Origin of the sequence: Psychrobacter sp. AOP3-A1-26 (assembly GCF_052378235.1) — a bacterium.
Lineage (GTDB): Bacteria > Pseudomonadota > Gammaproteobacteria > Pseudomonadales > Moraxellaceae > Psychrobacter.
In genome coordinates this window covers 1-42,810 of sequence record NZ_JBQSXN010000021.1, presented here as the reverse complement: position 1 = coordinate 42,810, position 42,810 = coordinate 1, and the positions used below count along the sequence as shown (strand labels likewise).

The following is a 42,810-nucleotide window of genomic DNA, read 5'->3' as shown; positions in this document are numbered from 1 at the left end:
AACAATTAAGAGCATAACAACAATCAATACCACGACTATCCCTGTCGGTGATAACCACATTACCTTTTTAAATATTATAGGAAACTTTATGCAAGAGTTAACCCCACCTGAAAATAGTTCTACGCCAAGCATCACCTTGTCCGCCCCTGAGCCTGTAAAAGAAGTACAAAAAAGCGAAGCCGATCAGATGGTCAAGCTGGATGAGAGTCAAATCCCAGAACTCGATGCCAAAGTTGATGCCTTTGTCGATCACGTCATCAATAATTCGGTGCACAGTTCTGAATTTCAGCAAAACGTACAATCTATACATAACTTGGGTACCAAAGAGATTCGCGAATCTGCACAAGTCTCTAACCGTATGTTAGATTTGCCAGCAAAAAGTCTCAATGACAGCCTGTTTGATAACTCCCCTATCGCCAAGTCTTTAACCGAGCTACGCGGTATCGTTGAAGACTTAGACCCGAGTAAAAAAGAGCTGACCAGCTCGCGTAAGCTCTTCGGCCTCATTCCTTTTGGTAATAAAGTACAAGATTACTTTCGCCAATACGAGTCGGCACAATCTCATATCAATGCGGTTGTGACCAGTCTATATAATGGTAAAGATGAGCTGCTTAAAGACAATGCCATGATTGAGCAAGAAAAAGTCAATATGTGGGAGTTGATGCAATCTATTCGTCAGTACGTTTATGTCGGCAAAAAAATCGACGAGCAGCTAGAACAAAAGGTTTATGCTATTGAAGCGACTGACCCTGAAAAAGCGCGTATTATTAAAGAAGAGATGTTGTTTTATGTGCGCCAAAAAAATACTGACTTTTTGACCCAATTAGCAGTAAACGTCCAAGGTTATTTAGCACTGGATACCATTCGCCGTAATAATCTAGAGCTGATTAAAGGGGTGGATCGCGCGACGACAACCACTGTTTCTGCGCTGCGTACCGCCGTTGTGGTAGCTCAAGCCATGACCAATCAAAAACTGGTACTTGATCAAATCACTGCTTTGAACAAAACCACTAGCAGCCTGATTGAATCGACCTCAGCGATGCTGAAACGCCAATCGGGCGAGATTCATGAGCAAGCCACCAGCAGCAGCATTGAGCTTGATAAATTACAAAATGCCTTCAATAACGTCTATGATACGATGGATATGATTAGCAACTACAAAATTGAAGCCCTAGAAAACATGAAACAAACGGTCAACACCTTGACCTCCGAGGTTGATAAAGCCCAAAAATACCTAGATAAATCGAATCAAACCACAGTGCTTGAAGTGTCAAAAGAAATAGACACTAAAAAGATAAACAATAAATCAAGTACGGTCGATGTCGATATTTGATTTATCTCGACAGCGGTTACTTATCAAAGGTGACCGCTCCTCCTCGCTACCAGACACACATAAGACAATTGACGCAAGATATTACAACGTCGTTCGTGTTAAGATAGCTACTATTAATAATTTTAAAAATAGATACGGTAATTTATGAGTTGGAATGATCCAAACGCCTCAAGCGAGGCAAAAAGATATGACAATCCCATCCCTAGTCGTGAGCTGATACTCAGCACGATTACTGAACATGGCGAAGTCACGCATCAACAATTGGCAAAAGCCTTTAATATTGATGACCCAGACCAGTTTGACGCGTTAGGAAATCGCCTAAAAGCGATGGCACGTGATGGACAAGTAAACCGCGACGGTCGTCCTTATCGCTATCGCACCGTGACCCAGCAAGATATCGTCACCGGTACGGTTTCTGCCCACCCAAAAGGTTTTGGCTTTGTACTATTAAGTGATATGCCAGATTTGTTTTTACATGAAAAGCAAATGCGCTGGGTGTTTAATGGCGATACCGTAGATGCAGTCGGTACTTCCACAGACAATCGTGGTCGTACGGAAGGACGTATCGTTGATGTCGTCGAACGTCGCCAAAACAACTTTATTGGTACATTAGCACGTGATGAAGATGGCTATTGTGTCGAGCTTGGTAGCCCAAACAATCATCAACCGATTACCGTCACTGACGATAATGTGCAAGCACTTAATGTCAAACAAGGTGCGCCTGTCAAGGTTGATATCATTGATTGGCCAAACCAGCATGAATTTGCCACTGGCAAAATCACTGAAGTATTGTCTGATGACAACGACCGCGAATTGATTATTGAGACAACCCTTCTCAACTATGATATTCCGTCAGAATTTAATGAAGCGGCGTTAGAGCAAGCCAATGCGTATCAAGAGCCTACTGCCAAAGACTTAAAAGGTCGTACCGACTTACGTGATCTAGCACTTATCACCATTGATGGTGAAGATGCACGTGATTTTGATGACGCTGTATTTGCTGAAAAACGCTCTGGTGGTAACTATCGTGTATTAGTTGCGATTGCTGATGTGAGTTATTATGTCACGCCAAACTCGCCACTTGATCAAGACGCTTATGAGCGCGGTACATCAGTCTATTTCCCCCACCGTGTGATTCCAATGCTACCAGAAGTATTGTCTAACGGTCTTTGTTCATTGAATCCTGAGCGTGATCGCCTTTGTATGGTTGCCGATATTAAAATATCTCGTGCTGGCAAAATTACCAGTTATGAGTTTTATCCAGGTGTGATGCATTCACAAGCGCGTCTGACTTATAACCAAGTAAATGCTTATTTTGATAACCCAAAAGACGACAATGTACCTAAGTCGTTAACGGGTAATAAAGCGGTCAAAAAATCTGTTGATACCTTAAGCCAATTGTATGAGCTACTGCTCAAAAAGCGTGAAGAACGCCATGCAATGGAATTTGAGACTGTTGAGACTTATATTAAGTTTAACGAAAAAGGTGGTATTGAAGCCATCTTACCGCGTACTCGTGGCGATGCTCAAAAACTTATTGAAGAGTGTATGCTGCTCGCCAATACGTGTGCCGCAAACTTTGCGCTAAAAAATGAGCTGCCAGTCTTGTATCGTAACCACGATAAGCCTGATGGCGAAAAGTCGATGCGTATCCATGAATATGCAAAAAACTTCGGTCTAAGCTTCCCAGAAGAAGGCCCAACCCAAGCCGATTATCAGCGTATTATCGAAGCGACCAAAGACCGACCAGATGCGATTAGTATTCATAGCATGCTGCTGCGTTCAATGATGCAAGCGAACTATTCGCCTGACAATATCGGTCACTTTGGTTTGGCTTATGACGAATATAGCCACTTTACCTCGCCGATCCGTCGTTATCCTGACTTAATGTTGCATCGTGCGATCAAAGCGCAAGTAACTAATAGTAAGCAGCCAGTGATGGACTTCTCTCTTGAAGGTGCTGGTACGCAAACGTCTGATACAGAGCGCCGCGCAGAAAAGGCCTCACGCTATGTAGAATCTTGGCTCAAATGTCATTATATGAAAGATCATGTCGGCGAAGAGTTCGAAGGCGTGGTGACTACAGTGACTAGCTTCGGTTTGTTTGTTACGCTGACTGACCTTTACATTGATGGTTTGGTGCATATCTCCAATGTTGGTGATGACTTCTTTGTCTATGATGAGCAGCAACAGCAGCTGATCGGTAAAGACAAAGGCACGTTATTCGGACTTGGCGACTCAGTCAAAGTAAAAGTGGCTGGCGTGAACATGGACCTATTACAAATTGACTTTGATTTAAAAGCTAAGCTGCAATCTAGCGAAATGAATCAAACCAAAAAAGGTTCCTCTAAGAAAAGCACCGATAAAAAAGACACTGATAAGAAAAGCCCCGCTAAAAAAACAGCTAGCCGCAGTAAAGGCGCTAGTAAGAAAAGCTAGGTTTAACAACAACGTCAAATAATAAAAAAGGCTAACGTTATCGTTAGCCTTTTTTATGCTTAATTTTTATGACAGCTGGTTTTTAAAGCTACTCTGCACTGCCCATCTGGTCTAAGCGTTGTTGATCCGCTTGTTGTGCTTGCTCTATTTGAGTCGTTGCGCTATCAAGGATGGCTTTGGGCTGTTTGCCAAGAGGTTGGCTGGCGATATCGGTCGAGCTATTTGCTACCTTGTCCGTCTCAGTTATAGCCTTGCTAGGAGACTGCTCAGACGTCGCATTGCTCACGATTACTTCTCTATTTTTCTCACGTTGATTGCCATTAATGAGGTTAAAGCCAAGTAGTGCCACCATGCCGACCAGCGCGAATATAATCAGATGTTTCATTTGCATAAAATGTCTCGTATATTTGGATAATTATTTACATATACGTTTTACTGCATTTTTTATGCCCATTTTTAATATTTATCAGTCATTCTTATTCTTGCGGGCTATTACTATTCAATAGATCTGTCTCACCTGTATTATCAGCAATTTCTTGTTCGACTTTTTCCATCAGTTTTTCGTCAGGGCGTGCATCAAGCACTTCATTGGCGTTAGGGCTTTGTAGGATTTGCTTAGCACGGGCTTTGGCTTGTTTTTTATCTTTGTCATCCACAGTGCTTTCATCGATAATAGTATCGTCTACTTGCTCAGGTGTGGTCGGCGTAACCGTCATCTCTGAGCCAGATTTTTTACTGTCACTTGTATTTTGAATGTGCTCAAGTGCCTTTTCAACTTTATGATTAAAGCGTAAGCGGTAGATAGGTTCAGGTAAACTAAAGCCTTCGTTTTCTAAGGCATGTTTGGTCTCTCGAATGGCAATACTACGCGCTTTAAAAAAGTCAGTCTCTGTTTGGTTAACCCATACTTGAAACTCAAGAATAATGTTAGAGTCACCAACATTGGCGATGACCGCAATCGCTTTTGGCTCATCTAACACAAACGCTAAGCTATGTAGCGCATCCAGTCCCACTTTGATAGCCGCTAACGGATCGTCATTGGCATCAACGCCAAGCTCAAAGGTAAAGCGCCGTTCGGGGTTTTTGGTATAATTCAGAATGGTGGCTTTAAATACTTCAGCGTTAGGAATGCGCAGCTGATTACCGTCCAGCGTCATTAAAATGGTTGCTCGTGAGGTCAGACGTACCACGATACCTTCTTTATCGTTGATGACAATTTGGTCACGCGCCCGAAATGGCTGACGAATACTAAGCAGTAAGGAGGCAATATAGTTCTCAATACTGTCTTTTACCGCAAAACCTACCGCAATGCCGATAACACCTGCCCCGCCAAGTAGCGTTCCTAAAATAGTCTCCGCCCCTACCAAACTCAATGCTAATATCAAACCGACAATAATAAAAACAACTTTAATGGTTTGTGATAATAGCTCAGCGACGAATGGATTGGGTGTTAGGCGTTGCCACATCTTTTGTCGATGCGATAACCAACTGCCAAGCCATGCCACCAAACCAAATATTACAATACCAACGCCTAGTAACGGCAAGGCTTTAATGAAGGTTCTGAACTGGGCTTTTAATCCTTGATATACTGTTGTGACGTTGTCTTGTACGTCTAAAGTGCGATTAATCTTATCTTCTACAGTGACCACATCTGTTAAGCGGTTGGTGAGATTGATCGCTTGCTGCGCTTTTTTCTCGTTTGGCGTCTCCCCTGTTAAGGTGACAACACCTTGGGTGACGTCGATATTGACCGCTTGCAGACCTTCTATCTCAGAAAAAATACCACTGATACGTTGACCAATCTCGTTGTCTTTTTGCGGGGTGGGGGTCGTTTCAATCTGAGCATTATTGGTACTTTCGCCAATGATAACCGGTGGCGGTTTGACAGGCTCAGTAACGGAGGCGCTAGGCGCAACTGAATTATCAATTGTTGCCTTCGCGCTATCGTCTATAGCGGCTTCTGTACTAGGAGTTAATACCGTCTCCGGTAACCCTAACGCCTTTGCGGTATCTGCTATTATACTATCGGAGGTATTACCTTCAGTTTCAGCAGCAGCATAAGCCGGCAAAGTAAAAAAGAGGCTTAATAACAACACTATCTGACCCCACGCTGTTAAAGAACAGCGCTTCAGTGGTCGGTCAATGTAAGTGGCCATAAGCATCCTTTGCTATAGTCAATCCTATATAAATCGGATACGGTGTCAGACTCGCTCAGTCTACTATTCGTAGTACTGTCATTCGCCTTCTTAGTATCCAAATTGGTATCCAAAATATATTGAATCAACGATATGATTACTGATCTCTATATTTAAGTATAGACAATCCACTATAAAATAAATACAGTGCGACTGGGATGGATTTTACGTAGCCTCTGGGAACGCAGCACGCAAGGAAAATTTATACCAGTAGCACGCTGCAATCTCTGCACTCTTTTTATTTAGGACTAACTATATTTTATCCGTTATTAACTGTCCAAATAAACCTGTGCTTCACCCAAATCTAAGGTGCCTTCATAAATAGCACGGCCGGTGATGATGCCTTCGAGACAATCACCATAAGGTTTGAGCAATTCGATATCTTTCATATCCGTGACGCCGCCTGAAGCAATCACAGGTAAGCCGCCTTCGCGAGCCAAGTTAACCGTTTGTTCCACGTTAACGCCTTGCATCATGCCATCGCGGTTGATATCAGTATAAACGATTGACGATACGCCAACATCAGCAAAACGCTTGGCAAGCTCAGTTGCCTTAGTATCAGTGACATTTGCCCAGCCATGGGTCGCAACCAACCCGTCTTTGGCATCGATACCAACAATAATATGGCCAGCAAACTCGCGGCAAGCCTCGGCGACAAAGTCTGGATCCTCGACGGCTTTGGTACCGATGATGATATATGTCAAACCAGCGCTAATATATTGCTCAATGGTTTTCATATTGCGTACACCGCCACCGAGCTGGATTGGCAGATTCGGATAAGCTTTGGCAATGTCATTGACCACTTGCTTATGTACTGGGATACCGTCAAACGCGCCATTGAGATCGACCAAATGCAATCGACGCGCGCCTTCATTGACCCAACGCGCCGCCATGGCTACTGGATCATCAGAAAACACCGTATCGTCTTCCATACGACCTTGTTTTAAGCGCACACATTTACCATCTTTTAAATCAATAGCAGGGATAATGACAGGGACAGCACACATACAGCATTCCTTTTAAAGAGCGGGATTAATCATAAAAAATAATCGAAATTTTAACAGTCGCAGAACGAAAGCCATTTAAATAATGGCTTAATAAGGTAATTTAGAATAACAAATTAAAAAAGATAATGATGAAGAATTGAACAAATAACGAAAGTGAAAAACAATTATCCCATTATATTCATAATTATAAAAATCGAACAATCATAACCATAAGTTTTCACAGTTGGAGGCACTGTAAACATTAGGTAAATTCAATTACCAACTGGCAATTTTAGGTCAGTTTAGCGTATAATCCTAGGTAAATTTGTATTTGTGCGATAAAACCTAATTGTCTGCTACCTAAGATGATTACTAATAGCACAAGGTAAATGACAGCGCAGCATTGATTACCCTATTCAAGGTTGTGCCAATAAATTGCGGTTATTGAGCAATTAAGTTTACAGTGTAATCATAGGTCATTAAACAGCGCTTAGATAGCTTTCTCAAAGAGAGCTTTCTCAAAGTATTAAAAAATCACGTATTTCTCACTTATATTCATTCGAATGAATAGCGCTGCTTAAATCACACAGATATTATAAATTTTAAGATTTTAATAAATCGTATGGTAAAACTGTATTTTATCTAAAATCATCCTTGCTGAGGGTGGCATTAGATTGGAGTGTTTTAGTATACATCTTGGTAGCCAGTCGTCACTTTGGTCATTCGAATAAGACATTAACGTGTTGTTAAGGAGTCTAAGGTCAGCGTTAATACTCTTACTAGTAGTTATGATGTGTCATATCTAGAGAAATTTTTCAGCCCTATTATTGGAGTTGATAAATGACTTTATTGATGATGCCGTTATTCATGCTACCGATATACCAAACAGGACGTCTGGTATCGTTTTAGACTATGGACTAAGTTTTCGCTTATGATTACCATCAAAAAAGGTTTGGATTTACCCATCACCGGTGAACCCTCCCGCGAGATATCTGAGCACCAACCGACACATGTCGCCATTATTGGCTATGATTATGTGGGTATGAAGCCCACGATGAATGTCAAAGAAGGTGACATAGTAGCAAAAGGTCAGCCCGTTTTTGAAGACAAAAAACGAGTGGGCGTTATCTATACTGCCCCTGCTGCTGGTAAAGTCGTCGCGATTAAACGCGGTGAACGTCGTGTGTTTGAGAGCCTTGTTATTGCGGTCGACCCAAACGGTGAAGAAATAGACTTTGAGCGCTATGACTCCCAGCAACTTGCTGACTTAGACTCTGAAGTCGTTGAAACCCAACTGCTTGCTTCTGGTGAATGGACGGCGTTCCGTACGCGTCCTTATAGCCGCGCTCCAGAAATCGGTGCCCGCCCGCATGCTATCTTTGTCACCGCTATGGATACCAATCCATTAGCATTTGACCCGATGCTGCTGGTCAATGAACAGCTACAAGCGTTCAATGACGGACTTGCCGTACTATCTACCCTCAGCCCAAAGACCTTTGTCTGCCATCATGGTGATGCCCAGCTGACGCCAGTTGCCAAAACTGCGACTAATAATGTCACTGAGTATCATAGCTTTGCTGGTAAGCATCCCGCTGGTCTGGCTGGCACGCACATTCACTTTTTGCACCCAATCATGCGTGGTACAAGCGTCTGGACGATTGGCTACCAAGACGTGATTGCGATTGGCAAGCTATTTACTTCAGGTCGCTTATACACCCGCCGTATGCTCAGCCTTGCTGGTCCTGCGGTAACCAATCCACATTTGGTCGTCACTGAGCGCGGTGCGGATATCACGGCACTGACCAAAGGTCAGCTTGAGGCTGGTGAGAACCGTATTATTTCAGGTTCTGTGCTATCGGGTCGCAAGGTGTTTGGCAATACCGCATACCTTGGTCGCTTTCATAACCAAATCAGTGTCCTGTCTGAAGGTCGTGAGCGCCCAGCGTTCCACTTCTTTACACCGGGTGCAAACCGCTTCTCTAAACTGCCAATCTACATTTCACAGTTTTTTGGTGGCAAAAAATATAACTTCACTACTACGAGCAATGGCTCACCGCGAGCGATGGTGCCTATCGGAGTTTATGAAGAAGTCATGCCGCAAGACTATCTACCAACGCAGCTATTGCGTGCTCTGATTGTCGAAGACATCATTAGCGCGGTAGATTTGGGCGTACTCGAATTGGACGAAGAAGATTTAGCATTATGCACCTTCGTATCTCCTGGCAAATATGAATTCGGTGATATTTTGCGTGATAACTTAACGCGCATTGAGCTGGAGGGCTAACCACGATGAAATTTTTACACAATATGTTCGATCGTATGGAGCCGTCTTTCACCAAAGGTGGCAAACACGAAAAATACTATGCCCTCTTTGAGATGTTTGATACGTTTTTACGTCAACCAGGCTCAACGACATACGCCTCATCCCATGTACGCGACGGTATTGACCTGAAACGTATTATGATTACCGTATGGCTATGTACCTTCCCAGCGATGTTTTGGGGTATGTACAACATTGGTCATCAAGCATTGACTGCTGTTGCTCAACTTGGCTTGCAGCCTGAAGGCTGGCGCACTGTTATTACTAATATGGCAGGCTATAACCCTGAAAGTATTTGGGCGAGTTTTGTCTATGGGGCGATGCAATTCTTACCGATTTATATCGTCACCTTTGGGGTCGGTATTCTCTGTGAGATTATCTTTGCCGTGGTGCGTGGCCATGAGGTCAACGAAGGTTTCTTTGTCACCTCGGTGCTATTTGCGCTATGTCTACCACCAGATATTCCACTATGGCAAGTTGCCCTAGGTATTATCTTTGGTGTGGTTGTGGCAAAAGAAGTCTTTGGCGGTACCGGTAAGAACTTCCTTAACCCTGCCCTATCGGGCCGTGCATTCTTATACTTTGCTTATCCAGCCTATATGTCTGGTGATTCAGTATGGACGGCGGTTGATGGTTTCTCTGGCGCAACACCGCTTGGTCTTGCCGCACTTGGCGTCGTCCCACAAGACTTCGTCGATGTTTATGGTAATGCCATTACTTGGAGCGATGCGTTCTTAGGTAATATGCAAGGCAGTATCGGTGAAGTATCAACACTGGCTATCTTATTAGGTGCTGTGATTCTACTTTGGACGCGCATTGCCTCATGGCGCATCATGGCAGGTTGTGTGATCGGTCTAATCGCTACTTCGCTGGTTTTTAATATGATTGGCTCTGAAGACAACATGATGATGAGTTTGCCATTCTACTGGCATTTAGTTATCGGTGGTTTTGCGTTCGGTGCAGTCTTTATGGCGACCGATCCTGTTTCAGCGGCACATACCAATAAAGGCCGCTGGGCTTATGGTATCTTGATTGGCTTTATGACCGTATTAATTCGAGTCATTAACCCAGCTTTCCCAGAAGGCATCATGCTTGCCATCCTATTTGCCAACTTATTTGCTCCATTGTTTGACTATTTTGTGACCCAAGCAAATATCAAACGCCAAACTGCACGGAGGGTTCGCTATGTCCAAGCCCAAAAGTAATAATACAAAAACCATCATCGTAGCGTTGATACTATGTTTGGTGTGTTCAGTATTGGTTGCCGCCGCAGCCGTCGGCTTAAAGCCGGCGCAAGTCGAAAACGCCCGTTTAGACCGTAATAAAAACATCTTGGTCGCCGCAGGCTTGTTTGATCCTGCCTCTGATACCAATGAAGATGTCGCTGAGCGTTTCAAAGATTTTGAAGTGGAAATTGTTGACTTAAATAAAGGTAACTATCTCGATGACGACGCCCTAAAGGCTGTTGGTATCGATGATCGTAATACTTATGATACTAGTCAAGCAACTAAGAACGAAGCCTTAAGCGACGACCTAGGTAACAATGACCCTGCTAGTATTGGCCGCAAACCTAAATATGCCAAAGTCTATGTCAAGAACGATGACGCGGGAGACCCTGAAATGGTCGTCCTACCGATTCAGGGCTACGGCCTTTGGGGCACTATTTATGGTTTCTTAACGCTTGAAGGTGATATGAATACCATCAAAGGTATTAGCTTTTATGAGCATAAAGAAACCCCAGGTCTAGGCGCTCGTATCGAAGAGCCAAAATGGCGCGCGATGTGGACTGGTATCCACTCTTACGACGAAAGTGGCGATGTTGCTACTGGTGTTGCTACTTCAGGCTCAAGAGAAAATTGGGTCGATGGTATCAGTGGGGCGACTTTGACCAGTCGTGGCGTCAGTAATATGATTCAGTTTTGGTTAGGTGAGCAAGGTTATAAGCCTTATTTAGATCATGTGCGTGAAGAAAGTGGCAAAACGCTTAAAAGCACTGATACGCAAACTAGCCAAAAGCTCACTCAGAAAGAAACGCATCCCGTAACCGAGCTGGCATCAATAGCACCAGCAGCACACGGCAAGGAGGCTTAACGTGGCTGATACAAAAAGTATTTTAGTTTCACCTATTTTTGATAACAACCCCATTGGCCTACAAATACTAGGTATTTGTTCTGCGTTGGCGGTAACGACTACGGTCGCTAATGCGCTGGTTATGAGTGTGGCGTTGACTTTGGTAACGGCATTTTCCAGCTTTTTTATCTCTAGTATTCGTAAGCAAATTCCATCGAGCATTCGTATTATCGTGCAGATGACGATTATTGCCTCATTGGTTATCGTGGTCGATCAGATACTAAAAGCAGTCGCTTATGACGTGAGCAAAGGTCTTTCAGTATTCGTAGGTTTGATTATCACCAACTGTATCGTAATGGGCCGTGCTGAAGCATTTGCCATGAGCAACCCGCCCGTACCGAGCTTTTTAGATGGTATCGGTAACGGTCTTGGCTACTCTGCTGTCCTTTTATTCGTCGGTACTATTCGTGAAATATTAGGCTCAGGCAGCTGGTTTGGCATTACTTTACTACAGCCAGCAACTGATGGCGGCTGGTATGTCCCTAATGGTTTATTGTTATTACCACCTTCTGCATTCTTTATTATTGCGATGTTTATCGTCATTATTCGTATATGGAAGCCTGAACAAGTTGAAGAGGCTGAGTTTGTAATGAAGCCGCAATCTAAAGGCATGGCACATGGAGGCGGTCACTAATGGGACATTATGTTAGTTTATTCATAACCTCAGTCTTTATTGAGAATATGGCGCTGGCCTATTTCTTAGGTATGTGTACTTTCTTGGCAGTATCCAAGAAAGTCTCCACTGCTATTGGTCTTGGGGTCGCAGTCGTTGTCGTTATGGCAATTACCGTACCGCTAAACAACCTACTATTTCAGTTCATCCTAAAAGATGGTGCGCTGGCGTGGGCAGGTTTCCCTGATATCGATTTGAGCTTTTTAGGCTTGCTGAGTTATATCGGTCTTATCGCTGCGGTGGTACAGATTCTAGAGATGTTCCTAGACAAGTTCGTACCTGCTCTATATAACGCACTTGGGGTTTTCTTACCACTTATTACTGTCAACTGCGCCATCCTAGGTGGCGTACTGTTTATGGTTGAGCGTGACTATAACTTTGGTGAATCCATGGTGTATGGCGTTGGTGCTGGTTTTGGTTGGGCACTTGCTATTACCGTGTTAGCTGGTATCCGCGAAAAGCTTAAATACTCAGATATCCCAGCACCACTACAGGGTCTTGGTATTACCTTTATCACCGTTGGTCTCATGTCACTTGGCTTTATGTCGTTCGGTGGTATGTCAATTTAAGCCGCTGTTTATCGCTTATTGATAGACAGAATTATGCTTAAAACCATACTCAGTTATTTGACCTAATTAATTCATTTATTCGGTAGAGGGTCGAGGCAATTTATATGACCTCGCACCCCTACCCCATAGATTAAGGATACCTACCATGGATTATGCTACGGCGATTGGTGGCGTTGCTATGTTTACCTTGATCATCATGGGTCTGGTCGCCATTATTTTGGCGGCGCGCTCAAGACTGGTCAGTTCAGGCGATGTTACCATTCATATCAATGATAATCCCGACAATGATGTAGTGACACCAGCAGGCGGTAAGCTGCTACAAACCCTTGCTAGTGAAGGCATTTTCTTGTCTTCAGCATGTGGTGGCGGTGGTACGTGTGCCCAGTGTCGCTGCCGTGTTATTGAAGGTGGCGGTTCTATCCTGCCCACCGAAGAAGGCTATTTTACTCAAGGTGAGATTCGCAATCATATGCGCCTTGCCTGTCAGGTAGCCGTTAAGCAAGACATGGAAATTGAGATTGACCCAGAATTCTTTGATGTACAAAAATGGGAATGTGAAGTTATCTCGAATGATAACGTCGCCACCTTTATTAAAGAATTGGTGCTCAAAATTCCAGAAGGCGAAGAAGTTAACTTCCGCGCAGGTGGTTATGTACAGCTAGAAGCGCCAGTGCATGAAGTGCATTACAAAGACTTTGATATAGCGGAAGAATATAGAGAAGACTGGGAAAAGTTCGGCATCTTCAATTATGTCTCAAAAGTCGATGAGCCAGTAATTCGTGCTTATTCGATGGCCAACTACCCAGAAGAAAAAGGCCTCATTAAGTTTAATATTCGTATCGCTAGTCCGCCACCGCGTGGCCCTGACGGTATCCCACCAGGTAAGATGTCTTCGTGGACGTTTAGCTTAAAACCTGGCGACAAAGTGACTGTGTCTGGACCATATGGTGAGTTCTTTGCCAAAGACACCCAAGCTGAAATGATATTCGTCGGCGGTGGTGCTGGTATGGCTCCAATGCGCTCGCATATCTTTGATCAGCTTAAGCGTTTACACTCTGATCGCAAGATTAGCTTTTGGTATGGTGCACGCTCTATCCGTGAGATGTTCTACGTTGAAGATTACGACCAACTAGAAGAAGAGTTTGCGAACTTTGAGTGGCATGTGGCCTTGTCAGATCCACTGCCAGAAGACAATTGGGATGGCTATACTGGCTTTATCCACAATGTGTTATTAGAAGAGTATCTAAAAGACCACCCAAACCCAGAAGACTGTGAATACTATATGTGCGGGCCACCGATGATGAACGCGGCGGTTATCGACATGTTGCATAGCTTGGGCGTGGAAGACGAAAACATCATGCTTGATGACTTTGGTGGTTAAGACGGACGGTTAAACCGTTCGATTAAATCCCAATGGTTAAGCTATGTCATGACGCTACCGTGATTAACTAAATCATATATGATAAATTAAGAGTCTCGATTGAGGCTCTTTTTTTATGAGCCAAACTAGGGCATGTCATCAATTAGCATATGTGAACAAGAAAGGATTCCTATGAAAACTAAAGTTAAAGACTTAACCATTTGGATAACTGGTGCCTCTAGCGGTATCGGTGAAGCTCTAGCCATTGCCTTTGCTAAACGAGGCGCGAGAATTGTCTTGAGTGGGCGCGATAAAAACAAGCTAGCAGCGGTCAAAAAACGCTGCAAACATAGCAAAAAACATATCATCGTACCTTTTGATATAGCCGAGGCCGCGCAAGCAAAAGAAGCTTATGATGCTGTCAAAACACAAGCAGGAGAAATCGATTGGCTGATTAATAATGCAGGCGTCAGTCAACGCTCACTGATTATGGAAACCACTGAGGACGTTGAGCGTCAAATCATGGAAATCGATTACTTTGCACAAACACGTCTAAGCAGATTGGTATTACCCGATATGATCGCGCAAGGTGGTGGCAAAATAGTGATGGTATCGAGTGTGGCAGGGTTATTAGGAACGCAATATCGCGGTGCTTACGGAGCTGCCAAAGCGGCGATCCATATGTGGGCCAATAGTTTACGTGCTGAGTTGCATGAAGACGGCATAGAGGTCGCAACGATATTTCCAGGGTTTATCCAAACCAATGTCTCTATCAATGCCTTGACTGGCGACGGTAGCACACAGGGCACGATGGACGAAGCTACCAATAAAGGACTGACGGCGACAGCATTTGCCAAGCAGGTTGTCAAAGCTCTCTCCAAAGGCGAAGAATATATCATCGTCGCAGGCAGCAAAGAAAAGCTGGCCACAAAAATTAACCGAGTCTCACCACCAAAACTCTATAAGCTTATTCGTGAGGTACAAGTAAAGTAAGTCCAGTGTATTAAATAGGCGAGACTTAAGCCGATGCATTGGCCTTATAGGTGATAAGCGGTGTAAAATAGCCAAAATATATCCCAACCGCTATTCACCTTACTTCTTTTAAAAAATACTATGGCAAATTCAATGCAGCTCCTACCTTCTAATAAAATTATTACCCTCACCCTATTTAGTACCATTGGTCTCACCAGCGCCTTGAGCCTTAGCGCTTGCCAGCAAAAACCAGATTATAACTACCTCATCGGTGAGACGATGGGCACTAGCTATCACATCACCTATCAGTTGCCAGACGATGCTGATGAAAAGGCCATACAAGCAGCAATCGATGCGCGTTTAAAACAAATCAATGACAGCATGTCTACTTATCAAAGCGACTCTACCATCTCTAAATTTAATCGTTTGGCAAAAGACACGCCTATCACGATTGATGCAGACTTTAGTCATGTGCTAGAAGCCTCAAGGCAAGTCTATCAGCAGTCAAATGGGGCGTTTGATCCTACGGTGTTGCCTTTAATAGAAACGTGGGGCTTTGGTAGCACCATGACCGTCGAGCGTCTACAAAGTCCGCCAACGGCACTTGAGATTGCTCAAGCAAAAGCCTTGGTCGACTTTGAGAGCGTGGTACAAAAAGATCAAACTATCTATAAAACCAAAGATGGTATCGCGCTTGATTTTTCCGCAGTCGCCAAAGGCTATGGTGTCGATGTCATCGCCGACGTGCTCAGAGACAATTATCAGATTCGTAATTATATGGTTGAGATTGGCGGAGAGATTGCAACTTCTGGTGTCAATAATCAACAGCAGCCATGGCAAATTGCGATTGATGCCCCTATCGAAGACAGCACAGTCAACGAGCGTCAGCCTATCTCAGCAATTCGCCAACCAACCGACACTGATAATAAGATGTATATCGCCACTTCCGGCAACTATCGCAATTCTGTCATATTCGATGGCAAACACTATAGCCATACAATTGACCCTACTACTGGCGCACCTATCGCTGGCGGCGCACCTTCGGTAACCGTGGTGGCAGAATCAGTGGCACTGGCCGATGCGTGGGCGACGGCATTGACCGCTATGCCCTATCAAAAAGCATTGGATGTCGCGAAACAGCAAAATATAGCCGCATTGTTCGTGATATTAGCCGATGGCGTAAAACATGGTGATTTGAAGGATAGTGCTGATGACTGGCAGGTAGTACAAACGCCTACTATGGCAACCTTAAGAGCCGGCAATTCAAATAAAGATTAGGCCGCGTTTGTTTGGTTTTTTACGACTTATTATCACAGGATTATTACTAAGTGTTTTAATTATTATATAAGCGTTACAATATACCGTTTAGAAGAAAAGTTATCAGAGTGTTCTTACACTAAGGATATGAGATGGTTTATTCATTGATGGCGGTATTTTTTGTATTGGGCTATATTGCTATTGCTTTAGAGCATAACCTTCATGTTGATAAAGCAGCTTCCGCCCTGCTCACTGCAATTATTGTCTGGACACTACTGGTGATTGGTGCAGATACTTTGCTCGCTGATCAGCTGGTTAATGGGCTTGATACGACTACCATCATCAACGCTGAGCTTAGGCATCACTTAGCAGAGATTGCTGAAATTTTGTTTTTCTTAATGGGGGCGATGGTCATCGTGGAGTTGGTCGATGCTCATGATGGTTTTGCTGCTATTACCAACCGTATTCATACTACCAACGCCGTCACGCTTTTATGGACCATTGGTGCGCTTACCTTCTTTTTCTCCGCGCTGTTAGATAACCTTACCACTACCATCGTCATGATTTCCTTACTGCGCAAACTGGTAGCCGATAAAGAGCTGCGTTTGTGGTTTGTTGGCACGGTCGTGGTCTGTGCTAACGCTGGCGGTGCCTGGTCACCGATTGGTGATGTGACGACTACCATGCTGTGGATTGGCCATCAAATTACTGCCAGTCGTATTATCGTTGATTTGATCGTCCCCAGCTTGATGGCTGCTATGGTGCCATTAATCTTATTGACGTTCATGTTTAAAGGCAAACAAGTACAGCGGCCGAAACCTGCCAAAGCAACAATAACCTCGTCTAATACCAACTACCTTGGCAGCTATACCGGCGGTGATACAGCTATTATGGCAATGGAAGGTGGTCATGCTTCTTCGTCTCAAGATTCTTTATTTCAAGACTCTTTATCTCAAACTTCTGCAACCAAAACAGATGACGATACAGCGGCAGTGTCTCTCGATACCGTTACCAGTAAAATGCGTATCAGTATTTTGGCATTAGGCTTAGGTGCGCTGGCATTTGTCCCAGTATTTAAGACCTTGACCCATCTGCCACCCTACATGGGTATCTTGTTTGGTGTCGGTGTACTTTGGGTCTTTACTGAACTGGTGCATCGCCATGATAACTGGCGCGTTAAGCAACAAATGACTGTCGTTGGGGTGCTTACTCGGGTCGATATGTCTAGTATTTTATTCTTCTTAGGTATCTTATTGGCCGTATCTGGACTGGCCACTGCCGGTCACTTAATTGATATGGCAACGTGGCTGGATAATACCTTTGGTAACTTATATGTCATTAACGTCTTAATCGGCCTCCTGTCATCATTGGTAGATAACGTTCCACTGGTAGCCGGTGCTATGAAAATGTACCCTCTCCTTAGCGACTCTGCTATGGCGGGTTTAACCGGTGGTGATTTGGCGCGCCAAAGTCAGTTTTTACAAGATGGGGCATTTTGGCACTTCTTGGCTTACTGTGCAGGCGTTGGTGGTAGTTGCTTAATCATTGGTTCAGCAGCTGGGGTTGCAGCGATGGGTATGGAGAAAATCTCCTTTATGTGGTATCTCAAACATATCAGTGGTCTTGCACTTCTGGGCTACTTAGCAGGGGCTGCTACCTACATCGCTATCCATGTAATGTAGCTGGTTGTAACTGACTGTATTTGCATGATTTCCATCGATATTATTACCCTATGAATATGTGGTAAAATAGAGTTATAAACTTCAGGACAGCCTGCTATGTTGTATATGTCATGATCTATATAAAGTGATAGTCTGTCCCTAATAAGCCGAGGTTACCCCATGCTTAGCCAATTACTTCCCATGCTCGCTGTTACCTTTACCGTCTTTATCCTGTTTTTTGTGTTTATGGGCATCGGTTATATGTTTCAAAAGAAGCCATTGAAAGGCTCTTGTGGTGGTGTTGCCAAATTGATGGGCAATGAAAAATGCTCGTACTGCGGTGATGATCCCAATAAGTGTGATTCTATCGCTGAACAAGAAGGTGCCCTAAAAGCGGCTCAGTTAGGCAAATCTGTATAAGTGTCTGATTTGTTACCATACGCTGATAGTATTTAGCGGTTATTTGTTCTTATAATAGCGTCAAGTCCTATAAAAAAAGGGCTGGCGCTATTTTCGATTGCGCCATACTCATATACTAAGTTTGCTCTGATTGATAAGGTAGCAAGTGCATATGACCTACTTTCTGCAATTGTTTTGAACTTCCAACTGATACCAATCCCAAAAAGTACGATTAGCTGGGTCAAACTCGTTTAGTCTACAGTACGTAGCACTGGCACTCGTTTTTCTTGCTACTCTAGTCTTTGTGAATGGTATTATCACCTAACTTGCCTTCTCAGTGAGATTCTTCTGGTGTTATTTTACAGGCGACGATTCCTCGGCGCTGTTTCATGACGTGTCTTTTTTCTTATTCTAAATAATAGTCGTGCTGCTATGCCTACCTCTCCAAACTTACAGTCTCAAACGGATTCTTCCTCCAACTTTAAGCTGCCTTCTTCGCGCTTTACTTTTTGGCTAGTGCTATGTGCGATGATTTTACTCGCCACTAATATGCGCGCGCCTATCGTGGCGCTTGGCTCTATTGCACCCGTAGTACAAAATGCACTAAATATCTCCGAAACTCAAATCGGCTGGCTGGGTGCCGTACCGATGTTGGGTTTTGCGCTAGGTGCTCTGGTTGCCCCCTCTATTGGTAAGCGTTTTGGCCTTGAAAACACGCTGATTACCATGATTGTGCTGCTGACTCTAGGGATGATTATTCGCTCTGTCATTCCCACTTGGATCGGATTTTTGAGCGGAACTATAGTACTAACTTTAGCTATAGGTTTTGCTAATACTTTAGCGGCGCCAGTAATTAAGCAGCGTACGCCCAAACATATTCCACTTATTACTGGCTTACTGAGTCTTACCATGACGGTAATGGCCGGTATCGTCGCTGGCGTAGTCCTGCCCTTATCTGAATATGTGGGCTGGCAATGGGCACTAGGAGGCTGGTCAATCTTGGGGGTTTTAGCCGTAATCGTCTGGATATTCTTGCGCCTTCGTCTGGGGTCATCAAATAACCAAGCGGTACCATTGGCGACCCCAGGCTCCTCAGAGATATCAGTATGGCGCACAGCTTTTGCTTGGCAAATTGCTGTATTTATGGGTTTACAATCCTTGTTATTTTATACCGTAGCCAGTTTCTTACCTTCTATTTGGGTTAGTAAAGGACTGAATGCTGTTCAGGCTGGACAGATGGGCTCGGTATTTCAGTTTATGGCACCGCCTGCTATCTTGATCGTAACTTGGCTTATCAACCGTGGCCGCCCTATCCAAGCGTTAGCGATTGTTGCTGCACTGCTAAACGTTATTGGTGTGCTCGGTATCAGCTACTTTTCTCCTGACTTGGCCTGGCTATGGTCAGGGTTAATGGGTGCAGGCTGCTCAGCAATGTTTACTTTAAGTATGATGCTGTTTTCCTTGCGTACTTATACCACCAATCAGGCTAGTGAGCTATCTGGTATGGCGCAGTTCGTTGGTTATCTGGTAGCCTTTTTTGGTCCGCTGGGGACAGGTTGGCTGCATGAATTAACCGACAGTTGGGACGTACCACTGTTAATAATTTTAATTTTAATGATTATTAACGTAGCGATTGCTTGGCTAATTAGTCGTCCGGTAATGGTAGATGGTAAAAAGATTTAGATCTTTACCCTTAAACCATTAACTTTTGCACAATATTGCTGCTTATCTGATTCTGCTACACTGGCTTGATTGTAAATAGGACAGTAGAATCATGATAAGCATAACTTCTCGCCTGCCGCAGCGCCTACTCACTGTCGCTGCATTAACCATCGCAATTGCCTTGAGCGGTTGTCAAAAAGAACCTGACCCCAATACCGCTACTGACACTCAGAATAACGACCAAGTCGTTAATACAAAAACTGCCGAACCTCAAACTACAGAACCTGAGCAATCCGTAAATTCGACTGAGCAGCAACAAGCACCACTAACCATATTGGCACTGGGTGATTCGTTGACAGAAGGGCTTGGTGTTGATAATGATGCCAACTATCCTGCGCAGCTAGAGGCGCGGTTACAAGAATTGGGTTATAACAATGTCAAAGTGGTCAATTCAGGCTTAAGCGGTGAAACCAGCACTGGCTTAGTCAATCGCTTAGATTGGGTATTGCAGACCAAACCAGATATTACGATTTTGACCGTCGGTGCCAATGACGCCATTCGTGGTATTGACGTGGCGACGGTTGAAGCTAATATTCGTACCGCTGTTAAACGCCTACAAGACAGTGATAGCGAAGTTATCTTGGGCGGCATGCAGATTTATGACAATCTTGGCTCTGACTATGTACAGTCGTTTGCCGCGATATATCCTAGAGTGGCGAAAGATATGAACGTCACGCTGATTCCGTTCTTTTTAGACGGTGTCGGTGGTGATCCTCAGTTAAACCAAGCTGATGCCATCCATCCAACCCGTGAGGGATATAAAATTATCGTCAATGATAATATCCTGCCTATATTGCAGCCTGAAATTGAGAAGTTAGCTGAATCTAATATGGACGATTCTAAAAACTCAAATCACACCAACAAACAAGCACCCGCTTCAACTCCAGCACCGACAAATACGCCTATTGAGACTACGCAATGACATCATCACCTTCAGCTGAGAATCTAACGGCTTTAAAAACAAGCGCATTGCTTACCGCTTCACAATTAAATAAAACCGTACAAGTCGGTGACCAATCCTTATCTATTATTAAAGACGTCGACATTCATGTCAATGCGGGTGAATTCGTGGTCATTATGGGTAAATCTGGCTCGGGTAAATCTACCTTGCTTGGGCTATTAGCCGCGTTAGATTATCCTGATAGTGGCAGCGTTGAGCTAGCAGGGCAAACATTGAGCAGTCTTGATGAAGATGCTTTAGCTGTCATTCGTCAGCGCGAGATGGGGTTTGTGTTTCAATCGTTTCATTTACTGCCAACGTTGACAGTAGCAGAAAATATTGCCTTCCCACTTGATATCGCTCGACGTCCAAACAAAGCACGAGTGAATGAATTGATTGAAGCCGTTGATTTGGGGCATAGACGTAATAGTTTGCCCAATCAATTATCTGGCGGCGAGCAACAGCGTACTGCTGTCGCCCGAGCATTGGTATCGCAGCCAAAAATTGTCTTTGCTGATGAGCCAACGGGTAATTTAGATGAACAAAACGCCAATCAAGTCATGCAGTTATTACTGGATCTGAGACAGCAAGTTGGCTCGGCGTTGGTGGTTGTGACCCATGACCCTGCGCTTGCTGAAATGGCAGATCGTGTCATTACTATGCATGATGGGCGGATTGTACATTAATGAATAACTTGATGAATAACCAGCAAACAGAGAAGCATTCACCAAAAGATACGACTGATACGGCAATGGTAAAAGAGTCAGATTATACTGGCGGTATTATTTATCATTTATTTAAAGGTTTGGGCGCGCAAGCATTAAGTCGTAGCTGGTGGCAGCGCTGGGTTTATCCGCTGTTATTTTTACTCACGCTAACATTATCGCTAGCCACTTACTTGACCCTCGACTCCGTCCAGCAATCGGTTAATACCTATATCAACGATAATCAGCGTGCGCTGGTTGGTGGCGATTTGATCTTAAACAGTCAACAAGACTGGCCAAGCGAAGTATTGACGCAGGTAGCAACGGTCGCTGATACGCAAATTGTTTATGATTATCAGTTTAGTGCGATGGTGGTGACCGCTGAACAAACCTTACTTGCTCGCGTCAAAGCCGTCTCGCCAGCTTATCCATTATATGGTGACGTCGAGCTGGCATCTGGTCAGCCTTTATGGCAGCAGCTCAAGCCTGATAATGTGGTCGTCGCCCCAGAAGTCCTTAAAAGTCTCAATGCTAAAATTGGCGACCAAATTACTATTGGTGAAGGACAGTTTACGATTAGCGATGTGCTGACGAAAGAGCCTGACCGTCCATTGACGGTGTTTGGCTTTGGTGGACGAGTGCTGATGCAACAAGACGCGCTCGCCGCAACCAATCTATTGGGTGATCGTAGCCGTATCAACTATCGTATTGAGTTGGCAGGCGAACCCGAATTAATCGCTGAGCAGCGTGATAAGCTGACGCAAATATTAACCAATTATCCTGATATCGAGCTCTCAGATGCGGAATCTGCGGATACCTCTGTCTCGCGTATCTCTGATAATGTGTTGATGTTTTTAAAACTCTTGGTCATCGCGGTACTTTTACTATCGGCGGTCGCGATGTATGGCGTCATCACGGCGTTTGTGTCCAAGCAGCAATCTAGTAATGCGATTCGTTTAGCATTGGGTGAGCCACTTGGCAGTCTTAAACGTAGCTACTATCAACTATTGATTGCAACGACTGTCATTGCTGGTATCGCTGCGATTATCGTCAGTTTTGGCTTACTCAAAGTTGGTCAGCCATATCTTGTGGCTATCTTGCCAGCGGATGTTGGCTTGGCCATCAATCCTATCAGTGCCATTAAAACCATTATTATCGCTTTGGTGCTGACGTTGCTTATCGCACAGCGTGGCTTAAGTTCGCTTAATACCACCAAACCCGCAACCTTACTTAGCCAAGGTGCTAGCTCACCAACGCAAAACCTGCCTTGGTATCGACGCTTGCCTTTACTATGGTATGCACTAATGCTCACAGGGCTTTATGCGTTTTTTGCCTATGAAGTAGGTTCGTTTAAGTTAGGCGCTCAGCTGTTAGTAGGTTTAATCGGTTTCGTAGCAATATTTTGGCTATTGGCGCGTGCTTGGTTATGGCTACTTGCCAAGTTGGCGACCAACAGCAATATCAGTTGGATGCAGCGGATTGCTATTCATAACCTTGCGCGTAAAGGTAACCAATCAGCGCTGTTTTTTGTCACGCTATCACTGTCGGTCGCTGTGCTTACGCTCATCACTACCCTCAATCATAGTATCAATACCCAGTTTATTAACGCTTATCCTGAAGATGCGCCCAATTTATTTTTGTTAGATATTCAAAGCGATCAACATGATGAGATTAATAACATCATTAAAGCACCAGTCAGCTACTACCCTGTCATTCGTGCCCGTGTGGTGACCGCTAATAATATACCTGTACAAGATATCGAGCCTGCTGAGGGTTTTGATGACCCTACGCGTGTCTTTAATTTAAGCTACTCAGATACAGTCATGGAGACTGAGTTTATTACAGATGCCGTAGCCAATAATCAACTGTATGCACCTATCGAAACTGAGAGTAAGAATCCTGGACAAGTCGTCGCGCCTTTATCGATTTTAGATACCGCCGCAAGCCTACTTAATGTCGGTATGGGTGATGAAGTTCGCTTTAATATTCAAGGGATTGAAATCGTCGGTCAAATTACCAGTATCCGCTCACGTTATGAGCAAGGTCCAAGCCCTTATTTTTACTTCTTATTTGAGCCTTCTGTTCTCTCTGCTGCCCCACAAATCCAATTTGCCACCGCGCATGTAACCGCTGATGATATTCCAGACTTGCAAGGACAACTGGTCAGAACGTTTCCTGCCGTGACGACCATTGATGGGACGGCTATCGCGCAGCAAGTCCAAGAGCTAGTAGCGCAAATGAGCCGCTTGGTTTATGTCTTTACCCTACTGGCTCTATTGACTGGCATCATGGTATTGATTAGCTCGTTACTGTCCACCTCGCAAGATCGTATGCAAGAAAGCGCTTCGTTTAGGCTGTTAGGGATGCAAAAACGCGATTTATATATGCTTAATATACTAGAGCTTGGTCTGCTTGGACTTAGTGCCGCGGCATTTGCCGTCATTATCGCTAGCGTTGGCGCATGGGCTGCGATTACCCAGTGGTTTAATCTACGCTTTAGTGTGCCGTGGGCGAGCTTGGGTATTGGCGGAGCATTATTAATCGCGCTACTGTTTACTATCGCTATTATTTATGTGAGATTGGTGATTGGACGCGGAATAATGGCGCGAGTAAGGGCGATGATTTAATTGTATTAGATTTTGGCTTTACAAAGAAAACCCCCTTAATTGGGGTTTTTTGATTCGTTGTTATTTATCAGTATGAATGAAGTTGTACAATTTCTCCCATTAAGACTAAACTGGATATTCAATCTGTATAAAGTTCAATCTGCTCTATCTGCTTTAGTACCTCTAAAAAATAGCTCAACGCTCTATTTTAAGGTAAGACAAAAGTCAGCTTCTATAATGAAATAGTTATTATTGAATTATACTTATATTTATATTTAATTTTCTTGAATAGTTGGTCGTTATTCTCATTTAGTATTTTAGGGGTATGATTGGCGATAGTATCTGTTAAATTTTGACTAGCATAGTCTATACCAAAATTATTTATTTCTTCAGAGGTTGCGAATCTATATTTTTTAGAATCAACGACCATAAGTCTCTTGAATAACTCCTTCTGATTATGTGCTAAATCTATTTCGATAATATCAGCTAGTAAAAGTTCATACAGACCAAAAGCTTTCTTCTCAATATTTGACATATGCCTTCCACAATAGCTGTAAGCTAAATCACCAAAATCTTCTCTTTCTAAAATATCAGTGTTAAAAATCTCTTCTATGAACTCTCTTGATAAATTATCTATATTTTCTCTATCTAAAGCATTATCAAATCTCTTTACGAAACCTCTTAGATTTTTATTTTTAACTAGGGGCTGTATAGAATTCAGCTAAGGAACTGACAGAGACTATTTTTTAGGCAATTCGACGCCAAAAATAGTAAGTTTAGTCATTCTAAGCGCGATAGTTTTGGCTATGAAGTGGCAAAAAATAGTCCTGTTCCTTCGGACTGATGCTAAAATCGCCCCAGACGTTGTTGTAAATCTAGCTAAGGTCTCGACATTACCTTCGATTTACGCCTAGTCTGGAATTATTTTAGCGATCAGCAGTCCTAATAGATGAATTCTATACAGCCCCTAATAATCTATAATCTGCCTCTGTAACTTCATTAACTTTAATTCGATTATCATCTTTAGCTGAAAAATTAGAAACTAAGTACTTAGCTTCATTTTTTCCAAACTTATATGCCCCACCAACAGGTTGATATTTGCCTGTTCTTGAATTAGGAACCAAGAAATACTTATCATCTATTTTTATTCTAAATAAATAAGCGAATGAAATTCTAATTAATGTGTCTCCTTGTAACTTCCCAGCTACCTCCAATTCTCTTTGCGAACGCTTCCAGCTATGTTGTCCAAATAAAACCTTCAGTTGAGAGTAAAATTTGTTGGCATTATCTTTAATATACAAACCACCCCATAATGTAAAAATTCCAGCAAGTACATTTTTTTTATAACCGTCTAAATAAATTAGAATCAATGACATTGCAATCATTATAAATAACGGGGTTATTAATTTCTTAAACTCTCTCAAATAAAACTCCTACACCTGACCAATTGGGACATCTACATGACCAATCGCAACACATATACCATTTTTTATCAGATAACACTCAATATAATGTGTGCCTTTAAACGAAGTTGGCTCAATTATTTCATGTGTTCTTTCTTTGATTTGACCACGAATACAGTCTTTATTTTCTGCTACCTCTCCAACATTTCTTACCTTCCAAAGGACCTTGTCATAGGAAGGACAATCAGTATTACCTACTTTACACTTAACTTTAAAATTAAAAGGAATAAACCGACTGAACCCTCGGAGGTGTTTTTCTAAGTATTTGTAAAGAGGTATCTCCCTAAATCCATCTTCTGACACCCTACAATCAATACCTACACTATATCTCTCCAACACGGGGTAAAGCTCATCTATAAATTCCTCAGTGTCTTTGTAGCTCCTTGACTCTAAAGATTCAGATATTTTAACTGTTGATTTACCTAATCCAGACCAGTAATCATGATTAAAAAATTCTCCCCAAGCAGATATAGCATCTTGATATGTGCAATCACTTTCAAATAGTATATCTAGCTTTTCTAATTGCGTAGACAATTTATCTTTCCATTTACGCATTTTATCAAGATCAACCTGCCTAGCCGTTATCAATCTAGCATTATCGATATTATTTGGTGCATTGACTTGTAAATTCCATTCTAGCCTGTTCCTAATAGACTTTAAGGTATGGTAAAACTTTTCATCTATACGAGAATGAGAAGATTCAAATTGCTCCGAACATAATATTGTTTGGATTAAACCACTTGGCATTGAACCCCAAGCATTTCTCGACTTGCAAAACATCTTAGATAGTCTTACTATTTTTCTTAAATTATCAGTTTTCGCCTTGATTTCGTCAATAAACCAATCGTCTAAAGCTTTAATGTCTCTAGCAGACCATATATCTCCAGCATATTCATAATTATAATCATCTTGCCACTCAGAATATTTTGATCTTTTAAATATGGCAAAATCAATGTGATAGCCAGTTGTATAACGTACCCTAACACATCCTGTCTTTACTTCTGGTTCTTCTGAAAACTGATGCATCTCTCGCTTTAACGCATTGGCTATCATACTTCTTGTCGCTAAAGGTCCCAAACTACCTAGGTTGTCTGATTCAAAAACTATAGCCACATCTATGTCATAGTCCTTTCTATCATTTTGGACTATGGTATGCATTGCCATAGATCCTTGCGTCCTAGATTCGGCAATCTTATAACTAGTATTATTTTCATAATTATATTTTTCTAAACCATTTTTCAATCTCTTTATATTCTTATCTCTTTTATCTCTCAATACATTTTTTTCTTGTTCAGATAGTCTTACATGGTCATTATAAAACTTATTAAACTCTCTGGAGCAGTCGTACATATTGGTATTTCCTGTATTAAAACTTGCTCAAATCTAATAGATTTATATCTATTTTTTGATAACCAAGCAACTCTCTGTATTTGTGATTTGGCGTAGTAATGTGTTTCTAAATATTCTTTTGAAAACTTATCTTGTATTTACCATTATGAATATTTTGGTGCCAACAAGCAATAATATATACATTTAGGACGTCACCTATTGTCGTAAGTATTTGGATAGCTAAACTCATACTCATAAGTTGATATTTTTGGTATATGAACTAATTTTATTGTTTCTCAACGAATTAATGTTTTAATTATCACAACAAACATAGTTTTGATAAGCAATTTAGCTGCGCTTTGTGCCACACAATACACAACCATCAAAACGCCTTCTATTCATATAGATAACATTTTTTTCTTGATAGAACATATATTCATATAAACTCATATAATCCATGCAGTTTGCTTATTTATTGGGGCGATTACCTAGCCCTCATTTGATATACTAGCCCAACTTTATCGATTAAATAACACCTTATAAACTCCTCCAAAACAGCATGGTAGCCTTATGAAATTCTCAAAGTTCGGTCAAAAATTTACCCAGCCTACTGGTATCTCACAATTGATGGATGACTTGGGCGATGCGCTAAAAAGCGATCAGCCTATCAATATGCTAGGCGGCGGTAATCCTGCCAAGATTGAAGCGGTCAATGAGCTGTTTTTAGAGACTTATAAAGCGCTTGGTAATGATAACGATACCGGTGAAGCTAATAGTAGCGCTATTATTAGCATGGCAAATTACTCCAATCCTCAAGGTGACGCCGCCTTTATCGATGCGTTGGTCGGCTTCTTTAATCGTCATTATGACTGGAATCTCACGGCAGAAAATATTGCCCTGACCAATGGCTCACAAAACGCTTTTTTCTATTTATTTAACTTATTTGGTGGGGCTTTCAGTGATAATAAGCTTGATGAAAACAGTCAAGATAAAGACAGCCAGTCGGTAGATAAGTCTATTTTACTGCCGTTAACTCCTGAATATATTGGCTATAGCGATGTGCATGTGGAAGGTCAGCATTTTGCTGCCGTATTACCGCATATCGATGAAGTCACTCATAATGGCGAGGAAGGTTTCTTTAAGTATCGCGTCGACTTTGAGGCGCTAGAAAACTTGCCCGCGCTAAAAGAAGGTCGTATCGGTGCGATTTGCTGCTCACGCCCGACAAATCCTACTGGCAACGTCTTGACTGATGACGAAATGGCGCATTTAGCTGAGATTGCCAAGCGCTATGAGATACCGTTAATCATCGATAACGCCTATGGTATGCCGTTTCCTAACATCATTTATTCAGACGCCCATCTCACTTGGGATGACAATACGATTCTTTGTTTTAGCCTGTCTAAAATTGGCTTGCCCGGTATGCGTACCGGTATTATCGTTGCTGCGCCTAAAGTGATCGAAGCAGTCAGCGCGATGAATGCGGTGGTGAATCTAGCGCCAACGCGTTTCGGTGCGGCGATTGCCACGCCACTAGTCAACAACGACCGTATCAAGCAGTTATCTGACAACGATATTAAGCCGTTTTATCAGCAGCAAGCCAATACCGCCGTACGGTTATTAAAAGAAGCATTGGGCGATTATCCACTAGCGATTCATAAGCCTGAAGGCGCGATTTTCTTATGGTTATGGTTTAAAGACTTGCCAATTAAAACCGTTGAGCTGTATGAGCGTCTAAAAGAAAAAGGTACACTCATTGTGCCAAGTAAACACTTTTTCCCCGGTGTCGATGTGAGCAATTACCAACACGCGCACGAATGTATTCGCATGAGTATTGCCGCTGATGAGCAAACGCTGATTGATGGTATTCAAGTGATTGGTGAAGTGGTTCGCGAGCTTTATGATGAGGCTAATAACCAGAAATCTTAATAAGCTATATCGCAAAGACAGTCATGATAAAAATAAAAAACGGACTTATTAATAGTCCGTTTTTTTATGTCGCTTAATCATAGGTTTAGGCTTATTGATTGGATGAAAAATTGGCGTCCACCTATTAAGCGCATAAAGCACGTAAGGTATTAGACAAGTATTCATCAGGTCGTGTAGGCTTGCCTTTATATCCACACTTTCTAACGCCAAAAAACCTTTTGGCACGATGATATGCCGATTATCCAAATACTCACCTGTTAATGCAACGCCAGTCACTAAGATTAGAGCGATGAACGATCTTATACCTTGATTTTTAAAAATCGGACGAAGTAAGATTAAACTTAATAGGTAAACGCTGATGCCCACATAAATATGCAAGGCATCTTTATCAAGTCCAGTGGCCGCTATCACGCCTATCTTAAAGGTAGTAAAATCCAATGATTTCTCTTTATTATAATAGTAAGTAGTTTAAGAAATACGAGTGATATAAGAGTCTTATAGATTCTATTACATCTTCGAGCCGACAACCTCACCTTGCTTATTAATAGTTATATAGTCAGTATTTTTCCATCCTGAATGTTCATTATCAAGCTGATTTATATCAGCCTTATAAGAGACTTTGGCTTGACCATTCTGAAATGGTTGAGCCGCTTGATACCGCGCAGGAATGACAATCTCATATGTGCTTTCATCAGCGTAGCCTATCAAGCCATTCTTTTTAAAGCGAAATAAACCATCTTCTGCATAATCCGGGCCGTTATCAAACCAATAGACATTATATAATTTCTCACCGCTGGCATTGAACCACTGATAACCCTCTTCTTTATGAGCTAAAATAAAAGGGGTTTTAAAGCAACCATCTTTAGGAACGTCAGAAAACAATGACAAAGTGTAGGTTTTTGCATGTAATAACAGAATATTTTGTGCATTGATAAGTTGCACGTAAGGATTATGCTTTTCTGATTTTTCTTCTATAGCATTAGTTAAGATATGTTGACCTTTGCTGTCTGCCAAACAGACACCTTTAGGTGTATCAATAGTGGCACACCCTTGAATGATAATAAACGCTAACGACATAACAAATATTAATGAAATGGGTTTTCTTTTATTCATGGGTGTTTTCTACTAAATTACTATAGCACTAGAATCTAAAAAATCCATACTCGTTCAATTAAGTTAGGGCATAGAAATACCTGCTAAACATCCCAATCTACAAAGTTCTTTAACAGCTGTAAGCCTGCGGTATGGCTTTTTTCTGGATGGAATTGAGTGGCAAATAGATTATCTTGCAAAATACTGGCACAAAACGGCTGACCATAATCACAGACGGCCGCCACTTGCGAGCTATCAGCAGGATCGCAATAATAGCTATGTACAAAGTAAAAATGCGCATTGTCCTCGATACCGTTCCACAATGGATGCTCAAAATCCATTCCACTGATGGTATTCCAGCCCATATGCGGTACTTTGATGGTCGCGCCCTGCTCATCTTTCCACGTTGGATCAAACGCTTCTACAGAGCCATCTAGGATGCCCAAGCACTTTGTACCACCATTCTCAGCAGATTGCTCAAATAACGCCTGCATACCGACGCAAATGGCCATGACAGGCTTATTAAAGATAGCATGGCTTATCACCTCATCAATACCCGCTTCATGCATGCCTATCATACAGTCACGCATGGCACCGACACCAGGAAACACAATCTTGTCCGCCGCCGCGACCACCTTTGGGTCGTTGGTGATAGAAACTTCGGCACCGACAAGCGTTAGCGCCTTGCCGACAGAGTGCAAGTTTCCCATACCATAGTCTAATAATGCTACCTTTGTGGCTCGACTCATCTAAAACGCCTCTTTAGTCGATGGCAAGGTATTTAACGCGCGCTCATCATACTCGCAAGCCATACGTAGGGCGCGCGCAAAGGCTTTAAAGGTACACTCAATTTGATGATGGCTGTTTTTGCCTTTTAAATTATCTAAATGCACCGTCATCCATGAGTGATTCACAAAACCATAGAAAAACTCACTGAATAAATCAACGTCGAAATTACCGACATGTGAGCGCGTGAATGGGATATCCATATGCAAACCCGGACGACCTGATAAATCAACCACTGCTCGTGTTAATGCTTCGTCTAGTGGCGCATAGAAATGCCCATAACGACGAATGCCCTTTTTATCACCTAGCGCTTTTGCAAACGCCTGTCCAAGGGTGATGCCCGTGTCTTCAACGCTGTGGTGATCATCAATAAAAGTATCGCCATTGCATTTAATTTCTAAGTCAAATAAACCGTGACGCTTAATCTGGTCAATCATATGGTCCAAAAACGGCACGCCCGTATCGACAGTGCCTTGACCGGTACCATCTAGATTGACGGTACAAGTTACTTGGGTCTCAGCAGTATTGCGGGTCACAGTCGCTGTACGTGCGGCATGACCGTAAAGATTTTTAGCAGTATTTTGGTCTTGAGTTTGTGCAGTAGAATTGGCTGTCATGGCTACTCTCTATAAATATAAAAGCAAACAATAAAATAGGGCTATCAATAAGCCCAACGTGTCCTCAATGTGAGAACCATAAAATATAAGAATAAAACGTTAATAGGTATAAATGAATCATTATGAATTGGCGATAGTCCGCTCTATCCTAGCGTAAAACATTAGAATAAGGGCAGACGATGCATTATCTATCCTTATCATAGCAAACCCTAAGATTTACTGCCACGACCAAGCAGTAAACTACAGGCAAATTTGCCCCTTTCTGCTAAAATAGTGCATCCAGTATTATCAATCATTGCGCTATAGTCAGTCCTAAATAAAAGAAATACAGACATTATGAGGCGCTACTGGGATTAATTTTTCTTGCTTGCTGTGCCTACGCAGACAGAGGCTGCGAATAATTAATCCCAGTAGCACGGTATTCTTTTAAAAGTGGATTCACTATATACTCATTACATCATGCTAGATAAACATTTGAAATATTTAATAGGAAGCTATGATGCCTTTAGAAGCGATTGCCATTAACGATTTGCAAACTCCTTTGATGAAAAAACCAACTCGTGAGAATGAGTTAGCAGAGCGCTTGCAAGCATTGTATGACAGCGATGATAACCAGCCTGATGGCGCTGACGTATTGGCACTTATTGAGCAAGGTTTTAAGCGTGGTCAGACTCTATATGTCGGGATGTTTAATGATAAACCTATCGCTGCGGTTGGCTGTTTTGACGATGGACAGACCGACGCCAAGCGCCTGCAGTACCTTACTGTGCATTCAGAAAACCGTAAACGTGCCATTGATGCTAAATTTATCAAACTGGTTTACGATGCCGAGGTCAAAAAAGGCGTACGTGAATTTGTCCCTGTCGATGCGGACATTCACCGCATTATGAGCGAGTACGAGCTGCTGCGTGTTAAGGATTAATTTTAGCGCTAAAAAGCGATATTTTGATAAATAATTCATTATTTTTACTCTTTTATCGCATAAAATGCAAAAACCGCTTGACAGTAACGCCTATATTTAGTTTAATAGCGCCTCAACGAAGACGGCTCGATAGCTCAGTCGGTAGAGCAACGGATTGAAAATCCGTGTGTCGGCAGTTCGAACCTGCCTCGAGCCACCATTCGTTTAAGAATTCTAAAAAGGCCCCAGACATTTATGTTTGGGGCCTTTTTTTATGTCTGAAGAACTATCTATAGTCAGTGAAACGTAAAATCGATACATCACGTACTGCAGGTACCGTTTTTTTCTTGCTTGCTGTGCCTACGCAGACAGAGGCTACAAAAAAACCATACCCGCAGTATCGTAGCGCTTTTAAAGTATTTTAACTATATCTGAAAAACTTGTCATGACAGGCACTCGGTTAAGGCAAGCCTTTCGTTATGACAAACGTCTTCTTAATAACAACTCACAACGCTCACGCGAATCCAAATCATAAACCGTCGCGCGATAGTCAATACCGTGACGCCCTTCAAAAAACACCACCCGATCGCCCACTGCTAAAAAACAAGAAGTGCGGGCATCATAAATAAAGCCGTCAATCACAAACGCCAAATCGCGATCTATCTCGCGCACCGTATAAGTCTCACCTTGCGGAACTAAACGCTCAAACCATGCACTATGGGCGGTATTTATAGTTAGCACACTGACGAGTAGCAGCACTGCCATTATGAGCACATTATTTAACGACACCCTAAAATCTGACCTAGCTATACAAGCTTTGTTTCTGGTACTTCTATTCACTTTCATAACCTTCTCAATAAATACTTTTACTCAACACTCTATATGCTAAACATCTTCTGTCACGGTTGCATAACATTTTTATGCTGTTTTATAGATAGCTACGCTCAGTATACTTAATAACGGTAGTGATAGTAGAGATGAATAATGCTAGATATATAGTCAATCCACTATAAAACAAATACAGTAAATAAAAATGGGATTGTTGCCGCGAAAATACAGACTATTTAAAGATGAAAGCGGAACACCGCGAGCGCTATAAAGATATTGAATAGTAGCTGTTGAAATAGCAGTAAAAGTGAGTTCTATGGCTGACCTATGCTATGGTAATAAAGACTCTACATCGTAACTTTAAAAACTCATCACTTAAAAATAGAATAAATAATTCTAAATCGCGAGGAATAATGGATAAGCAACTTTTAATTTTTGACTTCGACGGGACTTTAATTGATAGCGTACCGGATTTGGCTGATGCGACCAATGCGATGCTGACTACGCTGGGCAAAACACCCTATCCTATCGAGACCATTCGTAACTGGGTGGGCAACGGCTCAAAAATGCTGGTTGAGCGCGCCTTGGTTGGTAAAATAGAAGTGTTAGAAGATGAATTAACGGTCGAGGCAACTGATCATGCCGAACAGGTGTTTTTTGATGCTTATAAAAATATTAGCGGTAGCAAAACGGTCGCTTACTCCAATGTCGACAGCGGGCTAAAAAAACTACAGGCAGCAGGGTTTAAGCTGGCATTGGTGACCAATAAGCCGATTCGTTTTGTACCAAAAATATTGCAATCCTTTGGCTGGCAAGACTTGTTTAGCGAAGTGCTTGGCGGCGATAGCTTGCCCACTAAAAAACCAGATCCTGCGCCGCTGCTGCATGTTTGCGCGGCTTTAAGCGTAACTCCAGCACAGGCGGTCATGATTGGTGACTCCAGAAACGACATCTTGGCAGGACAAAATGCCAATATGGATACGCTTGGACTGTCATACGGCTATAACTATGGGCAGGATATTCGTGAGCTTAACCCTACCGCAGCGTTTGATGATTTTGCCGCTTTGGTTGAATATCTTTTAAAAGGTTAAGGTATATTCATAATTATTAAAATAATAAGAAAACAACTTTTTACCCTATCAACCTTTCACCCTATATAATTGCAAGCTGTGACTGGCCTTTATTTATACTGAAACAAGCCAATAAACGGTTTCGCTATTGGAGACAGAAAATGAATAAAAAAGACGACAGCAACAGAAAATATTCTTCTATTTTGGTCGATGGCATTCAAAAAGCACCAGCGCGTTCTATGCTGCGTGCGGTCGGTTTTACGGATGACGATTTTAAGCGTCCGCATGTGGGGATTGCCTCTACTTGGAGCCAAGTGACGCCTTGTAATATTCATATCAACGGCTTAGCTGATGAAGTGGCTAAAGGCGTTTATTTCGCCTATGGCAAACCCATTATTTTCAATACCATCACCATCTCTGACGGTATCGCTAACGGTTACCAAGGCATGAAATACTCCTTGGTATCGCGTGAAGTGATTGCTGATTCTATTGAAACCGTCTCAGGCTGCCAAGGTCATGACGCGATCATTGCTATTGGCGGCTGCGATAAAAACATGCCGGGTTGCCTTATCGCCATGGCGCGCTTAAACCGTCCTTCGCTGTTTATTTATGGCGGTACCATCAAGCCGGGTAAAAACCACACGGACATCGTTTCTGTATTCGAAGCCGTCGGTGCCAATGCCCGCGGCGATATGACCGAAGAAGAAGTGTTAGAAATTGAAAGAACGGCCATCCCTGGCCCTGGCTCTTGCGGCGGCATGTATACCGCCAACACCATGGCATCAGCGATTGAAGCCTTGGGCATGAGCTTACCGGGTAGCTCGGCTCAAGAGGCCATATCTCCTGAAAAACGCGAAGACTGCCGAAAAGCAGGTGAAGCGATCCAGTGGTTAATCGACAACGACATTAAGCCTAGCGATATTATGACGGGTAAAGCTTTTGAAAACGCGATTACGATGGTTATTGTGTTGGGCGGCTCAACCAACGCGGTTCTACATCTGCTCGCTATGGCCGATGCGATTGACGTAGCGCTCAACATTGATGACTTTACCGAAATAGGAAAGCGTGTGCCGGTATTGGCCGACTTACGCCCATCTGGTAAATACTTAATGTCTGAGTTAATAGAAATTGGTGGTATTGCTCCATTAATGAAGCGTTTACTGGCAAAAGGTTTACTGCACGGCGACTGCTTAACCGTTAATGGTAAAACCATGGCTCAAAACCTAGCTAACGTAAAAGACTACCCAGAAGACCAAGACATAATCCGTCCGTTCGACAAACCAATCAAAGCCGACAGCCACTTGCGCATATTACGCGGCAACATTGCACCGACTGGTTCGGTGGCGAAAATCAGTGGCCAAGAAGGGACTCAGTTCACTGGTACCGCCCGTGTGTTTAATTCTGAAGAAGACTCTATGAGCGCTATTTTAGATGGCACTGTTGTGGCGGGTGATGTGGTTGTGATTCGTTACGAAGGCCCTAAAGGTGGCCCAGGTATGCGTGAAATGCTGTCACCTACCTCGGCCATTATGGGCCGTGGATTAGGCAATGACGTGGCGTTAATTACCGATGGCCGCTTCTCTGGTGGTAGTCATGGCTTTGTCGTTGGCCACATCACCCCTGAAGCCATGGTTGGCGGCCCGATTGCGATTATTGAAAACGGCGACACCATTACTATTGATGCCGACAATAATGAAATCAATCTAAACATCAGCGAAGAAGACATTGAGAAGCGTTTAAGCACGTGGAAAGCACCAGAACCAAATGTAAAACGCGGCGTACTGGCTAAATATGCCAAAACGGTTGGCAGTGCCTCAGAAGGTGCCATTACCGATAAGTATTAATCGTTATTAAAAACACCTTGGGCCAAGGAATGCCTAACATGTCTGGGGTGTTTTTCTTTTGTTTAATCCCTTCTAAAATCTCCCGCAAAGTATTAATAATGAATTACTTACTGCGATAGCTCAATGCTTCCGATACATGGGCGCTGGTGATATCGATACTGTCGGCAAGATCGGCAATAGTGCGAGCAACGCGCAATACCCGATGATAGCCACGGGCGGATAAATTCAGCCGTTGCTGAGCAAGCTGTAACAGTTGCTGTTCACCTTCACCTAACTGGATATATTTATCAATCTCGCTAGGGCTAAGCTCATTATTTACTTTTTGTTGTCTTGCTAGCTGGCGTTTATGAGCAGTTGAAACCCGACTCCTTACCTTTTCTGAGGTTTCGCCTGCCTGAGCGTTTTGTAAGTCAGCAATCGGTAATGCTGGCACAGTAATGTGCAAATCGATACGATCGAGCAGCGGCCCTGAGAGCTTATCTTGATAGCGCTTAATCTGTTCAGGTCGGCAGCGACTGACAACTACAAAATTAACTGATAATATCGAGGAGCCACCAACGAAAAAACTACAAAAATAGATGATAATCTGATGACAATGACTAAATCTACAATATTAAATAATAATTCTCCAGCTAGAATTATCCCCAGAAACCATAGAACCGTGACAGGTTTTATTCATGGTAATAATAGTACATATTCGGGTTTTGAATCAAGTCTAGAACGTGATGCTTTGATATTGACTGAATTTAATTTATCAATAGTAGACCACTTAGCTCAACCCAGAACATTTGAATATTTTTACGACAATAAGAACAGGAAATATACACCTGATATTTTCATAGAATATAGTAATGGGAAGAAACTTTACATTGAGGTTAAATATAGGGAAGATATAAAAAAAGACTGGGCTATTCTAAAACCCAAGTTCCAAGCAGCTATTAAAGAGCTATCCACCGAGAAAAACACACGATTTAAAATCTGGACAGAAAAAGAAATCAGAAGTCCTTTATTAAAGAACGCTACATTTCTCCTTCCTTATAGGCATAGAAGTTTTGAAAACTATCAGCTTGAAATGATTAAAAAAGTAGTTTCAAGATTTAATGAAACAAGTCCTGAAGATGTTATTAGGATATGTTCTAGTAGTTTAGAAGCTCGTGCTGAATTCCTAAATACTTTATGGTACGCCTTATCTAATCAGATAATAAAGGCTGATTTGACTCGTCCCCTAACAATGAACTCTTCCATATGGATTTAATGAGATGTATGAAGTTAAGTTAAATGTAGGTGAAGAAGTTTTTAGCGGTAACTCTCGCTATAGAATAACAGCTGTTCTTGACATAGAGCATGTATGCGTTCGTAGCAGTTTTACTGGTAAATCGAAAAAAGTTCATATATCTGAGTTGTCTTCAAGTCCTGTTGATGAAGATGACACTAAGATAATACCAGCTACTGAATTGATGCATATTCCAGATAATGAATGGATCGAAATTCATAATAAGGCTGGGCTTTTTAATAACATACTTCAATCTGAATATGATGACAGACGTGATGAAATAAAAAAAGCTGCTGAGGAACTAGGAGTATCAGAGCCCACACTGTATAGACAATTGCAGAAATACAAAGCAAGTAAAGGGGATCCAACTAGCTTATTAAGAAAGAAGCGTGTAGATAATGGACGCTTCGAGCCTGAGATAGAGACAATAATACAGTCATGTATAACGCAATATCTATCAACAGATAAACTAAAAGTTTCAGATGTTTTTAGAAATCTTGAAACTCAAGTCTACCAATATAATAAGCTTCATAGAACTACATTTACCGCACCGCATATCAATACTATAAGGTACAGAATATCTCAGCTTACTGCTGCTGAGATTGGATCAACAAGGCTAGGCAAAAATGGTCAAGAGTCCTATCGTCCTATTATCGATAAGTTTCCAGAGGTAATAAAACCTTTGGAAATTGTACAGATTGATCATACTCCCCTCGATCTTATGATTGTTGATGATGTGAATAGATTGGCGATAGGTAGGCCAACAATCACGTTAGCGATTGATGTTTTTAGTCGAATGGTTACAGGTTTTTATATCTCGCTAGAAAAGCCAAATACTTTACTGACAGGGTGTTGTATTACACACTCGATCCTAGATAAAAAGAAATGGTTGGCAGATCACAAAATAGATGCTCAATGGCCAGTATATGGCTTAATAGATACTATCCATACTGATAACGGTAAAGAGTTTCATGGTAAAGCCCTAAAACGAGCATGTGAGAAATATCATATCAACCTAACTAAAAGACCCGTTGGGACGCCAAGGTATGGTGGACATATTGAGCGACTGTTTAAAACTTTCAACGACACAGGTATCCATGCATTACCTGGAACTACTAAATCAAATATTGTGGATAAAGGCGAATACGATTCGGAGAAGAAAGCAGTATTAACTTTGTTTGAGCTTGAAACTTGGTTTACGGAGCTTGTGGTCAATATCTATCACCATACTGTTCACTCTGAACTTGGAATGACTCCGTTTGAGAAGTATAAAGAAGGAATTTTAGGGAATGACACTACTTTAGGTAGAGGACTTCCACCTAAGATAGAGCATGAACTACAGCTTAAAATAGATTTCTTACCCTATGAAGAGAGAAGCGTACAAAAATATGGGATCCAGCTTTTTGGCATTCTTTATTACCATGATCTTTTAAGAAAATGGATACGCCAACCTGATAAAACACGTAAAAACTCAAAACAATTTATTATCAAATACGATCCAAGAGACTTAAGCTCAGTATTCTTTTATGATCCTGATATGAAGTCATACATTACTATTCCGTATAGAAATTTGAGTCGACCTGCGATATCTCTATGGGAGCTAAGAGAAATCAAGAGAAGATTAGCGGACGCTGCCCCAACAAGTCAGGTTACTGAAGACGATATTTTTGAAGCTAGAATTAAGATGGCAAGTATTGTTGAAAATGCATCGAAAGAAACAAAAAAAATAAGACGCTTGAAACAAAAAGAGTCTGTCAGAGTAAAAGAATCTATTCCACAGATGGCTGTGAAAGCTGAGCAATTGAAAGAGGTTCATTTAGAAGAGTTTGAGGACTTAGAAGACTTTGATATTCAGCCATTCGAAGATATAGAGGAGTAGTATATGGAACATTTATCTGATAAAGCTCGAAGCTTAATAAGCGCTTCAAATGATGAAAAAATCTTCTATATGAATACAGATAGATGGATTGGCTATCCACGATCTCAAGAAGTTCTTAACAGCTTAGAGGATTTAATGTGCTATCCAAAGACAGATAGAATGCCAAACTTATTGATTATTGGTGATTCTAATAATGGTAAGACAAAAATATTAAAACAGTTCTTAAAACGTTATCCATTTGATATTGATGAAGATACTGCGCTCAATATTCAACCAGCTGTCATGGTATCAGCGCCTTCAAAACCAGATGAAAATAGTTTCTATATTCGTCTGCTCCAAGAGCTTCACACACCTTATGTAAAAAATGAAAGCGCGAGTGTCAAAAGAGAGCGGATTATTCGAGTATTGAAAAAGCGTCAAACTAGAATGCTAATTATTGATGAAATTCAACACATTATCGCAGGCTCATTTAACTCTCAAAGAAACCTGCTTAATGCGATAAAGGATTTAAGTAACACTCTTCAAATTCCAATTGTTGGCGCTGGTATTGAAGATGCTTTTAACGCTATTCAAGTAGACTCACAGTTAGCTAACCGCTTTCAGTTAGAAGTTCTACCAAGATGGAAAATAGACACCATAGATGACACTAAGAATTTTGCTAGATTAATCGCATCTATTGAACAAAGCTTAATATTACCAGAGGCCTCATATTTATATAAAAAGCCATATCTTGAAAAAATTCACTACTTAAGTGAAGGTCTGATTGGTGAAGTTTTTCAGATATTGAGAAAGTTAGCTATTTTCTCAATTAAAAACAATCAAACTTGTATCAACGAAGACACATTTGATTCTGTAACCTTGTCGCCACCTTCAAACAGACGCAAATTGTTAAGTCAGTTAAGATGAGCCGTAAATATCAAGGCTTAGAGCTATCATATAGATTACAGCTACTCCCTATATGTCAGGATGAACTGCTTAGATCTTGGATAATGCGAAATGCATTATTTCTTAACATGAAACCATCGCAGCTATCTACTATCATTTTCCAAAATACTGATATTTGGAAGTCAGATATTGATACTCAGCTTTCCGCTAAAAGTATTGAATCACTACTAAGCGCTGTAGAAATTAAAAAAGAAGATTTGGACAACACTTTAATTTCTTTGAACTGTAACTATTTTTACCCTCATTTGAATGATTCTAAACAAATAAAATGGGTTTTGAGCATTGGTGTTCATCAAAGAGATCAGAAAAGTAGTATTCAATATTGTCCATTATGCATATCTACAGATCAGGTTCCCTACTTTAGAACATACTGGCGGTTCGGGTTTTTAACAAGCTGCCAAATTCACAATATTTGTTTTCTAGATAAATGTTATAGCTGTGGTATCTCAATAGATTTAGTTCGTTATGATAAGAAAAATAGTGAACATTTTAAGCAAGTAGATTGTTTAAAATGCAGTCAATGCTCTTTCGACTTAAGGAATGCCCCAAAGATAAGACCTCATTACTATGAACTTAAAGCAAACCAAGAGCATTTTAACCTGTTAATCAAAGGCTATGGTAGTGTTGGCAACTTGAATTTCAATTATTCCCACATCTACTATGATGGTTTTAAACGGATTATGTCATTTCTACTCTGTAGCAAAAACGGAGTTGAGATGTTCAATTACATTATTGATATAAATAACTTGGACAAAAATTTTGTTGACAATAGAAGCTTAGTACGTCGGCATTCGGAGCCTGAACACCTATCACTTGATATGCGAAGAGTTAGCATCATTTTTTCATATTATGTAATGAAAGACTGGCCTATAAGCTTTATTAAAATTTGCAAAGAATTTGGAATTACCAAACGATTCATATACTCTCCACATCTTGATTATCCTTTTTGGCTAAAAAAGGTTTTAGACTTAGAGTTAGCTTAGGATGGAAGCTTTAATTGTCATAATACTAAGATATCTGACAGTTTCCTAAAAACTATATAACTGCCCATTGAGTTAAATACCTGCTCATACGAACATTAAAAATATCTATTTGTAAATTGGAGGAGGTAACTTTTTAAAGGTTTTCTGAATTGCCCTACGAACTACTTCTTAATTTAATACTATAATTCACTTTTAGTACGTAAAAATGATTTAAAACCAGAGGTTGTTATGAGTGAGTCTAATAGCAAAATATCATCTAATAACGAACGTCCAATTCTCGTAAGCCAAGAAGATATAGAAAATAGACGTCGTACTCATTCAGACGCACTTGCTAATTTTGCAGTCGATAATATCCCTATTAATCCTGATACTAAGCATATTTTTAATGACTATGTTGAGGGTAGAATTGTAACAACTAAAGAGGTAAAAGAGTTATTACATGCTCACTATACCAAAGCGCAGTCTCAAATTAATCAAAAGTAGAGCCTATAGCAATAGACTAGACCCTTTTAGCGGAACATTCATGAAAAAGTCTGAAGACCAAAAATCAGCTATTAATAACCTTCTAATCCTTGTAAGCCAAAAAGAGATGAATAAACGATAACGTATTAGCTCATATGGGCTTGCTAATTTTGCGGTCGATAATACTTCTGTAAACCCTGATACCAAATATATCCTCAATGATTATGTTGAAGGTAAGATTACAATGATTGGAGAAGTAGAACCTCTGTTACATACTCATTACACTAAATTAAAGTAGCTTTTTAGTCAGCTAAATTAGCTACAAACCAATTCGTCTATAGTTACATTCAACGCATCGCAGATCTCATACACCTTTTTCAGGGTAACATTCTTCTCCCCACGCTCAATATTACCCATATAGCTACAATTAATATCTGCTAACTCCGCAAGCTTTTCTTGCGAGATACCCTTAGCCTTTCTTACTTCACACACTCGTGTCCCAAATGCAATGATTCTCTTATCTTTTGTCATGTTTATGCCACTAGCAAAAGTGGAATTATTCGCAGTCGTAAGATAGAATATCCACGGGATATAATCCATATTTTGAGAATATTATGGAAACGCGGATTGAGTATCAGTTAGACATAACTGTAATCAATAGAATTATCTGTGCCAAGTACTGGTTATTTGAAACCGATGATTTTGTTTATACCGTCAAAGATATTAGTCAAAATTTTGGATTGAAAGCATATGAAGTGACTCAAGTAGCCCGAAAAAACGCCTACTTAATCGTATTTGACTATCAGTGTATAGATTGCAACAAAACGAGCCACTGCTGTACACGCAATGAGTTTAGACAATTAAGATTAGAGGACTGGCGCTGCGCTCAATGTCGAGAAATATACGATAAGAAAAGGTACAGGAAGTTTCAAGAGTTCTCTTTAGAACGAAGTCGCTTGAAAGAGCAATATAAAAGAGTCGTTATCAAAACATTGGAACGTCATAAAGCATCTCAAATGGTCAACATCCCTTGCTTAGACAAGCTGGATACAGTTGATAGTCTATTACTTGTTGCAACTATTGAAAGCCTTGGTTCAAAAGCATGGACAACGACAAAACCTTTATGTAGTGACCCAACATTAC

General features: G+C 41.6%; 38 protein-coding genes, 1 tRNA gene and 1 pseudogene. 27 read left to right on the top strand and 13 right to left on the bottom strand.

Going from position 1 to position 42,810, the window contains the following annotated elements:
* Positions 1–88: 88 nt before the first annotated feature.
* Together ACT3TU_RS05715 and rnr are read left to right on the top strand one after the other, a co-directional pair.
* A complete protein-coding gene (locus ACT3TU_RS05715; protein ID WP_192523955.1) occupies positions 89–1,333 on the top strand; it encodes a toxic anion resistance protein in 1,245 nt (414 codons plus the stop codon).
* 144 nt (positions 1,334–1,477) lie between these two features.
* The gene (rnr, locus tag ACT3TU_RS05710; RefSeq protein WP_192523956.1) at positions 1,478–3,772 is read left to right on the top strand and encodes a ribonuclease R; all 2,295 of its coding nucleotides are present in this window, start codon (positions 1,478–1,480) and stop codon (positions 3,770–3,772) included.
* A gap of 88 nt (positions 3,773–3,860) precedes the next feature.
* Here the strand turns inward: rnr and ACT3TU_RS05705 are convergent, their stop codons facing one another.
* From ACT3TU_RS05705 to hisA, 3 genes are all read right to left on the bottom strand, one after another.
* Entirely contained in the window at positions 3,861–4,163 is a 303-nt protein-coding gene (locus ACT3TU_RS05705) for a hypothetical protein (RefSeq protein WP_192523957.1), read from the bottom strand.
* Between the two features lie 85 nt (positions 4,164–4,248).
* Entirely contained in the window at positions 4,249–5,928 is a 1,680-nt protein-coding gene (locus ACT3TU_RS05700) for a mechanosensitive ion channel family protein (RefSeq protein ID WP_192523958.1), read from the bottom strand.
* 308 nt (positions 5,929–6,236) lie between these two features.
* A complete protein-coding gene (gene hisA, locus ACT3TU_RS05695; RefSeq protein WP_192523959.1) occupies positions 6,237–6,974 on the bottom strand; it encodes a 1-(5-phosphoribosyl)-5-[(5-phosphoribosylamino)methylideneamino]imidazole-4-carboxamide isomerase in 738 nt (245 codons plus the stop codon).
* 910 nt (positions 6,975–7,884) lie between these two features.
* Between hisA and ACT3TU_RS05690 the strand changes: the two genes are divergently transcribed.
* The 14 genes from ACT3TU_RS05690 (at position 7,885) to ACT3TU_RS05625 (ending at position 24,287) form a co-directional block, all read left to right on the top strand.
* A complete protein-coding gene (locus ACT3TU_RS05690) occupies positions 7,885–9,237 on the top strand; it encodes a Na(+)-translocating NADH-quinone reductase subunit A (RefSeq protein WP_192523960.1) in 1,353 nt (450 codons plus the stop codon).
* Between the two features lie 5 nt (positions 9,238–9,242).
* The gene (locus tag ACT3TU_RS05685; RefSeq protein WP_192523961.1) at positions 9,243–10,478 is read left to right on the top strand and encodes an NADH:ubiquinone reductase (Na(+)-transporting) subunit B; all 1,236 of its coding nucleotides are present in this window, start codon (positions 9,243–9,245) and stop codon (positions 10,476–10,478) included.
* On the top strand, positions 10,459–11,364 hold the full coding sequence (locus ACT3TU_RS05680) for a Na(+)-translocating NADH-quinone reductase subunit C (protein ID WP_444784135.1): 906 nt from the start codon (positions 10,459–10,461) through the stop codon (positions 11,362–11,364). Before ACT3TU_RS05685 ends, ACT3TU_RS05680 begins: the two co-directional genes overlap by 20 nt.
* 1 nt (position 11,365) lies before the next feature.
* The gene (locus ACT3TU_RS05675) at positions 11,366–12,037 is read left to right on the top strand and encodes an NADH:ubiquinone reductase (Na(+)-transporting) subunit D (RefSeq protein ID WP_192523963.1); all 672 of its coding nucleotides are present in this window, start codon (positions 11,366–11,368) and stop codon (positions 12,035–12,037) included.
* Entirely contained in the window at positions 12,037–12,645 is a 609-nt protein-coding gene (gene nqrE / locus ACT3TU_RS05670; protein WP_192523964.1) for an NADH:ubiquinone reductase (Na(+)-transporting) subunit E, read from the top strand. The genes ACT3TU_RS05675 and nqrE overlap by 1 nt, the downstream gene beginning before the upstream one ends.
* A gap of 145 nt (positions 12,646–12,790) precedes the next feature.
* Positions 12,791–14,026, top strand: a complete 1,236-nt coding sequence (gene nqrF, locus ACT3TU_RS05665; RefSeq protein WP_444784134.1) for an NADH:ubiquinone reductase (Na(+)-transporting) subunit F — start codon at positions 12,791–12,793, stop codon at positions 14,024–14,026.
* 171 nt (positions 14,027–14,197) lie between these two features.
* Positions 14,198–14,998, top strand: a complete 801-nt coding sequence (locus tag ACT3TU_RS05660; RefSeq protein ID WP_444784133.1) for an SDR family NAD(P)-dependent oxidoreductase — start codon at positions 14,198–14,200, stop codon at positions 14,996–14,998.
* Between the two features lie 120 nt (positions 14,999–15,118).
* Complete coding sequence (locus tag ACT3TU_RS05655) at positions 15,119–16,255, top strand: FAD:protein FMN transferase (protein WP_444784132.1); 1,137 nt, start codon at positions 15,119–15,121, stop codon at positions 16,253–16,255.
* 131 nt (positions 16,256–16,386) lie between these two features.
* On the top strand, positions 16,387–17,916 hold the full coding sequence (gene nhaD / locus ACT3TU_RS05650) for a sodium:proton antiporter NhaD (protein WP_444784131.1): 1,530 nt from the start codon (positions 16,387–16,389) through the stop codon (positions 17,914–17,916).
* Between the two features lie 159 nt (positions 17,917–18,075).
* Positions 18,076–18,315, top strand: coding sequence for a (Na+)-NQR maturation NqrM (gene nqrM / locus ACT3TU_RS05645; RefSeq protein ID WP_192523969.1), 240 nt, complete (start codon positions 18,076–18,078; stop codon positions 18,313–18,315).
* A 411-nt stretch (positions 18,316–18,726) separates the two neighbouring features.
* Entirely contained in the window at positions 18,727–19,977 is a 1,251-nt protein-coding gene (locus ACT3TU_RS05640; protein WP_192524691.1) for an MFS transporter, read from the top strand.
* A gap of 91 nt (positions 19,978–20,068) precedes the next feature.
* Positions 20,069–20,938: an arylesterase gene (locus ACT3TU_RS05635; RefSeq protein ID WP_192529232.1), complete on the top strand. Its 870-nt coding sequence runs from the start codon at positions 20,069–20,071 to the stop codon at positions 20,936–20,938.
* Positions 20,935–21,642 carry an ABC transporter ATP-binding protein gene (locus tag ACT3TU_RS05630; protein ID WP_444784130.1) on the top strand — a complete coding sequence of 236 codons (708 nt, stop codon included), beginning with the start codon at positions 20,935–20,937 and terminating at the stop codon, positions 21,640–21,642. Before ACT3TU_RS05635 ends, ACT3TU_RS05630 begins: the two co-directional genes overlap by 4 nt.
* 11 nt (positions 21,643–21,653) lie before the next feature.
* Positions 21,654–24,287, top strand: coding sequence for an ABC transporter permease (locus ACT3TU_RS05625; RefSeq protein ID WP_444784129.1), 2,634 nt, complete (start codon positions 21,654–21,656; stop codon positions 24,285–24,287).
* 211 nt (positions 24,288–24,498) lie between these two features.
* Here the strand turns inward: ACT3TU_RS05625 and ACT3TU_RS05620 are convergent, their stop codons facing one another.
* The 3 genes from ACT3TU_RS05620 to ACT3TU_RS05610 all read right to left on the bottom strand — a co-directional run bounded on the left by ACT3TU_RS05620 (position 24,499) and on the right by ACT3TU_RS05610 (position 27,079).
* On the bottom strand, positions 24,499–24,978 hold the full coding sequence (locus tag ACT3TU_RS05620) for an SMODS-associated NUDIX domain-containing protein (RefSeq protein WP_444784136.1): 480 nt from the start codon (positions 24,976–24,978) through the stop codon (positions 24,499–24,501).
* Between the two features lie 244 nt (positions 24,979–25,222).
* Entirely contained in the window at positions 25,223–25,690 is a 468-nt protein-coding gene (locus ACT3TU_RS05615; protein WP_444784128.1) for an SMODS-associated NUDIX domain-containing protein, read from the bottom strand.
* Positions 25,691–25,699: 9 nt separating this feature from the next.
* On the bottom strand, positions 25,700–27,079 hold the full coding sequence (locus ACT3TU_RS05610) for a nucleotide-binding domain-containing protein (protein WP_444784127.1): 1,380 nt from the start codon (positions 27,077–27,079) through the stop codon (positions 25,700–25,702).
* 549 nt (positions 27,080–27,628) lie between these two features.
* Here ACT3TU_RS05610 and ACT3TU_RS05605 point away from each other — a divergent pair.
* Positions 27,629–28,987 carry a valine--pyruvate transaminase gene (locus ACT3TU_RS05605; protein WP_192523528.1) on the top strand — a complete coding sequence of 453 codons (1,359 nt, stop codon included), beginning with the start codon at positions 27,629–27,631 and terminating at the stop codon, positions 28,985–28,987.
* A 48-nt stretch (positions 28,988–29,035) separates the two neighbouring features.
* Here the strand turns inward: ACT3TU_RS05605 and ACT3TU_RS05600 are convergent, their stop codons facing one another.
* The 4 genes from ACT3TU_RS05600 to hisB all read right to left on the bottom strand — a co-directional run bounded on the left by ACT3TU_RS05600 (position 29,036) and on the right by hisB (position 31,482).
* Positions 29,036–29,425: a hypothetical protein gene (locus ACT3TU_RS05600; RefSeq protein WP_192523529.1), complete on the bottom strand. Its 390-nt coding sequence runs from the start codon at positions 29,423–29,425 to the stop codon at positions 29,036–29,038.
* 69 nt (positions 29,426–29,494) lie between these two features.
* The gene (locus tag ACT3TU_RS05595) at positions 29,495–30,100 is read right to left on the bottom strand and encodes a hypothetical protein (RefSeq protein ID WP_192523530.1); all 606 of its coding nucleotides are present in this window, start codon (positions 30,098–30,100) and stop codon (positions 29,495–29,497) included.
* An 83-nt stretch (positions 30,101–30,183) separates the two neighbouring features.
* On the bottom strand, positions 30,184–30,828 hold the full coding sequence (hisH, locus tag ACT3TU_RS05590) for an imidazole glycerol phosphate synthase subunit HisH (protein ID WP_192523531.1): 645 nt from the start codon (positions 30,826–30,828) through the stop codon (positions 30,184–30,186).
* Complete coding sequence (gene hisB / locus ACT3TU_RS05585; protein WP_192523532.1) at positions 30,829–31,482, bottom strand: imidazoleglycerol-phosphate dehydratase HisB; 654 nt, start codon at positions 31,480–31,482, stop codon at positions 30,829–30,831.
* A gap of 496 nt (positions 31,483–31,978) precedes the next feature.
* Between hisB and ACT3TU_RS05580 the strand changes: the two genes are divergently transcribed.
* The gene (locus ACT3TU_RS05580) at positions 31,979–32,404 is read left to right on the top strand and encodes a PanM family protein (protein WP_225736914.1); all 426 of its coding nucleotides are present in this window, start codon (positions 31,979–31,981) and stop codon (positions 32,402–32,404) included.
* A gap of 123 nt (positions 32,405–32,527) precedes the next feature.
* Positions 32,528–32,603 (top strand) — tRNA-Phe (locus ACT3TU_RS05575).
* Positions 32,604–32,860: 257 nt separating this feature from the next.
* Here ACT3TU_RS05575 and ACT3TU_RS05570 read toward each other — a convergent pair.
* Complete coding sequence (locus tag ACT3TU_RS05570; protein ID WP_192523533.1) at positions 32,861–33,148, bottom strand: hypothetical protein; 288 nt, start codon at positions 33,146–33,148, stop codon at positions 32,861–32,863.
* A gap of 476 nt (positions 33,149–33,624) precedes the next feature.
* Here ACT3TU_RS05570 and ACT3TU_RS05565 point away from each other — a divergent pair, with 476 nt between their 5' ends.
* Positions 33,625–34,302, top strand: coding sequence for a phosphoglycolate phosphatase (locus ACT3TU_RS05565; protein WP_192523534.1), 678 nt, complete (start codon positions 33,625–33,627; stop codon positions 34,300–34,302).
* 140 nt (positions 34,303–34,442) lie between these two features.
* Positions 34,443–36,125, top strand: coding sequence for a dihydroxy-acid dehydratase (gene ilvD / locus ACT3TU_RS05560; RefSeq protein ID WP_192523535.1), 1,683 nt, complete (start codon positions 34,443–34,445; stop codon positions 36,123–36,125).
* A 103-nt stretch (positions 36,126–36,228) separates the two neighbouring features.
* Here the strand turns inward: ilvD and ACT3TU_RS05555 are convergent.
* Positions 36,229–36,639 (bottom strand): annotated as a pseudogene (locus ACT3TU_RS05555) (ATP-binding protein); the annotation flags it as partial.
* A 75-nt stretch (positions 36,640–36,714) separates the two neighbouring features.
* Between ACT3TU_RS05555 and ACT3TU_RS05550 the strand changes: the two are divergent.
* The 5 genes from ACT3TU_RS05550 (at position 36,715) to ACT3TU_RS05530 (ending at position 41,688) form a co-directional block, all read left to right on the top strand.
* Positions 36,715–37,380 carry a TnsA endonuclease N-terminal domain-containing protein gene (locus tag ACT3TU_RS05550; RefSeq protein WP_444784126.1) on the top strand — a complete coding sequence of 222 codons (666 nt, stop codon included), beginning with the start codon at positions 36,715–36,717 and terminating at the stop codon, positions 37,378–37,380.
* Between the two features lie 4 nt (positions 37,381–37,384).
* Positions 37,385–39,277 carry a Mu transposase C-terminal domain-containing protein gene (locus ACT3TU_RS05545; RefSeq protein WP_444784125.1) on the top strand — a complete coding sequence of 631 codons (1,893 nt, stop codon included), beginning with the start codon at positions 37,385–37,387 and terminating at the stop codon, positions 39,275–39,277.
* 3 nt (positions 39,278–39,280) lie between these two features.
* A complete protein-coding gene (locus ACT3TU_RS05540; RefSeq protein ID WP_444784124.1) occupies positions 39,281–40,183 on the top strand; it encodes a TniB family NTP-binding protein in 903 nt (300 codons plus the stop codon).
* The gene (locus ACT3TU_RS05535; protein ID WP_444784123.1) at positions 40,180–41,205 is read left to right on the top strand and encodes a TniQ family protein; all 1,026 of its coding nucleotides are present in this window, start codon (positions 40,180–40,182) and stop codon (positions 41,203–41,205) included. The genes ACT3TU_RS05540 and ACT3TU_RS05535 overlap by 4 nt, the downstream gene beginning before the upstream one ends.
* 228 nt (positions 41,206–41,433) lie before the next feature.
* Entirely contained in the window at positions 41,434–41,688 is a 255-nt protein-coding gene (locus tag ACT3TU_RS05530; RefSeq protein WP_444784122.1) for an antitoxin VbhA family protein, read from the top strand.
* Between the two features lie 294 nt (positions 41,689–41,982).
* Here the strand turns inward: ACT3TU_RS05530 and ACT3TU_RS05525 are convergent, their stop codons facing one another.
* The gene (locus tag ACT3TU_RS05525) at positions 41,983–42,198 is read right to left on the bottom strand and encodes a helix-turn-helix domain-containing protein (protein ID WP_444784121.1); all 216 of its coding nucleotides are present in this window, start codon (positions 42,196–42,198) and stop codon (positions 41,983–41,985) included.
* An 83-nt stretch (positions 42,199–42,281) separates the two neighbouring features.
* Here ACT3TU_RS05525 and ACT3TU_RS05520 point away from each other — a divergent pair.
* The coding region (locus tag ACT3TU_RS05520; protein ID WP_444784120.1) for a hypothetical protein at positions 42,282–42,810 on the top strand (529 nt) is incomplete at its 3' end.

Coding starts and splice junctions, on each gene's coding strand:
- ACT3TU_RS05715 (WP_192523955.1), top strand. CDS start 89: ATGCAAGAGTTAACCCCACCTGAAAATAGTTCTACGCCAAGCATCACC.
- rnr (WP_192523956.1), top strand. CDS start 1,478: ATGAGTTGGAATGATCCAAACGCCTCAAGCGAGGCAAAAAGATATGAC.
- ACT3TU_RS05705 (WP_192523957.1), bottom strand. CDS start 4,163: ATGCAAATGAAACATCTGATTATATTCGCGCTGGTCGGCATGGTGGCA.
- ACT3TU_RS05700 (WP_192523958.1), bottom strand. CDS start 5,928: ATGGCCACTTACATTGACCGACCACTGAAGCGCTGTTCTTTAACAGCG.
- hisA (WP_192523959.1), bottom strand. CDS start 6,974: ATGTGTGCTGTCCCTGTCATTATCCCTGCTATTGATTTAAAAGATGGT.
- ACT3TU_RS05690 (WP_192523960.1), top strand. CDS start 7,885: ATGATTACCATCAAAAAAGGTTTGGATTTACCCATCACCGGTGAACCC.
- ACT3TU_RS05685 (WP_192523961.1), top strand. CDS start 9,243: ATGAAATTTTTACACAATATGTTCGATCGTATGGAGCCGTCTTTCACC.
- ACT3TU_RS05680 (WP_444784135.1), top strand. CDS start 10,459: ATGTCCAAGCCCAAAAGTAATAATACAAAAACCATCATCGTAGCGTTG.
- nqrE (WP_192523964.1), top strand. CDS start 12,037: ATGGGACATTATGTTAGTTTATTCATAACCTCAGTCTTTATTGAGAAT.
- nqrF (WP_444784134.1), top strand. CDS start 12,791: ATGGATTATGCTACGGCGATTGGTGGCGTTGCTATGTTTACCTTGATC.
- ACT3TU_RS05660 (WP_444784133.1), top strand. CDS start 14,198: ATGAAAACTAAAGTTAAAGACTTAACCATTTGGATAACTGGTGCCTCT.
- ACT3TU_RS05655 (WP_444784132.1), top strand. CDS start 15,119: ATGGCAAATTCAATGCAGCTCCTACCTTCTAATAAAATTATTACCCTC.
- nhaD (WP_444784131.1), top strand. CDS start 16,387: ATGGTTTATTCATTGATGGCGGTATTTTTTGTATTGGGCTATATTGCT.
- nqrM (WP_192523969.1), top strand. CDS start 18,076: ATGCTTAGCCAATTACTTCCCATGCTCGCTGTTACCTTTACCGTCTTT.
- ACT3TU_RS05640 (WP_192524691.1), top strand. CDS start 18,727: ATGCCTACCTCTCCAAACTTACAGTCTCAAACGGATTCTTCCTCCAAC.
- ACT3TU_RS05635 (WP_192529232.1), top strand. CDS start 20,069: ATGATAAGCATAACTTCTCGCCTGCCGCAGCGCCTACTCACTGTCGCT.
- ACT3TU_RS05630 (WP_444784130.1), top strand. CDS start 20,935: ATGACATCATCACCTTCAGCTGAGAATCTAACGGCTTTAAAAACAAGC.
- ACT3TU_RS05625 (WP_444784129.1), top strand. CDS start 21,654: ATGAATAACCAGCAAACAGAGAAGCATTCACCAAAAGATACGACTGAT.
- ACT3TU_RS05610 (WP_444784127.1), bottom strand. CDS start 27,079: ATGTACGACTGCTCCAGAGAGTTTAATAAGTTTTATAATGACCATGTA.
- ACT3TU_RS05605 (WP_192523528.1), top strand. CDS start 27,629: ATGAAATTCTCAAAGTTCGGTCAAAAATTTACCCAGCCTACTGGTATC.
- ACT3TU_RS05595 (WP_192523530.1), bottom strand. CDS start 30,100: ATGAATAAAAGAAAACCCATTTCATTAATATTTGTTATGTCGTTAGCG.
- hisH (WP_192523531.1), bottom strand. CDS start 30,828: ATGAGTCGAGCCACAAAGGTAGCATTATTAGACTATGGTATGGGAAAC.
- hisB (WP_192523532.1), bottom strand. CDS start 31,482: ATGACAGCCAATTCTACTGCACAAACTCAAGACCAAAATACTGCTAAA.
- ACT3TU_RS05580 (WP_225736914.1), top strand. CDS start 31,979: ATGATGCCTTTAGAAGCGATTGCCATTAACGATTTGCAAACTCCTTTG.
- ACT3TU_RS05570 (WP_192523533.1), bottom strand. CDS start 33,148: ATGGCAGTGCTGCTACTCGTCAGTGTGCTAACTATAAATACCGCCCAT.
- ACT3TU_RS05565 (WP_192523534.1), top strand. CDS start 33,625: ATGGATAAGCAACTTTTAATTTTTGACTTCGACGGGACTTTAATTGAT.
- ilvD (WP_192523535.1), top strand. CDS start 34,443: ATGAATAAAAAAGACGACAGCAACAGAAAATATTCTTCTATTTTGGTC.
- ACT3TU_RS05550 (WP_444784126.1), top strand. CDS start 36,715: ATGACAATGACTAAATCTACAATATTAAATAATAATTCTCCAGCTAGA.
- ACT3TU_RS05545 (WP_444784125.1), top strand. CDS start 37,385: ATGTATGAAGTTAAGTTAAATGTAGGTGAAGAAGTTTTTAGCGGTAAC.
- ACT3TU_RS05540 (WP_444784124.1), top strand. CDS start 39,281: ATGGAACATTTATCTGATAAAGCTCGAAGCTTAATAAGCGCTTCAAAT.
- ACT3TU_RS05535 (WP_444784123.1), top strand. CDS start 40,180: ATGAGCCGTAAATATCAAGGCTTAGAGCTATCATATAGATTACAGCTA.
- ACT3TU_RS05530 (WP_444784122.1), top strand. CDS start 41,434: ATGAGTGAGTCTAATAGCAAAATATCATCTAATAACGAACGTCCAATT.
- ACT3TU_RS05525 (WP_444784121.1), bottom strand. CDS start 42,198: ATGACAAAAGATAAGAGAATCATTGCATTTGGGACACGAGTGTGTGAA.